Genomic DNA, 56,988 nt, shown 5'->3' on the forward strand with positions numbered 1-56,988 from the left:
AACAACCACATCACCAAGACCGCGCGCATCGGTGAGATCCGTGGCGACGGACTGATCTACACGGTGTGGGATTCGGGTCAGCCGATCGAGCCGGACCCCTACCTGAAGTCGTACCCGTGGGCCGAGGGCCTGAGCAACTGACACCGTCGACGACCCGTCCCGCGTCCTCCGGCGACGCGGGACGGGTCGCGCACGGTCCCTCCCGGCGAACGCGGCACTCGCCGACGACGAACGGATAGACACGTGGAAACCGTTATCGGACAGCTCTTCACCGGGCTCAGTCTCGGTTCGATCCTGCTTCTCGCAGCTCTCGGCCTGTCCCTGACCTTCGGTCAGATGGGCGTGATCAACATGGCCCACGGGTCGTTCATCATGGCCGGGTCCTACACCGCGTACACGGTGCAGGAATACCTGATCTCCAATGCCGGGGTGTCCCTGCTGGTCTCGCTCGTCATCGGATTCCTCGTCGGCGGCCTGATGGGCGTTCTCCTCGAGGTCACCCTGATCAAGCGCATGTACGACCGCCCCCTGGACACACTCCTGGTGACGTTCGGTGTCGGATTGATCCTCCAACAGCTCGCCCGCGACATATTCGGCGCGCCGGCGGTCGACGTCGTCGCACCGTCGTGGTTGTCCGGCGGCGTCGACATCCTCGGCGCGGTCGTCCCGAAGACGCGCCTGTTCATCATGCTGCTGGCCATCGTCGCGGTCACCGCGATCGCGGTGACCATGAAGTACACGCCGATGGGTCGTCGCATCCGCGCCGTCGTCCAGCACCGGGATCTCGCCGAGACGAGCGGGATCTCCAGCCGCCGAACCGACATCACGACGTTCTTCATCGGTTCGGGACTCGCCGGCATCGCCGGGGTGGCACTGACGTTGATCGGCTCCACCAGCTCGAACACCGGGATGACCTATCTGATCGACGCATTCCTGGTCGTCGTCATCGGCGGACTGGGCCAGATCAAGGGCGCGGTCATCGCGGCCATCGCGCTCGGCGTCCTGAACTCGTTCATCGAATACAACACGACGGCGTCGGTGGCCAAGGTCGCCGTGTTCGTCATCATCGTGATCTTCCTGCAGATCCGGCCGCAGGGACTGTTCACGGTCCAGTCGAGGAGTCTTGTGTGAAGGACTATTTCAGCAGTTCCTGGAAGGTCTGGGCGGGCTTCGGCGTCGCCGCCATCCTGTTGTTCGGGGTCGCGCCCGCCGTCCTCTCGGACTTCCGTCTCAACCTGCTCGGCAAGTTCCTCTGCTTCGGCATCGTCGCGGTGGGCATCGGCCTGGCCTGGGGTCGTGGTGGCATGCTCACCCTCGGCCAGGGTGTGTACTTCGGGCTGGGTGCGTACATCATGGCCATGCACCTCAAGATCTCCGACGCGGAACTGCGCGGCGACGACGTGCCCGACTTCATGCAGATCGCCGGGATCAGCGAACTGCCCGGGTACTGGAAGCCCTTCGCCTCACCGGTGGTGACGATCCTGGGCATCCTGCTGGTACCGACGTTGCTGGCGATCCTGCTGGGACTCGGCGTGTTCAAACGGCGTGTCAAGGGCGCCTACTTCGCGATCCTGTCGCAGGCGTTGGCCGCGGCCTTCGCGATCCTGCTCATCGGTCAGCAGACCACTGGTGGCAGCAACGGCCTCAACCGTTTTCGCAGCTTCTTCGGGCTCGCCCTGAACGACCCGGTGAACCGGCAGCTGCTGTTCTTCATCACCGCGGCCATCCTGCTCGCCGTCGTGGCGATCACCCGTCAGCTGATGTACAGCCGGTACGGCGAACTCCTGGTCGCCGTCCGCGACCAGGAGGAGCGGGTCCGGTTCCTCGGCTATGACCCGGCCAACACCAAGGTCGTCGCCTACGCGATCGCGGCGCTGTTCGCGAGCATCGCGGGCGCCATGTTCGTTCCCATCGTCGGCATCATCTCGCCCGCCGACGTCGGGATCGTGCCATCCATCGCCTTCCTCATCGGCGTCGCCATCGGCGGGCGCACAACGCTTCTCGGCCCGGTCCTCGGCGCCATCGCGGTGGCCTGGGCGCAGACCAGTCTGTCGGAGAGCTTCCCGTCGGGCTGGACATACGCGCAGGGAATCCTGTTCATCGTGGTCGTCGGGTTCTTCCCGGCCGGGCTGGCCGGCCTGGGGGCACTGGTCAAGTGGCGCCGGAAGAGAGCTCCGGATTCTTCCCCGACCGGCGACATCGACGAACACACCAGCAGCAAGGTAGGAGCGTCGTCATGACCGAAGCAGAATCGACGGTCGTCGGGCACCCGCCGGTCGCCGGCGGCAACGCCGGGATGGACAGCGACTACCTCCAGGTGCGCGGTCTCAGCGTGGAGTTCGACGGTTTCAAGGCCGTCTCCGACGTGGATCTCACGCTGCTGCAGGGTGATCTGCGGTTCCTGATCGGCCCGAACGGTGCTGGCAAGACCACCATCATCGACGCCATCACCGGTCTGGTGAAGTCGACGGGCTCGATCCAGAAGTCCGGTGTCGAACTGGTCGGCAAGAAGGTGCACCAGATCGCGCGGCTCGGGGTGGGCCGGACCTTCCAGACCGCGAGCGTCTTCGAGGAACTGAGTGTGCTGCAGAACCTCGACATCGCCGCGGGCGCCGGGCGTTCGGTGTGGACGATGCTGCGGCGTCGACCGACGCAGATCCCCGACTCGATCGCCGAGGCGCTCGAAACCATCGGCCTGCAGGACCTGGCCGACACACCCGCGGGCGTACTGGCCCATGGTCAGAAGCAATGGCTCGAGATCGGGATGCTGCTGGTGCAGAACGCCTCGGTGCTGCTGCTGGACGAGCCGGTCGCCGGGATGAGCCACGAAGAGCGTGAGGAGACCGGGAACCTGTTGCGCCGCATCGGCGGTGAGCGCACCGTCGTGGTCGTCGAGCACGACATGGACTTCATGAGGTCCTTCGCGACATCGGTCACCGTGCTCGCGCGGGGTCGGGTGCTCGCCGAGGGCACGGTCGCCGAGGTCCAGGCGAACCCGAAGGTCCAGGAGGTGTACCTCGGGACCGCGGCCGGCGGTGAAGAACTCGAGGAGATCGCCGCCGAGGTCGACTCCGACACGACTGCGACTTCGGCGAGCGCGGCTGCAACGCAACCGATCACGGAGAAGGGCTGAACCATGCTGAAGATCTCCGGAGTCCATGCGGGCTACGGTCGGACCGAGGTGATCCACGGGGTCGACATCGAGGTACCGACCGACGGCGTCGTCGCGGTGATGGGACACAACGGGGCCGGGAAGACGACCCTGCTCCGCGCGGCCGTCGGGTTGGTGAAGACCACCAAGGGCACCATCACGTTCGACGGCGTCGACATCACCCGGGCGCGTCCGAGCGTACGGGTCGGGCACGGCATCGCCTATGTGCCCCAGGGGCAGCAGAGTTTCGGCCATCTCACCACCGCCGAGAACCTGCAGGTGGTGGCCGACGGCCGCAAACGCGGCAAGGAGCTGGTCGCCGAGATGCTGGACATGTTCCCGGCACTCAAGGAATTGCTGGGACGACGCGCCGGCCTGTTGTCCGGCGGCCAGCGTCAGCAGCTGGCGATCGCGCGCGCGCTCATCACCGAGCCGCGGATGCTCATCCTCGACGAGCCGACCGAGGGCATCCAGCCGTCGGTCGTCGCCGAGATCGAGCAGACCATCACCACGCTCACCCAGCGCGGTGGGCTGGGCGTGCTCCTCGTCGAACAGCACATCGGGTTCGCCCTCGAGGCGGCGCAGCGGTACTACGTGCTGGAGAGCGGCCGCGTGACGTCGTCGGGTGAGGGCGGCACGACCGCCGAAAGTGCGGTGCGCGAGGCGATGACGATCTAGCACGACGCGCGGGTCACCTCAGCCGGGCGCTTGCCGGCTGAGGTGCTCCCACTCGTGATAGCCCCGGTCACGTGCGCGGTCCATCTCGAGCACATAGTCGAACGACTGGCTGCCGACGATCAGGCGCCGAGGCGGGTCGGGGAGCGCCACGAGTTCCAGGATGACCGGCGCGGCCGTGGCCGGTGGCGGTCCGGCGTCGTCACCCCACGACGATTCCATCTCGGCTCGCAGATCCCGATACTCCGGCATCGGTTCGGTGCTCGTCGTACCGGCAGTGAACAACCCGGTGTCGTAACCGCCCATCTGCAGGATGGTGACCTTGACGCCGAATTGCTCGGCCTCCATCGCCAGCGCCTCACTGACCGAGTCGAGCGCGGCCTTGCCCGCTCCGTAGAAACCGACGGTGGCCATTCCTCCGCCGCTGCCCATCGACGTCACCTGCAGCAGGCGACCGCCGCCGCCGGCGCGCAGGTGGGGCAGGACGGCTTGCGCGACCCAGACGGCACCGAAGAAATTCAGGTCGAGGTGCGCCCTGATCTGGGCCTCGGTGGCCTCCTCGACCATTCCGTAGAGCATTCCGCCGGCGTTGTTGACGACGATGTCCGGTCGGCCGAACGCGGTGACCGCTGCATCGACGCCGTCGAACACGGCCTGCCGGTCCGTGACGTCGAGCGACAGGGGATGGAGTTGATCGGGATGTCGCGTGGCCAGCAACGCCAGCGGTTCGATGTTGCGGGCGACGGCCACGACCTCGTCGCCGGCGGCAAGTGCCGCTTCGGTGAACGCGCGTCCGAGTCCGCGGGATGCGCCGGTGATGAACCAGACCCGTGAGGTGATCATCGAATTTCCTCCTAAGTAAACGGAACGGTCCGTCTCAGAAGGACTATGGCCAAGTCCGCCCCGCTTGTCAAACGCAACGTCTCGTTTCGTGAACTAGGCTCGACCCATGACGACAGCTGCAGGTCCCGATCACTCACGCCGCAGAGAGCGGTCTCGCCAGGCGATCCTCGAAGCGACCCGAGCCCTGATCGTGGAGCAGTCGTACGACAAGGTCACGGTGGAGGCGATCGCGGCCCGGGCCGGTGTCGGCAAACAGACGATCTATCGACGGTGGCCGTCGAAGAGCGCGGTCGTCTTCGCAGCGGTGCTCGCGCTGAGCGAGGGGGCCGACGGGCAGTCGGTCGAGTTGCCGGACACCGGGGATCTCGAGACGGACCTGAAACAGGTCATGCGGGAGACGGTGGCAGAGTTCGCCGATCCGTCCTTCGATCGCCTGATCCGCGCGGTGAACACGGAGATCGCGAATGACGCCGACCTCGCGGCGGAGTACCGGGAGAAGCTGTCGCGACCGTTGGACGACGCCAAGAAGGCTCGGCTTCGCATGGCCGAGCGGGCGGGCCAACTGCCCCCCGACACGGACCTCGACCTGTTTCTGGGGATGCTCTACGCCCCGTTGTTCCAGCGGTGGTTGCACCGCAGCGGCCCGCTGACCGAGACCTACGCCGACGCACTCGTCGAGGCGACGCTCCGGGCGTTCGGGGGGAGGTGACGGTCGGCCCGGTCCGCGCCGGCGTCAGTCCAGCCGGACCCCGATCTCGGGGGTGAGTTCGTGCGGCGCGTGGAGGGGGAGATCGTCGCCGCTCCAGAATCGCCCGGGGTCGAACCAGTTGGAGTCCTTGGACGCGTCGAGGATGCCCATCTCCCGATAGGTGATGGCCACCACCTCGGCGCAGTAGGCGGCTTCGAGTCCGACGCCCTCGGTGTTCTGATTTTTCCGCTGCTGCCGTTCGTCGCGTCGTTGACGGACCTTGCGGTCGAGGTAGGGGATGCCCCGGACGAGGTCGGTCGAGTTGGGCACCCGGCCGCGAAACCACCGGCCGGCCAGGCGCGCGGTGGTCGGGAACGGCGTCCCGTCGAGTTCGGCGATCACCTTGAGGAGAGCGTTCTCCTGATCAGCGGTCACGTCCGGGGTGAGCTGACGGAACCAGCACGCCTGCTTGTAGCGGATCATCCACTGCTCGACGGCTTCTCGCGCGTCGTGTAGCTGCACGCCGCGATGATTCGATCCGGTCCACACGTCGGTCAGCCGATCGCCGAGCTCTGCGTGCCACAGCAGCGGTGGCAGATCGTCGATGCAGACCGCCATCGCGACATGGTTCACGGGCGCGTTGGTCAAGGTGCGGATGGCCCGGTCCGGTCCGGAATGGCCGCGGAAGAGCCAGATGTCGCCGGTGCGGGTGGCGTCGAGTGCGTCGGTCAACGAGATGCCGGCGTCGGCGCGGTCTCGGCCGAGGAGAATTCTGCTGGTGGGCACGAGAGCAGGCTAATGCGTCCGGAGCACGCACGACGCCCGCGCGACCTATCCTGCCCGCATGAGGAACCTGTGGAAATGGCTGGGATTGGCGGGCGCGGTCGGGGTGGCCACCGGCGGGGTGATGGTCGCGCGTGACCAGCGGCAGCGGAAGTCCTATTCGGCCGACGATGTCCGGGCACGCCTGCACCAGCGGCTCGACGAGACGGAGAATGCGGGTGGCGATACCGCTGATTCCTGAGGGCCGAAGTGGCGGTGAGGATCGGAGTGGCGGAGCCACTGATTCCTGAGGACACTGGACAGCGTTGACCGGCGGCTCGTCAGGGTGGCCGGAGGAAGGAACATCATGACCGACAACAGCGGCTCCGGCGGACCGTTCAATTTCGGCCCCGAGGACTTCGACCGATTTGCGCGCGAAGCCGGTGACGGACTGCGCGACGTGTTCGGCAAGCTCTTCGAGGGTCAGGCCGGACCGGCAGCCTTCTCGATGTTCTTCGACGAGGCCGCCCGCGGCCGCACTCGCACCAAGCCCCGTGAGGAGACCACCGGTGAGGCCGGCTCGGGTGTCTGGGCGGTGTTCGTCGTCGACGACGACGGCGGTGCCCGCGTCGAGCAGGTCTACGCGACCGAACTCGAGGCCCTGCGCGCCAACAAGACCAACACCGATCCACGACGCAACGTGCGGTTCCTGCCGTACGGCATCGCGGTGAGTGCGTTGGACACGACGATCGGGGACAGCGGCGACGACGCCGCGCCCACGCCGTAGACAGCGGCAGACGCAACAAGGACGGCGAGTCCTGAAAAGGACCCGCCGGCCTCGTCGTGTCAATGACTGCACGGCCTGACGGCACGTGCTGCGCCGGTGCCTGCGTCAGAGGTTGGCGCCGCACACCGGCCAGGCGCCGGGGCCCTGGGTGGCGAGCACGTTCTCCGCGACGCGGATCTGCTCCTCGCGCGAGGCGTCGGCCGGGTTACCGGTTCCGCCGTTGGCCTGCCAGGTGCTCATCGAGAACTGGAGGCCACCGTAGTAGCCGTTGCCGGTGTTGATGGCCCAGTTGCCGCCGCTCTCGCATTGAGCGACCGCGTCCCAGTTGCCGCCTGCTGCGTGCGCGGTGGACGCCAGCATCCCGAAGGGGGCGGCAGTCAGTGCGCCGACGATGGCGGCGCGGGCGACGAGCTTGGTCATGTGGGTCTTGGTCATTCGCATGGTCTTCGTTCCTCCTCACCACCCCGGGGTTGGCAGGGCGGTTGATCTCGGACCGTGGGCGACCATACGGGTTGGGTAACGGCTTGGTCACGTCGAGTCCGTGACCTGGGCGATTCGGATAACGCCGAGATAACGCTGTTAGCTTTACGGCGAATTCGCAGCGCATACCGCAATTCGGCGGGAGCTCGCCGTCGCCGATGTTCGGCCGCGTTCGATGACGAAGGTCACAGCGTGAATGTGGGGCTCGTCACGTCGGCGCCCGGGCGTCGAGCGGGGGTCAGCGCGGAACGACAGCGATACGACCACCGCGGGACGGGGCATACGCCACCCCGCGCGAGAACCAGCGTTCGGACCTGGCGCTGGTCAGCATCAGTTCGAAGTCCGCCAGCAGTGTCCGCAGGGTCACGTCCATCTCCATGGTCGCGAATGCCGCCCCGATGCACCGCCGCGTGCCGCCGCCGAACGGCAGCCATGCCGCCGGAGGCTTGGTGCCCAGGAAACGGGTCGGGTCGAAGACCTCGGGCCGGGCGAATTCGCTGCTGTCGTCGTGGAGGAGTGCGATCGAGACGAGGACGTTGTATCCCTTCGGGATCCGCCACTTGCCGAGGTCGAGATGCTCGGCGACGACATGCCGGCCGGCGAAGTCGATGACGGGTCGGCTGCGCTGGACCTCCAGGATGGTGGCGTGGCGGTAGTCGGAGCCACCGGCGTCCACCTCGGCCACCAGTTCGCGCACCACCTCGGGGTGCCGGCGCAGCCGCTCGAGCGCCCACGCAAGGGTCGTCGCCGTGGTCTCGTGTCCGGCGGCGAGCATCGTGGCCAGTTCCTCGGCGATCTCGTCGTCGGTCATCGGACTGCCGTCGTCGTAGGTGCTGCGCAGCATGATCGCAAGGATGTCGGTGCGCTCATCCAGGCGAGAATCGTTGCGCGCCTTCGTGATCAGCCCGCCGACGTAATCTCGGTATTCGGCGTTGCGTCGCGCGTACCGGTGATTGGGGTCGATCGGCCGGAAAAGGCGTGGGAGTGGGGGTACCGTCGCGGCGCGCGAACCGACGGTCACCATCGGTGGGATCATGTCGCGGAGTCGGTCCAGCTCGCTGCCCTCGGCGCCGAAAACCGCGCGGAGGATGACGTTCAGGGTGATGCGCATCATCGGTTCGATGGAGGCGAACTCGACCCCGGTGGGCCAGGACGCTGATTCGGCGCGAACCTCGTCGACCACCATCTGTTCGTACGACCGAATCGGCTTGCCGTGCAACGGCGGGGTGAGCAGTTTGCGCCGGGCGCGGTGTCGGGCGCCCTCCAGCGCGAACATCGATCCGGTGCCGAGTATGCGGCCGAGGTTGGGCTGGACGTTCTCGACCTGGTCGCCGGCGGTGAACAGCTCGCGCGCCATCGCGGCATCGGAGATGACGACGGAAGGGCCGAAGACGGGCAGGTTCACGGTGAAGGCCGAGCCGTGCCGGTCGTGGAGATATCGAAAGAAGTGTCGCCGCGACACGACCGCGCCGAGCCCCTGGATGGTGGACGGGATCGACGTGGTGGGCGGCAGAACCGCCTCACCGCTCAGGGTCGGGGTGTTCACCAGTGGGGTCCTCTCGCCGTAGCGGGTGGTACGTCTACGTACCACCCGACGGTACGCTCACGTACCGGGCGAGACAAGGGCCTATGCTCGAAGGCGTGACTGAATCGGGCCCGCTCGCTTCGCTCCCGGCGCCTGCGACATCGGGCCCGCTCGCTTCGCTCCCGGCGCCCTGGTTGACCTCGTCGGCGGGCGCATCGAGCCGGGACCGGCTGCTCGCGGCGATGCTCGAGTGCATCGTCGAGGCGGGTTACCGCGACACCACGGTCGCCGACATCGTGCGGGTCGCGCGGACCTCGAGGCGGTCGTTCTACCAAGAGTTCGCCGACAAGCAGTCATGCTTTTTTGCGCTGCTGACGGTGACCAACGAGTTCATGATCGCCGAGATCGCGCGGCGCGTGGATGCGGAAGCCTCCATCGAAGAGCAAGTGCGACAAGCGGTGTCGTCATATGTTGCAGCGAGTGAGCGGTATCCGGGTCTCACGCTGAGCTGGATCCGCGAGTTGCCCGCGCTCGGCAGCGCCGCCCAGGCGGTCAAGGACGAGGCCCTGGAAGCGTGGATCGAACTCTTCGTCGGCCTCACCTCGACCCCGACGATGGCCGCGGCGGGGGTGGTGCCGATGGACCGTCAGCGCGCGATCTTCCTGTGGGGTGGCTTCCGGGAGCTGACCGCCGGTGCCGTCGAGTCCGGCGCCCCGCTCGCATCGATCATCGAGCCGGCGACCGCGGCGTCCCTCGCGCTGGTGTTGCCGCGGCCGGTGTGAGGCAGACCGGGCTCAGTGCCACGAACCGCGCTGGTACTGCGGCGGATACGGCGCCTCGCGCTTGTCGATGCCCAGCTCGTGTGCGGCGCGCAGCGGCCACGACGGCTCCCGCAGCGCGACGCGTCCGAAGAAGACGGCGGTGATGTCGTCGTCGCCGGCGACCTTCTCGGCCTGATCGGGTTCGGTGATGAGGCCGACGGCGGCGGTGGGCACACCCGACTGGCGGTGGATCGACCGGGCGAGGTCGACCTGGTAGCCGGGTCCGACGGGGATGTCGGCGAGGACGTTGCCACCCGAGGAGACGTCCACGAGGTCGACGCCGCGGCCGGCGAGGAGGGCGGCGAGACGGGCGGAGTCGTCCACATCCCACCCGCCCTCGGTCCATTCGGTGCCGGACACCCGGATGAACAGCGGCTTCGACGACGGCCACACCGCGCGGACCGCGTCCACGACCTCGAGGGTCAGCCTCGTACGTCCCTCGAAGTCGCCACCGTAGGCGTCGGTGCGCCGGTTCGAGAACGGGGAGAGGAACTGATGCAGCAGGTAGCCGTGCGCCGCGTGGATCTCGACGACGTCGAACCCGGCGTCGTCGGCGCGACGGGCGGCCTGTGCGAACGCGTCCACGACCTCGGCGATCTGCTCGGTCGTCATGGCGGTGGGGGCGGGCAGTCCCTCGAAGGCGACGTCGGACGGGCCGAATGTCGTCCAGCCGCCGTCGTCGAGCGGAATGGCGCCGGAGCGGTCGTCGAACGGTGCGTAGGTGGAGGCCTTGCGGCCGGCGTGGGCGAGCTGGGTGCCGATGAACGAGCCCTGCGAGTGGACGAAGTCGACGATGCGTCCCCAGGCCGCGGCCTGGTCGTCGTTCCACAGACCGGCGTCGTGTGCGCTGATCCGGCCTTCGGGCACCACGGCCGCCGCCTCGGTGAGGATCAGTCCGAAGCCGCCGGCAGCTCGGGAACCGAGATGCGTCAGGTGCCAGTCGGTGGGCACCCCGTCGCCGGCGAAGCAGCTGTACTGGCACATCGGGGCGAGCCAGATCCGGTTGGGGATCGCGACATCGCGGAGGGTGATCGGTTCGAAGAGCGCGGTACTGGTCACGACGAGACACAACGATCGATCCGACGTCGTATTCCCGCGGCACTGCATAGTGTCGGGGCATGACCGAACAAATCCTGCACGAGGCGGTGTCGACGGAGATCGCCGAACCACTCGGGGTGATCACGCTGGGGGACGCGCGGCGTCGTAACCCGTTGTCCACGAGCACGATGCGCGCCATCACCGTCGCGCTTCGGGACTTCGACGACGATCCGCGCGTGCGGGTCATCGTGATCCGGGCGCTCGGACCCGCGTTCTCCGCCGGGCACGACCTCGGTGAACTCGTCGACCGGACCCTCGACGACGAGCGGGCCGTCTTCGCGACGTGCACGGAACTGATGCGGACGGTCCACGAGGTGCGCCAGCCCGTCATCGCCGAAGTCGCCGGCATGGCGTTCGCGGCGGGGTGCCAATTGGTCGCGACATGTGATCTGGCGGTGGCGGGTCGCAGCGCGCGGTTCAGCACGCCGGGCGTCCGCATCGGGTTGTTCTGCTCGACTCCGATGGTCGCGCTGTCCCGCGCGATCGGACGCAAGCGCGCCATGCACATGCTGCTCACCGGCGAACCCATCGACGCCGGGACCGCCGCGGACTGGGGGCTGCTCAGCGGTGTCGTCGACGACGACGAGCTCGCGAACTCGGTGCGGGAACTGGCTCTGCACATCGCCGGGTCGAGCGCGCGGACCGTCTCGATCGGCAAGCAGGCGTTCTACCGGCAGGTCGAGCTCGACGAGTCGGCGGCGTATGACGAGATGGGTGAGACGATGGCGACCAATGCGATGACCTGCGATGCGCAGGAGGGCATGTCGGCATTCCTGCAGAAGCGGAAGCCGGTCTGGACCGACAGCTGAGTCAGGCCCGAACGCCGAATCGCCACCTCCGGAACCGGGAGGTGGCGATTCGACGATGCGGTCAGGCGTCGATCTGCGCGGTGGCGGTCGCGAAACGGGCGAGATGGGCGTCCGCGGTGCCGAATTCGTACTCGATGGCGGTGAGACGCTTGAAGTAGTGGCCGATGGCCAGCTCCTCGGTCATCCCCATCCCGCCGTGCAACTGCACCGCGTTCTGGCCGATGAACCGGGCGGCGCGACTGACGGTGGCCTTGGCAGCCGAGACCGCCGCCGCCCGTTCCGCCGGGGAGCCCTCGAGGGACAGGATCGCGAAATACTGTGCGGCGACCGACTGTTCGAGCTCGAGATGCATGTCGACCATGCGGTGCTGCAGCACCTGGAAGCTGCCGATCGGAACCCCGAACTGCTCGCGCTGCTTGGAGTACTCGACGGTGTCGGTGAACACCTTGCGCATCAGGCCGACCGCCTCGGAGACGACCGCGGCGGTCGCGGTGTCCCACGCCTTCTCGAGGATCTCGATGGCGTTTTCGTCGGCGATGAGCGCGTCGCCGGGCAGGCGCACGTCGGTGAAAGTGATGTCGGCGGCCTGGCGGTCGTCGATGGTGCGCAGCTTGTGCAGCTCGAGCCCCGTCGGCCCGCCGTCGGCGAGATCGATCAGGAACAGGGAGACGCCGGCGGGATCGTGGGGTTCGCCTGCGGTGCGGGCGCTGACGATCAGGTAGTCGGCGAGCGGCGCCGTGGTGACGACGGCTTTGGTGCCGTTGAGCACCCACTCGTCGCCGTCCCGGTCGGCGGAGGTCTCGATGCGGGAGAGGACCCCGCCCGAGCCGTCCTCGAGCGCGGCGAGTGCGCTGAGCGCCTCGCCCTCGGCGATGCGACCGGCGGCCTCGAGGGCGACCGGGTTGCCGGTCGCGTGCAGCAGGCCCGCACCGAGCACGACCGTGTCGACGAACGGCTCGACCACGAGGGCGTGCCCGAGTGCTTCGGTGACGACCATCAGCTCTTCGGGGCCGCCGCCGAATCCGCCGATGTCCTCCGGCAGACAGGCGCCGACGACCCCGAGGTCCTCGACGAAGGCCTTCCAGATCTTCGGCTGCCAGCCCTCGCCGACCTTCGCGGCGTCGCGGCTGACCTGCAGGTCGTACCGCGCGTCGAGGAACTTGTCGAGACCGTCGGACAGCAGTTGCTGTTCGGGTGTGAGTGTGAAGTCCATTGGTTATCTCCTGTGACCCGTCAGAGACCCAGAGCCGCTTTGGCGAGGATGTTTCGTTGAATTTCGTTGCTGCCGGCGTAGATCGAGCCCGCGCGGTCGTTGAAGTAGTGCAGCGGCGCGACGGCCTGCCACGGTTCGCCGCTGACGTAGCCGTCGGTGGGCGGGGTGTACTGGAAGATGGGTCCGCCCGGCTTGGTGGCGTGCGGCTGGAAGACGCGTCCGTGCGGGCCCGCGGCCTCCAGGCTGAGGGTCGTGATCTCCTGGCTCAGTTCGGTACCGAGGATCTTCAGCATCGACGCGATGGAACCGGGGTCCTTGCCCGAACTCATCGCGGCGAGCGCGCGGTACTCGAGGACCTCGAGGATCTTCGCGCGCACCTGCAGGTCGGTGAGCTTGGCCGCGAAGGCCGGATCCTCCGACAGCGGGCCGCCGTTCGGCGCCGTCACCGACGCCGCGTCCCGGCCGAGCTGCTCGGCCATGACCTGCAGCGCCGGGGCGGCCGCGCCGCCGCCACGCTCGAAGACGAGCAGGTACTTCGCGACGGTCCACCCGTCGTCGATCTTGCCGAGGACGTTCTTCTTGGGCACGCGCACGCCGTCGAAGAAGACCTGCGCCTGCACCTGCTCGCCGGACGCGAACACGAGGTTCTGCACCTCGATGCCCGGCGAGTTCATGTCGATGAGCACGAACGTGATGCCCTGCTGCTTGCGTTCCTGGCGCGAGGTCCGCACGAGGCAGAAGATCCAGTTCGCCTCGGAGGCGTGGGTGGTCCAGATCTTGGAACCGGTGACGACGAGGTCGTCGCCGTCGTCGACCGCGGCCATCGACAGCGACGCGAGGTCGGAGCCGGACTCCGGCTCGGAGTAGCCCTGGCAGAAGAAGACGCTGCCGTCGAGGATGCCCGGCAGGAAGAAGTTCTTCTGCTCGTCGGTGCCGAACGCCATGATCGCGTGCGACACCATGCGGATGCCCATCGGCGACAGCGACGGCGCGCCGGCGAGGATCGACTCACGGCTGAAGATGTAGTGCTGGGATTGCGACCAGTCGCATCCGCCGTACTGCACCGGCCACGCGGGAGCGGCCCAGCCACGCTCGTGCAGGATCGCCTGCCACTCCATCGAGGCCTCGTGGTCGGAGTAGACGCTGGTGCGCAGCGTGCCCGCCGCGCGTAGGTCGGGGGTCAGTTTCTCGTCGAGGAACGCGCGGACCTCGTCGCGAAACGCAGCGTCGTCCGGAGACCAGTTCATGTCCATGAGCGGTGCGCAACCTATCTGTAAACGGTTGTGGTCAGATTGGGGTCGAAAGGGAATCTACCCAATGATCGGCGCGGTGCGTAGCCCGCCTCACGTTTCCGGTTCCAGTGTGACGCCCGGGGCCGATCCGGGTGGCGGATCCTCACCCTTCGTGCCCGTGGTCTTCGCGGGTTCTCTCGTGTCGTCGTCGGATGTCCCCGCCTCGGTCGGGTCCGGGCTCTTCGGCTGCCCGCCCGACGACAGCAGCACGTCTGCCCAGCGGGTGGCGGGGTCGATGTCGATGAGCAAGGCCTTGGCGAGCAGGGTCAGCGGCACCGCGAGGATCGCGCCCAGCGGCCCGATCGCCCAGGCCCAGAAGAGCAGGGACAGGAAGGTCAGGGTGGTCGACAATCCGACCGCGTCGCCGACGAATTTCGGTTGGATGACCGACTGGATGATGACGTTGATCGCGCTGTAGACGACGATGACGACGATCATCTTCGTGGGCCCCCCGACGAGCAGTCCGAGCAGCGCGGGTGGGACCAGACCGATGATGAAGCCGACGTTCGGGATGTAGTTGGTGATGAACGACAGCAGGCCCCAGAGGATGGGGAGCGGGATGGACAGCAACGCGAGGGCCACGCTGTCGAGCACGGCGACGATCAGGCCGAAGACCGTCGACACCCACAGATAGCTGCGCGTCCCCTGCGAGAACGAACGGAAGGCCGATGCGATGTCGGGGCGCATCCGGTCCAGGATGTTCATCCGGTCGTCGAAGCCGACCGAGTCCGCGGCCATGAACAGTAGCAGGGCGAGGACGAGCACGAGCGCCGAGGCCACGCTGAACGTGCTGCTCAGCACGTCGGTCACGGCACCTACGACCTTGCTGGTGTCGACATGGGAGATCATGTCCTGCACCTTGTCGTGGCTGACGCCGTGGCTGGTGAGGAAGTTCTGGAAGCCGGTGACGAGGTCGTCGAACTTGTCGTCGTACTGCGGCAGGATCGATGCCAGGCGCGCGACGGAGAACACCAGCGCCGCGAACAGCCCGATGAGGATTCCGTAGACGAGGAGCACCGTCGTCACGAAGGCGGCCCACCGCGGGAAGCCCTTCTTGCGCAACCAGTTCGGGACCGGCTGGACGGCGACGGTGAGCATCAGCGCGAGAAAGACCGGACCGACCAGCGACGCCACCGATTTGATGCCGCCGATGGCGACGACGAGGCCGGCGATCGTGAGGAGCACGATGGTGCCCCGCGGCAGTGTCCAGTCGGGGGGATCGACCCGGTACGACGGTGGTGGGGGTGTGCGTTTGGAGGACTTGGTTCCGCGTGCCTCACTGCTACCGGACATGGTGTGCCGCCTTTCTGGACACGACTGTTACGTCGAAACAGCGGCCACCCACGCGCGGGAGCGCGCGGAGTGGCCGCCGTCAAGTGTTCAGCATCCGACGACCATCCGCGCGTTTTCCGTGCGCTTTCGTCTTCGATGAGTCTCTAGTGGCCTTTCCAGTTCGGCGTCCGCTTCATCACGAACGCCATGATCCCTTCGAGGGTGTCGCCGCTGATCACGAGCGAGTCGAGCACCGAGGTGCTGGCGTGGACGGCGTCGACCGTGTCGGTGATGGCGTCGGACTGTTCCATGGTGGCGATCGACGCCCGTACCGACGTCGGAGAGGCGGCCAGGATCTCCTCGGCCACGCCGCGTGCGGTCTCGAGAACCTTTCCGGCGGGGGCGATCCGGCTCACCAGTCCGGCGGCCGCGGCTTCGGCGGCCGAGATCCGACGCCCGGTCAGGATCATGTCGCGTGCGAGCGCGGGCGGGATCATCCGCGGCAGGCGGACCAGACCGCCCGCGGCGGCCGCCAAACCCACCTTCACCTCGGGCAGTCCGAACGATGCGTCCTCGTCGGCCACGACGATGTGACAGGCCATCGCGATCTCGCAGCCGCCGCCGAGCGCGAAGCCGTTGACCGCCGCGATCACCGGTTTGGGCAGGCTGCGCCGCGAGGTGAGTCCGGCGAACCCGTTCTTCGGCACCGACAGGGCGGCGGGCCCCGCGGTCGCCGCGAGATCGTTGCCCGCGGAGAAGGCCTTGTCGCCCTTGCCCGTCAAGATCGCCACCCACAGGTCGGGATCGGCGAAGTAGGCCTCGAAGATCGAGTCGAGTTCGGCGTTCGCGGCGGGGTTCAACGCGTTGCGCGCGTCGGGCCGGTTGATGGTCACCTCGAGCAGCCGACCGTCGCGACGGATCTCGACGTGCTCGTAGGAGTCGCGGAACGCCGGCGCGACGACCGGATGCCGGGAGTTCATGGCCGCGGAGGTCAGGGCCACCCGATTGCCTTTGTCGAAAGACCGCACGACGATCGGCGTGCCGACGGGGTCCTCGGCGGTGAGGAGGAGGTCGAAGAGTTCGTCGTCGTCGGAATCGAGATTGGCCACGAAGCGGGCGCCGAGTCCCTCCGGAACGGTCGGATCGACCAGCCGGCCGATCACCACACCGGTGCGGCGGCCGTTCTTCTGCGGGATGACCGTGTAGGTCTCGACGACCGCGGCGCCGTCGGCGTCGGCGATCGTGGGAACGGTCGGTACCGCGTCGAGCTCGGCCTGGACCTGACCGCTGGTGTCCGGACGCCACGGTGCCGGCGTCGTCGAATAGACACCCGCGGCATGCTTGCTCAGCACACCGCCGTTGGCGACGACGAGACCGTAGTCACCCGGCGATCGCCGGACGCGGGTGACGACTTCGGCGATCGCGTGGAGCGAGTAGTTGTTGCCCGGCCCGCCGAAGAACGGCAGGCCACCCGTCACGGTCAGCCCGCGCGGATCGTCGGGCGACATGCCGATCCCGTCGAGGACGTTGAACACCGCGATCGGGAAGCAGCTGTAGATGTCGACCACGGAGATGTCGTCGAGCCCGATCCCGGCGACCTGCAGCGCATGCCGCACCGCCGCGGGAGCCGCAGGAGCGGAGGACAATTCGGGGCGAGCCAGGACCGGGCGTTCCACCGTCGACGAATGACCGTGCAGGAAAACCCATTTCGCGGGGTCGATGCCGGCGGCCTGCGCGGCCCGCACCGACATCACGACCACGGCTGCGGCCTGGTTGACCTGATCGCGCGCCACGATGTACCGGGTGAACGGATCGGACACGATCCGGTTCTCGGGGGTGACGGTGATGAGTTCGTCGGCGGTGCGCGCCGTCGGGGCGGCCGAGTGCGGGTTGGCGGCGGCGACCTCGGTGAACGGCGCGAACAACTCACCCATCGTGGCGATGTAGGGGTCGCGGCCCAGGCCGGAGGCGTGGCGGCGGGCGTTCTCCAGCAGGGCGTACTGCGGCAACACCGACGCGAGGCCGTGCCGCATCTCGGCGACCGAGATGATGCCCTTGAGCCCGAAGCCGCGGTCGTCGAGCTGACCGCCGACCTCCTCGGCGAAGTTCGGGCGCTGATTCTCCGGCTGGGACATGAGGTGGCGGACCGTCGACATCACCTCGGCGCCGAACACCACGGCCCCCTCGGAGTCGCCGGCGGCGATTGCCGCCGCGAGTTCGGTGAGCATCGTCTGCGGGGTCTGGCCGCCGGTCACGGCCTGCACGGCGCGGCGTGGGTCCACCCCGATCCGGTTGCCGACCGCGCGCGGCATGTTGTCCGGTCGGCCCAGCGGTGACGACGACAACGGGCTCGAGATCTCGAACGAGCGGATCGCGGCGATCGTGTCGATCGACCCGGCGACGTCGCTTCCGGCGTCGGCGAATGCGGCGGTCACCGCCCGGGCGGCGAGGTCGGCCTCGCCGAGCGCCTCGTATCCGGGATCGGTCAGGCGTTCCGATGCCTGGCCCACGCCGACGACGACGGGGGTGGTCGGATCGATATCAACGAGCGTTGTTGGCATACCAAACATTGACACATGGCGTGACCGGGGTCTCATCGGAGGTGGCCGACGAGCGTCGGAGCGCCAGTGTGCGGTGCACGCGCCCGGAACGTCAGCGTTGCGGTCAGCGCGGTTGCAACCGTGGTCGGCCGGTGCGGAGCCGACCAGACTGTCGCCGACCAGTCTGCGATCGAAAGGACCCCCGATGACGTCCACTGTGCCGTCCACCGAGCAAATCAACCGGCCCACCACCGGAACGACGGACGAGCGTCTAGACGAGGTGTTCGCACCGATCTTCGCCCGGATCGCCGAAGGCGCCGTGCAGCGCGAGGACGACCGCAGGCTCGCACACGACGAGGTCTCCTGGCTGCGGGAGGCGAAGTTCGGCGCGCTGCGCGTGCCGGTGGAACTCGGCGGATACGGTGCGTCGATCCGGCAGTTGTTCCGGCTGCTCATCGATCTGGCTGCCGCGGAGTCCAATCTGCCGCAGGCCCTGCGCGTGCACTGGTCGTTCGTCGAGGACCAGTTGTCCGCACTCCCGGATGAGGCCGCGCAGCAGTGGTTGCGCAAGGTCGGTGAGGGGACGCTGGTCGGCAACGCAATCACCGAGCCCGGCGTCGGTGCCATCGACCGCTATCAGACGCGCCTCACCCCCGACCCGGCGAGCGCGGACGGCAACGGGTTCCGGCTCGACGGCACCAAGTACTACAGCACCGGCAGCCTCTACTCCGATCACATCCTCGTCGCCGCAGACCAGGACGGGGAGCGCGTCTCGGTGCTCGTCGACGCCGACGCCGACGGTGTCACCCAGCACGACGACTGGGATGGCTTCGGCCAGCGCCTGACCGCGAGTGGCACCACCGAGTTCGCTGGTGTCGAGGTGCCGGCCGAGCGGGTGCTCGGCCCGGGTTACGGCGGGGAGGGGCGCACCTACGCGACGTCGTACCTGCAACTCGTGCAGCTCTCGGTGCTCGCGGGCATCGCGGCACGCGCCACCGACGACGTCGTGGAGTGGGTGCGTAATCGCACGCGCACCTTCACGCACTCGACCGCCGACCTGCCGCGTCATGATCCGTTGGTGCAGCAGGTGATCGGCCGGTTGTCGGCGGCGGCTTACACCGCGCGCACGCTGGTCCTCGACATCGCCGACGAGCTCGACGAGCTCGCCCTCGCCGGCTGGGAGGACGCCGCGCTCCTCGACCGCGTCGAATTCGATGTCGCCCGTGCCCAGGCCGCCGTCATCCCCGCCGTGCTCGACGCGACCACGCAGCTCTTCGAGGTCGGCGGCGCGTCGATCACCTCCGAGCGTCTGCGCCTGGATCGCCACTGGCGCAACGCGCGGGTGATCTCGGTGCACAACCCGCTGATCTTCAAGCTGCAGGCGGTCGGCGACCACGTGCTCAACGGCGCCGACCTGCCGTACGCCTGGAGCGCCGGGCAGAAGTAGCACGCCGTGCCGCTACGCTGGCGGCCATGCACCGGATGGCCGCGGCGGACGCGGTGTCGTACTGGATGTCGCAGCGCATCCCGAACGACGAGTTCCTGGTGTATTGCTGTGCCGCGCCGCGCAGTTCGATCGAGGACTGCGCGGCGCGACTCCGGCTGCGGGCGGCGCATGTCGACGATCTGTGCCTCCGGATACGAGATGTCCCGGGCACGGCCGACCGCCCGTACTGGGAATCCGTCCGGCCCGCCGACGACCAGGTCCGCGTGGCCCCGTCGAGCCGCACGTGGTCGTCGTGTCTGACGGAGATCGCCGGGCTCATCGCCCAACCGCTCGATCCCACGCGGGATGCGTGGCGGGCGCACCTCTTCGGTCCGGTCGTCGACGTCCCGGCGGCGACGGGTCCGGTTGTCGTCGTCGTGCTCCAGGTCTGTCACGCCCTGGGTGACGGACGTCGGATGTCGCGGATCGCGCGCGACTGGTTCACGGCTCCTGCGCCTCCACGACGACCGGTGTCCGAGGTGCGTTCACCCTTCCGCGAGTTGATGGTCGACGCCGGTACGGTGCTCGGCGGAGTGCTTCGATTTCCCGGCGAGTTCGTCACGACAGCGTGGCGTGGGGTTCGCGCGGCGCGTCTCGCCTCGGCATCCGTGCCGGGAACGGCGGGATATGCGCCGACTCGGTTGAACGTCCCTCCCGGACCGCGGCGCATCCTGCGTGTGTTGGTCGTCGCGCGTGATCAACTCAGCGGACCCGGAGTACCGGTCACGGTCGCCGTACTCACCGCGATCTCGGTGGCGCTCCCGGAGTATCTGGGTGACCGGGATCGGCGATACGGCGCGGAGCTGACGGTCGGGCGTGGCGGAGAAGGTCGAGCGCGCAACCATTTCCGCAACGCGGGGATCGATCTGCACGTCGACGTCGACGATCTGGTCGAGCGCGCACGACTCATCGACGCCGAGATCGCCGCCGCACGCGCGGCCGAGGCCGACCCGCTGCGGGCCGCGCAGCGTCGGGCGTCGGAGTCGACACCGGCGATCCTGACCCGATGGGGGAACCGATCGTTCGATCTCGACCACCCGCCGGCGACGGTCACCGGCGTCACGGTGGTCTCGTCGGTGAACCGCGGGGCCGCCGATTTCGACCTCGGCGGCGGTGAGATCCTTTTCACCACAGGATTTCCCGCGCTGTCGCCGGCTCAGGGACTGACTCACGGCGTACACGGAATCGGCGACCGGATCGCGATCTCGGTGACCACGAGCCCGGATGTCATGAACGATGTGGATCGGTACGTGGAACTGCTCGCGCGAGCGCTGGGTGTCTGAGTGCACGCCGCGGCGGCCCCTCCGCTCGGCACCGAAAGAACCCCAGACCCAGTTGCGGAGAGCGCGTCACGCCCCTGCTCCCTGAGGAGCGTCCGGAGCTTGCGGAGGGCGCGTCACCCCCTGCTCCCTGAGGAGCGTCCGGAGCTTGCGGAGGGCGCGTCACGAAGGGTCTTCGCAACCCGACTCACCAAGACCCTTCGTGACGCTCGCAAGCTCGCTCCTCAGCCTGGATCCGTGGACGGGTGCGGGGTGTCGATAACGTGAGAATGCCCTCTGAGCTGGAATGATTGGTGGTGTTGAGACACAAAACATTCCAGCTCAGAAGGCACTTTCAGTGAAAGTATCGCACACGTTCTCCGCCACGTCCGCCATGTTCGACGACGACAACCTGGTGTCGCACGCCGGACTGGAAGCGGTCATGTGAATCGCCCCGGGTTTGCTGGAGGCTCGGTTAGTTGGTTCCAGCGGATGCCGGGACCGGGTTCTCACGGTAGCTGGTGACCGTGTGGGTCGACCAGTAGGCGTCCTCGTACTCGACGGGTGGGACGTGGCCGATCTCGCCGTGCAAACGGCGGTGATTGAACCAATCGATGTACTCGGCGACGGCGATCTCGACCTCGCCGACACCACCCCAGCCACCTCGAGGACGCATCACTGGGTTGCGGATGCATTCGGCCTTGGACAACGAGTTGAACGCCTCGGCCATCGCATTGTCATACGAATCACCCTTAGAGCCAACAGAAGTCACCGCATCGGCTTCGGCGAGGCGTTCGGTGTAGCGGATGGCTCGATACTGGGCGCCGCGGTAGGAGTGGTGAATCAGCCCGGCCACGTCCTGGCCGGCACGCGAGCGCGCCCACAACCCCATATCCAGGGCGTCGAGCGCGAGGTCGGTGCGCATGGTGGTCGAGACCTGCCAGCCCACGACCATCCTGGAGAACACATCGAGGATGAACGCGGCATACACCCACCCCGAGTGGGTGCGGATATAGGTCAGGTCGGCCACCCACAGCGCGTTGGGCGCCGCCGCGGTGAACTGCCGTTGCACACGATCTGCCGGTCGTGGAGTTTCGGCCCCCTCGCTGTGCGTGGTCTTGCGTGTCTTCAACCTCGTTATCCCCTGCAGCCCACCAGCTTTCATCAACCGTTCGACAGTGCACCGGGCCACGCGGACACCCTTCCTGCCTAGTTCGGCATGGACTTTGCGGGCACCGTAGACGCCGAGATTATCGGCATGCACAGTGCGGATCTCGCCGAGGACCTCGCGGTCACGGACCACCCGTGGCGCCTCGACTCGTCGAGAACTCAGATGGGCTCGCACCGTGGACGGAGCGATCTGGGCGGACGTATCGCGCAATGCCGCACAGATCGGATCGACTCCGTGTTCGCCGCGGAAAGTGGCGACGAACTCCACGATCAGCGCTGCGGGCGGTCGATCTCCGCCGCGAAGAATGCCGAGGCCTGCTTCAAGATGGTGTTCGTCCGCCGTAGCTCACGGTTCTCCCGTTCCAGCTGTGCGATCCGCTCGGCCTCGCTGGTCGTGGTACCCGGTCGGACGCCGCCATCGATCTCGGCCTGCTTGACCCAGGTCCGCAGCGCCTCCGGGTGCACACCGAGTTGATCGCCGATCCGTTTGAGCGCTCCCGGCCGCGTGACCGGGTCCTTGCGGGCCTCCACCGCCATCCGCGTCGCCCGCTCCTTCAGCTCAACGCTGTACTTCCGTGGTGCTGCCATGCTCTCCATCCTTCACAGATTCGAGAGCCTCCGACAAACCCGGGGCGGTTCAGCCGGCGCCGGTGTGAATTTCTCGTCATCTCATGGCCTCAGCCTAATCCAGGCTCAGTGTGAGACAGGCTTGTTCCGGTTCGCCGTGCCCCCGCTTAGGGTTGCTCAGCCTGCAACCGCGTCTTGTCATCTGGAGCGGTGCCACGACGGGAACTTCGACCCATGCGCGGGCCCGAAAGGCGCGCTTACTGTGTTACTGGCCTGTAGGCGCAGCGAAGAACGAGGCATGGATGTCGGATGAAGTAAGTCAGTCCAGCACCGGCGAATACTCATGGTGGACGAAGTTGCGCCATGGCCTGCCGCGTAGCACCGTGATCTTCTTCGCGTTGGCGTACCTGATCAGCTGGTCGATCTGGTTACCGATGCTCTTCGCGCCTGACAGCCTGCAGTGGCTGCACTACGTGGGAAGTCTCGGCCCACTGATCGCGGCGGTCGTACTCCGGTGGCGCGACGGGGGACGCGCGAGTGTCATCGCATTGTGCTCTCAAATGTTCCGCTGGCGAGTCCCTTTTGTGTGGATAGTGTTCGCAGTCGCATTCCCGCTGGCGCTGTTCGGTCTCGGCGCCGTGGTTTCGACTTTGGCAGGCTCGCCCGTCGACTGGTCAGAGTTCCTGGGGTCGAAGGAGTTTGCTCACGTGGGTTGGCTGCTCGTCCCGATTGAGATCGTGTTCTTCGGATTCGGCGAGGAGACAGGCTGGCGCGGATACGCCATCCCCAGCATGCAGGATGCCGGCTGGACAGCGTACGGAGCCACGACCATCTTCGCCGTGGGATGGGCTGGCTGGCATCTGCCACTGTTCCTCTATCCCTACGGATTACAGACTCTGGGACTCCTGATGATTCCTGGTTGGATTCTGAGTCTATTGTTCGGCGCCTACCTCACGACGTTTCTGTTCAACAGCGCACGCTCGAGCATTCTGGTCATCGCGATCTTTCACGGCATGGTCGATATCGTGTCCATATCCCGGGCGGCCACCGACATCACTCTCCTAATCGTCAACGCCGGACTCATCGCAACCGCCGTCGGCGTCACCATCGTCTCCGCTCCGGAGCTCCGGGGACTGTCGCTGATTCGGTGTAAGTGGTTGTGATCGCCCCCGGCGTGGGGCAGGAGGAATCACGACGATGACCGACACAATCGGAGGCGTGGATGCCCCGGTGGCAGGGCCGGTTCAGACCGGTCAGGAACACGATGTCACCACTGCGGATGCGGTGCGTGAGCTCTCGAAGGCCGAGCAGGCTTTGGTGAGCGATCTGGTACGTAGCTCACGCGCTCAGGGAGTGGCGCTGACCGGTCCTGGCGGGCTGCTCAAAGCCTTGACCAAGAGCGTCCTCGAAGCCGCGCTCGATGAGGAGATGACCGAACATCTTGGCTACGACAAACATGACGTGGCCGGCCGCAACACCGGCAATTCGCGTAACGGCACGCGCGCGTAACGGCACGCGCGCGAAACGGGTGCTGACTGATGCGTGCGGGCAGGTGTCGATCGAGGTCTCCCGCGACCGCAACGGCACCTTCGACCCGGTGATTGTCGGTAAGAGCAAGCGTCGCGTCACCGATGTGGATCGGGTGGTGCTGTCGCTGTATGCCAAAGGCCTCACGACCGGTGAGATCTCGGCGCATTTCGCCGATGTCTACGGTGGGTCGGTGTCGAAAGACACCGTCTCGCGCATCACTGATCGGGTCATCGAGGAGATGGTGGGTTGGTGGGCGCGCCCGCTGGAGAAGGTGTACGCGGCGGTGTTCGTCGACGCGATCATGGTCAAGATCCGTGACGGGCAGGTGCGTAACCGGCCGATCTATGCTGCGATCGGTGTTGATCTCGACGGGCACACAGACATCCTCGGCATGTGGGCCGGTGACGGGGGCGGCGAGTCGGCCAGGTTCTGGTTGGCGGTGCTCACCGACCTCGAGAATCGGGGTGTCCGCGACATCTTCTTCGTTGTCTGTGACGGGTTGAAAGGGTTGCTCGACAGTGTATCTGCCGCATTCCCGTTGGCCACGGTACAGACGTGCATCATCCATCTGATCCGGAACACCTTCAAGTACGCCTCCCGCAAGTACTGGGATCAGATCAGCGCCGATCTCACACCGATCTACACCGCGCCGACCGCCGCTGAGGCCCGGCTGCGGTGGGAGGAATTCGCTGAAAAGTGGGGGACGCCATACCCGGCGATCGTGGCACTGTGGGAAAACGCGTGGGAGGAGTTCATCCCATTCCTTGACTACGACGTCGAGAATCGGCGAGTGTTGTGCTCCACCAACGCGATCGAAAGTCTCAACGCCCGCTACCGGCGTGCGGTGCGCGCTCGCGGGCACTTCCCGAACGAGCAGTCCGCACTTAAAACGCTGTACCTGGTGACCCGGTCACTGGACCCAAAGGGTACCGGTCAGACGAAGTGGGCCGTACGCTGGAAGCCAGCGCTCAACGCCCTGGCCATCACGTTCGCCGATGGTATGCCCGCAGCCGAAGAACGCTGACCCACCGAGCAATCGGAAAACCGCCGCTTACACCGAATATCGGACAGACCCGAAGGGCTCGCACTGCGCACAACGGTTCTTTCGTGATCCACGACGGCGGCCGGGCCGCGTCACGAAGGGTTGGCGACGAAATGTCCCCGGTCTCATCGAATTCGACTTGATCTGCGCCGCCGACCATAGCCAGATGTCGAGGACTGCGCGTCGGGCGCGATTTCTTGTCGGTGGTCGGGTCTACCTTGGACGTATCAATTGATCCGGTCAACCAGGCCGGGTGGCAACGACTTCGGGGGGAGTCACTGTGGGGGCATGGACCGATCTGCCGGGCGAGTTCCTCGCCGGGGTCGATCCTGCTTGTCCGGCCGATGCCGACACCGCCACCCATATGCAGCGTCTGGGGTCGATCCGCGCGGGCGAGTCGTATCTGGCGTGGTGCCGCTACCAGACGATCCTGGTGTTGTGCGATCGGCTGCTGACCACGGTCGGCAACAGTTACGTCTCGGACGGTTTCGGTGACATCGTCGCCCGGGTCTCGCGCGAGGCCGGGATCACCCGCTACCGGGCGGGGATGCTGGTCGACGAGGCGCTGTGTCTGCGTGACCGACTGCCGCGGGTGTTGGAGACGTTGCGCGACGGCATCATCGGGCCGCACCAGATCCGCGAGATCATCGGACGCACCCACTTGGTGTCCGATGATCACCTTCTCGACCCCGACGACCCCGACAGCCGCCGGATCATCGAGGTGCTCGACGAATCGATCGCCGACCTGCTGCGCTCCCGGTCCGGGTCGTGGTCGACGTCAGGTTTGCGCGACATGATCGACCGCCTGGTCTTCGGCCACGACGCCGACGCCGTCCGCGAACGGCGCCGCGAAGCGCTCGACAAACGCGGGGTGTGGACCGAGCACCACGGTGACGGCACCGGTGAGATCACCGCGGTCATGGCCGCCGAGAACATCCGGGCTTCCAACGCCTCGGTACGGGAGTTGGCCGCATCAGTGTGCGACCGCGATGGCCGCACCCTCGGGGAACGCAAGTCCGACGCCATGTGCGCGTTGCTCACCCGAACAGCGTTCACCTGCGCGTGCGGTCAGTCCGACTGCACCGCAACATTGCCCAATCCTGCCGGCGCCACCGCGGGTACCGAGATCGTGATCCATGTCGTCACCGACGCCGACACCCTGGCCGGCGGGTCCGGACCCGGCTGGGTCGACGGGCACGGAGTGATCTCCGATGACCATGTGCGCGACCTCGCCGCCCGGCCCGACGCGACGATCAGGCCGGTCACCCCCATTCGCACACCACCCACGCAGGTCGTCGCCGGCGAGGGCGGATACGACGACGACACCAAGCGGACGGCGAACATCGCCGCGCCACAGCCGGATACGGCGGGCACCGACACCAACGCCGATGCCGGCGGCGCGGGTGACGCGTCGACACCCCCGACTTCGACCTCATCGTCGACGGAGCCGGTGTCGTCGGAGATGGTGGTGGTCTACCCGGCTGCCCTGCCTGGTGACCCGTACCGGCCGACGAGTGCGTGTGCGGAGTTCGTGCGGGTGCGCGACGGCTACTGCACCGAGCCGGGTTGCACGCGTTCGGCTTTCACTGCCGATGTCGATCACGTCGCCGAGTACGACCACGCCCGACCGGCACGCGGGGGTGCGACCTCGAGTGAGAACCTCAACGCCAAATGCCGTCCCGGTCATCTGCACAAGACCCACGGCGACTGGACCGATGTGCAGTACCGCGACGACGAGGGCCGCCTGGTCACCGAATACGTCACGCCCGAGGGGTTTGTCATCCCCGGCGAGGCCGAAACCCTCGAAGACCTCTTCCCGAACCTGCGTCGCATCCGGTTCGAACAAGCCGCGAAAGCACCACCCAGTCCGCGGACCATCGTGCCCGAACGGCAAGGCAGACAACAGCAAGGCCGACAACCGCGCACGATCACCGAACGCACCGCCGCCAAACACGCGAAGCGGCGAGAAGAACGTGCCCGCAACAACAAACAGCGCGAAGCTAACCGCCGCGCCCGGAACGAGGCAACCCACCATCAAGCGACAACCCACGACGACGAGCCCCCGCCATTCTGACCCGGCGCTCGGCGTGGCCTGTGGCGGCTAACTCCGCGGGTACCCGTTCGTGTCCGCCGGGGCGTCTCCGTGTCCGTTGCCACCCGACCCCTTCGGCGGACGGGTGAGGCGTTTGGGAAGTCGCTCGGCGAGACCGCCGAGCGGTGCGACCGTCTGGTTGAGCAGGTCGACGGTCTCGGCGAGCTCGTGGACCGTTTCCTGCATGGCGAGCAGGTTGGGCCCGAGCTGCCCGATGACCTCGGTGAGCTCGGAGATCCGGTCCAGCGGCCCGCCCGGTGCGATCGCGCGCTCGACCGCGCCGTTCTCGCCCAGGAGCTGATCGAGCAGGCCGTCGTCCTCGGCGAGCCGGTCCAGGATGCCTCCCGCGGCGGTCACCTTCTCCAGCACGCCGTCGGGCGCGGTCAACTTGTCGACGATGCCGCCCTCGGAGGTGAGGCGCTCGAGGATGCCCTCGTTCTCGGTGAACTGGTCGACCACGCCACCCGGCCGGGTCAGCCGGTCCAGCGGTCCACCCTTCGCGGTGAGGCGCACCAGGATGCCTCGTTCCTCGGCGACCTGGTCGAGGAGTCCGCCCTCGGCGGTGAGCTTGTCGAGCGGACCGTTCGGGGCGGTGAGCCGGTCGACGACACCCCCGGGATCGAGAAGTCGTTCCAGCGGACCGCCGTTGGCCAGGATCCTGCCGAACGGCCGCTCGGGGCCGAGTAGTTCGGACAGCTGGTTGAGGAGAGCGAGCGGCGTCCGGAGTGATCCGAGCTCGTCGGCGTCGACGCCCACTGCCAGTGCGATCTCGTTCTGCACGCTCCCGGCCGTGATGCGGGCGATGGCGACTGCGGACTCGGCTGCGCTGAGCACCACCCCGGTGACCGCGAAACCGAGTCGGAACGGCATCTCGACGAGCGCACGGCCTGCGTCCGCCGTGGCCACCGGTCTACGGTCGACGCGGCGACGGTCGGGTGGCGGCCGATCCGGAAGGGACTCCATGCTTTCCGACCCTAGGCCAACGGACCGGCGTTCGGGGCGAGGGTTCGGTGATTCCGAAGGGCGGTGTCGCTACCGCGCACCGGTCGCCGGCGCCTCTGCCGCCTTGGCGGCCTTCGCCGCCTTCTTGAAGTCGCGGACCTTCTGCAGCGACTCCGGGCCGGTCACGTCGGCCACCGACCGGAACCCCTTCTTGCTGTAGTCGCCGGCGACCTTGGTCCAGCCCGACGGCTTGACGTCGAGTTGCTTGGCGACGAGCGCGACGAAGATCTTGGCCTTCTGGTCGCCGAACCCGGGAAGGGCGCGCAACCGCTTCATCAAGTCCGCGCCGTCGGCGGCCTCGGTCCAGATGCGCGCGGCGTCGCCGCCGTACTCCTCGGCGACGACTTTCGCGAGCGCTTGGACCCGGCCGGCCATCGACCGTCCGTAACGGTGGATGGCCGGGGGAGTGGCACACAGGTCGGCGAACGCCTCGGGGTCGGCGTCGGCGATCTCGACCGGATCCATCGTGCCGAATCGGTCGCGGATCTTGGCCGGCCCGGCGAAGGCCCGTTCCATCGGGAACTGCTGGTCGAGGAGCATTCCCGTGAGGAGGGCGAACGAATCGGTCGAGAGGAGTTCGTCGGCCGCGGGTTCCTGCGCGATCTGGATCTTCGGCATGGGGTCGATTCTGGCAGACGGCACCCGCGTGCGGCTCTAGACTGCCCCCATGATGAGCGGGGAGAACACGGTCGGCTTCGAGAACGGCAGACGCCGGCGGGGGCGCGTCGGAGTGGGAACGGTCGCGACGGTGGCCGGCGTCGTGATGGCGCTGGCGGTATCGCTGTTCGGTGCCGGCGTCGCCGTGGCCGCGCCGGCAGACGACGGGGCGAACTACGTCACCACCCTGCGGTGCGACAGCGTCAACCCTTGGCCGGCAGGCACGGTCAAGGTCCGTGTGGACGTGTTCAACCAGATCCGGCACCCCGCGGACGGACTACCCGGACCCGTCATCGCGCTCATCGGCACCGACCGTGCCCGAGCCGTGGCCCTCGAATACACCTACGAGGTGTCGGTGTCGTGGCGGAACCTGCGGACCGGACGTACCGGCGTCACCACGGTTCCCGGCCGCGGGTACACGGTCAAATGGCAGGTCGACATCCATCCGGGCAGCGGTCCCGTCGCCTTCACGATCCGTCAGAAGATCGGTGCGCTTGCCTTCTTTCCGATGACCAATCCGAAGTACTCGACCTGCTCGGGCCGCGCGGTCGCCTGACTCACCGTTCGGCGAGTCCGCCGATCAGCAGGTACTGCGCGGTGAAATAGCTCGCGAGCACCCAGGCCTCGCCGGCCACCCGGAGTCGAGTGTCGGTGACCAGGTGTCGTCGATTGATGATCGCGAGGTCGGAGAGCAGGAAGAACCACCCGCCGGCCCGCAAGCGCGGCTGCGGCGCCGGCACGTCCGCCGCCAGCGCCGACATCGTCGCGAGCGTGTTGCCGTACGTCCCCAGAACCGGCAGCAGGGCAGGGCGGTGTCGGCTCAGCACCGTCGCCGACTCGGCGAGAACGCCCACCCGCGGCGTGACGGACCGAACCGACGGTCGTGCGCCGGCACGCCACATCGCGACCGCGTAGCTCAACTGTGCGCCCGCGAAAGACGTTGCACCCCTGCGGAGACAACGATCCTTCGCCGCCGGGTCGTCGTGTTCGAACTCCTCCTGCAACATGAACCGGTCGCCGAGCGCGGAGAACCCGACGACGGACGCCAGGGCGACGGTGTCGGCGACCGGGCGGCGTCGTGCTCCGGCGGCCACCCGCGCCGCGAGAAGCGCGATCGGCAGCGGTTTGGTGATCGCGGCGCTGCGTCGATCACCGACCGAACCGGCGATCGTAGCTGCCGCGGCAGTGGCCGCATAGGCGATCCGGAACGTTCGGTTCACCGCAGGACGCGGGCGACGAAGGCGCGGATGTCGGTGTCGGAGAACCGCTTCGACTGGGCGCCGTCAAGCGTCAGATAGGTACGCGCCGACACCTTGCTGTCGCCGACCCGGGCGTCGTTGAGGTACTTGAGGGTGAGCGGTACGACGACGGAGGTGTCCTGCAGGGTCTGCGTCATCAGGACCGGACGCTCGAAGCCGCGAGTGGGCAGCTCGGTCGCCTTGGTCAGCAGGGCGGTGAGTTCGGTGTTCCCCGACAGCGGTTTGGTGAACAGCGAACCGATGGCGAGACCGTCCACCTCACGCGCGAACTCGGTGACACACGACGCGGCGGCCTTGGTCAGCCATTTCTTGCCGGTGTCGGTGAGGTAGGCGTCGAGATCGAGGTCGGAGTGCGCGTTGCGGATGGCGCTCAGCGTGTACAGCGCGTCGGCGGCCAGCCCGGACGGCATCGCCGCGGACGACGGCCCGAGATTGGCCACGAGCGAACCGAACTGGGCGGGAATCGAACTCGCCGCGGCACCCTTGAAGTCGAGCTTGCCGCCCTGGATGGTCGGGGCCAGTCGGGCCAGCGTGATCGCGGCCGCGGCTCCCTGGCCCTCGCCGACCACTGCCCACGAGCGCGACAGGTTGTCGGCGATGTCCCGAGAGGCGCGCACCGCGTCGACGATGTTGCGGGCAGTGGCCTCGAGATCGTAGTACTGCGGCGTGCCGGGGGTCCCGACGCCCGCGTAATCGGTACTGACGACGGCATATCCACGACCGAGCCATCGCTTGAGCTCGTCGGTGTCCTCGGCGGTGGGCCGCGACGACGGTGCGCACCGGTCGGCGATGCCGCGCGAACCGTGGGCCCAGGCGACGATCGGCCAACCGCCGGCCGGCGCCCGCCCGCCCGGCACCATCAACACGCCCGAGGACAGATGGGCCTTGCCGTCGGCGCCGGTGCTCCAGTACGTGAAGTCGTTTCCGGACCCGGCGCCCGCTACCGTACGTGCCCGGGGGAGTTCGCGATTGGCGTAGACGGCGCCCGGCGTCTGTCCCGGACCTCGCGTGTCGACGGTGCCCGCATTGTCGTCGGCGGGCGCGCTGTTGTCCGTCGACGACGGTTCTGCCGACGGCTCGGCCACGCCTGGCGTCGATGTTCCCGGAGGTTCGGCCGCGGCCGTCGCCGTCATGCCGAAGGCGGCCGGGGCCACGACGATCGTGAGGGCGGCTGCGGCCGCGAGGGCGCGTGCGAGGTGGGCACTCCGTGGTTTCGAAGTGTTGCCGTGGGGGTTCATGTGTCGTCAGTTCGTTCTGTGAGGCGTGACAGGATGCGAAAGGCGTTGTGTGTCAGGCATTGACGATGCCGACGGCAGGTAGGAACCAGCAGTTCTGGGTACCGTTGCTGGCGTTGCCGAAGACTGCCGACAGGATGGTGCCGCTGCCGGTCTTCACCGGTGCCAGCCGGACCCCGGACAGCAGGGGCAGCGCCGTCAGCGCGGTGCGGTCGGTGATCGGGTCGAGATCGGCGAAGCCGCCCTGGAGCGTGCTGGTGTTGAACCACGCGACCTGCATCTTGCCGCCGCTACCGGCCGTCGGCGAGGCGGGCACGAAAGCGTATGCGGTCTCGCCCTTCTCGACGAGGTTGAGCTTCTCGGGCAGCTTCACGCCGGGGATCATGTCGAGCAGCGGCTTGAGCTGGGTCAGGGGGTCGGTCTTCATCGGCCACGGACCCGCCACGGCCCCTGCCCCGGCGGTGACGAGTCCGAGCGGGTTGTCGGCGGTGGGTGCGGTGCAGAACGGCGACACCGACGGGGTGAGCGTCTGGATGCCGAGCGTGCGCAGCAGGGCGATGGGGTCGGTCGGGGCCGCGACCGGAGTGGCGGCCGACGCGGGTGCGCCTTCGGCGGCCGCGGGGAGCGGGAGAGCTCCCGCACGCCCGGCGATGTCCTCGACCGAGAGTTGTCCGGCGCTCCCCATGATCGTCTGGGCGGCCTGCACGGCGATCTGGTCGACACCCGCGGCCTTGAGCAGACGTACCGCCCCGGCCAGCTCGGCGTCGAACGGGATCGACAGCGCGCCGAGCAGATTGGCGGGGATGAGGGGCTCGGCCGTCGCCGGCGCCGAGGTGGCGGTGAGGGTGGCCGCCGCGATCGCCACACCCATGAGACCGGCGCCGCAGCGCTGGATCGCGCGGCTGCGAGTGACGCGACGCGGAGCGTCGGAACGCGTGAACCGAGACGTGAGGGACATGGCTCTCCTTGGGGCAACCGGCTGTGACGGCCGAGCACCCGCCACGTGTGGCGGGTGTGACAGATGGGACTCGAGTTACAAGAGACCACGAAGACTCGGAACCCGGCAAGTCGCGAGTCCGACCTGTGACATGGGCGCGATCCGCGAGAGACCGAAACCGCGGCGAACTGCGGGTTCAGTGCCCGCGAGCACGGCCTCGGACCGCCGCACAGAGGCCGACCACCGTCGGCACGCTCAGCTCGCGCCGCCGATTCCCTTGCCGATCAACACGACTCCGATGACCAGGATCAGCACCGCCATCACCGTCGCGTTGTTCGCCTGCAGCCACGACTTGTGGCGGTCGAGTGGATCGCGCAGGCGGGCCGCGGCGAGCTGGTAGCCCACGACCGGGACCACGACCGAGGTCGAGGCCAGGAGTGCGAAGATCGCCACCGCGATCACGTCCTGCGGCATCGACAGCGCGCCCGAGGTGATCGAGACACCCGCCGCCCCGCAGAGAACGAGATTCTTCGGATTGATCGCCGCCAGCGCGAACGCGGTACCCATGGCGGTCACCGGACGCATCTCGTCGATGGCCGACATCCACTTCGGCGTCGCGGACTCCGCGTGCCGGGAACGCCACTGACGCAACCCGACGACGAGCAGGACGACACCGAGCGCGATCTTCACTTAACCGGGCGACACCGCGACACCCACCGCAAGGGGTAGTAACTCACCGAGCAGGGGTCCCATCGAGAATCCTCACGAAGTGGCCGCCGACCGTGTCGTCGTACGCCATGGTCGCATCCCGTGAGGAACTCTCGACCGGTAACGAACGAAGGCACCCCGCGATGAGTCGGGGTGCCTTCGTCTGTGAGAGGAGAAGAGATCAGATGATCGCGAGCCCGATCACCGGGACGATGGTGCAGGAGACGACCTTGCCCTTCGTCTTCGTGGTGACGTTGCCGTGGATCGCCGAGATGACGCGGCCCTTGCCGGTTCGCGAGATACCGGTAAAAGTGCCGGGGCCTTCCTTCACGTTGATCTTCGGGTTGCGCTTGAGCGTCGTGGTACCCGTGCGACCGGTGTCGACGTTGAACCAGCTGACCGTGAGCGGCGCGGCCTTGTTGTCGATCGCCGGACCCGTGCCGAGCGAGGTGTAGACGTAACCGCTCTCGCCGCGCTTGGGGCCGGGGGCGGGTGCCTCCTGCGGTCCGGCGGTGACCAGGGCGCGACCGAGCGAACCGCCGCCGGGGATGCAGCCGAGGCCGAAGGTCGGGTAGAGGAATTCCTGGATCTTCGGGGCGTTCGGGCCCTGCGGGATCTCGGGATCGCCGGGCTTGGGCTCGGCGGCGAGCTGACGCGCGGCCTGCTTGCGGCCGGGTTCGCCGAGGAAGTCGGCGATCGAGCGCCAGATCTTGCTGACCTCAGCCGGCATACCGGGGGTGTCGGCGAACGACTGGGCCTGGCGGAGCAGGTCGACCGAGACCTTGCCGTCGGGTCCGGGCGTCGCCACGGAGCCGATGATCGCGGGAGCGAACGCGCCGAGCGAGTCCAGCACGCGCTGGTCGACCTTCGGGGCCGGGGCGGCCTGCGCGGCCATCGGCATCGCGAGTGAGGTCGCCGCCGCGAGCGCCGACACGGCGACGAGGAGTCGACGGGTCCGGAGTCGACGCGGGGCATGGCCGGATCGCAACCTCAGTGGCCGGGAGAAACGCACTGGTGTGTCCTAACGGTCGTGGCGCCGACGATCAGTCGATCAGCGCCTCGCGGGTCGTGTCATCCGCCCGGGTGTCGGGTAGCGGACAGTCCATCCTCTCACCCGGGTCGTCGCGGGTCATTCTAAGCCCCCCGCGGGTTCCACTGTCCAGACCGCCGGTCTGTTACGGGTGGGGTTGTTGTGGTAATTGATGCAATTGTTATCGAAGTGACGTCGGGGCGGTTGAATCGTACGGACAGGCGGCAACCTGGTTGGATGAGGAGAATCGGGGATCGGGGACGGTCGAACAGGAGTCTGAAGTGACAGAGCTGCGCGCTGACGCGTCGGGTCGCCCACGCGGGAGGTCGCGACTGACGCGCCTGGTGGTCGGTGCCGTCGCCGTCATTCTCGCCGCGACGTCGGCGAGTGCGTGCGCCGACGACTCGTCGTCGGGCGCCGAGGTCACGCTGCTCACCCACGATTCCTTCGAACTGCCGGAGTCGGTGATCGACGGGTTCCGCCAGGAGACCGGACTGACCCTGAAGATCGTGAAGTCCGGGGACGCCGGGCAATTGGCGTCGACGGTGTCACTGACCCCGGGTGCGCCCAAGGGAGACGCGGTCTTCGGCATCGACAACACCTTCGCCTCGCGTCCGATCGACGCCGGCGCCCTGGAGTCCTATGAGTCACCCGCCGCGGCCGACGGTGCCGCCGATTTCGCGGTGCCCGGCGCGGAGGGGCAGCTCACGGCCGTCGACCGCGGGGATGTGTGCCTCAACATCGACGACGGTTGGTTCGAATCCAGGTCTCTGACCCCACCGGCGAGCCTCCGCGACCTGACCCGCCCGGAATTCGCCTCGCTCACCGCGGTGACCGACCCGGCGACCTCCTCGCCGGGCACGGCGTTCCTGCTCACCACCGTCGGTGCGCTCGGAAACGGCTGGCAGGACTACTGGAAGCAGGTCGTCGGCGGCGGCGCGACCATCGTCTCGGGCTGGGAGGTCGCCTACAACCAGCTCTTCACCGCCGGAGAGGGCCGTGGCGACAAACCCATCGTGCTGTCCTACGCCTCGTCGCCGGCGGCGACGCCCGGGACGAGCGCGCTGCTCGACAGCTGCTTCCCGCAGGTGGAGTACATCGGCATCCTGAAGGGCACCCGGAACTCGACCGGCGCCCGCAGGCTCGTCGATTTCATGCTGAGTCCCACTGTGCAGAAAGAACTCCCGAACTCGATGTATGTCTACCCGGTGCAGCGCGACACCCCGCTGCCCGCGGGATGGCCGGCGCGCGCGGAGGTGCCCGCCTGGATGTCGTCGTTGCCGCCCGCCACGATCGCGGAGAACCGCGAGATGTGGCTCGATCAGTGGCGTGCCGCGGTCGGCCGGTGACGACTCGGTGACCCCGGCCGGGACAGTGGTGACCCGGGTGGCCCGGGCCGCCGGACCGGTTGCGCTGTGGGTGGTCCCGGCGCTGTTCGTCGTGGTGCTGTTCGCCTGGCCGGTGATCGCGCTCGTCCGGCGCGCCGTCACGATCGCCCGTGACTCCGGGGTGGGCCTGATCGAACTGCTCGACCGCACCGACGCCCTGGGGCTTCTGGGCGTCACCCTGGGCCAGGCGGCCGCCTCGACGGTCCTGGCGCTCGTCGCCGCCGCACCCATCGCGTGGTTGTTCGCCCGGGTCCGCGGGACCACCGCGGTCGTGCTCGCCGTCGTGGTGACCGTGCCATTCGTGCTGCCGACGGTCGTCGTCGGTGTCGCCTTCCGTTCTCTGCTGTCCGGCCCATTGGCGTTCCTGCACATCGAATCCGGGCTGCCGGCCGTGCTCGCGGCACACATGTTCATCAACATCGCCGTCGTCGTCCGCGTCGTCGGGGCGGCCTGGCGCAACCTCGACCCGCGGCTGCTCGAGGCGGCACGGTCGCTCGGGGCGGGCCGGATTCGGGCGACCATGACCGTGGTCGTGCCGCGCCTGGTGCCCGCCACGGCGTCGGCGGCCGCGCTGATCTTCCTGTTCTGTTCCACCAGTTTCGGCGTCGTGATCATTCTCGGCGCCGGGGAGCTGCGGACCCTGGAGACCGAGATCTACACGCAGGCCATCGGATACTTCCGGATTCCCGAGGCGGTCGCGCTGTCGATGCTGCAGATCGTGGTGGTCATGGCGGCGCTGCTGCTGACGCGGGTGTTCGCCGATCCGGCGAGCCGCGGATCGGGTGGCGGCGCCCGGCGGGCCGAACGGAACCGCAGGGTCGCCGGCGGCCGCTGGACGCGGCCGGCGGTCTGGGTGGTGGGGGCGTGGACAGCTGTCCTCCTCGTCGGACCGGTCCTGGTGCTGATGGTGCGGTCGGTCCGACCGGTCGCCCACGGCGACTGGACCCTCGCCGGCTACCGCGCACTGGCCGAACCCGTCAACGGGGTGACGCCCCTGGAGAGCCTGCGCTATTCGCTGGTGACCGCCACCGCGGCGACCGCCATCGCCCTGGTGGTCGGTACGCTCGCCGCCGTCGCGCTGCATCGCGCGCACGGAGTCGTCGGGGCGATCGGCTCGGCCGTCTCGCTCATCCCGCTCGGGATCAGTGCTGTCACACTCGGATTCGGCTACCTCATCGTGCTGGCGTCGTTGCCGTACGAGATCGCCGCATCGCCCGCGGTCATCCCACTGGTCCAGGCCCTCATCGCGATTCCGGTGGTCATCCGCATCATGATGCCCGCACTCGAGTCGGTGCCGGTCCGGTTGCGGCATGCCGCGGCGATGTTGGGAGCCACGCCGTTTCGCGTGTTCGCGACCGTCGACCTGCCGATCGTCGGAAGGTCGATGGGGGCTGCCGGTGGGTTCGCCTTCGTCATGGCCCTGGGCGAGTTCGGCGCGACGAGCTTCCTTGCCCGCGCGGACACGACCACTCTTCCGGTACTCATCGGGTCCGCTCTGAACCGCCCGGGGGCCGAGAACCTGGCCACCGGCATGGCCGCCTCGGTGGTCCTCGTCATCGCGACGGTCGTCGCAGTCGTCGTGGTCGAGGCGTTCCGGCCCCGCTCGGAGGTGCCGCTGCTGTGACCCCTGCGAATTCATTGGAGGTCTCCGACCTCACGGTCGCGTACGGCGGCGAGACCGTCATCGACGGTCTGTCGTGGCGGCTCGGGGGAGAAGGGTCACTGGTGACCGCGATCCTGGGCCCGTCGGGGTGCGGCAAGTCGACCCTGATCCGGACGATCGCCGGACTCGAGTCGCCGGTCGGTGGAACGGTGCGGTTCGGCGGAGTCGACCTCGCCGGCGTCGAGGTCCATCGGCGGGACTTCGGGGTCGTCTTCCAGGACGGGCAACTGTTCGGCGGGCGCAGTGTCGCGTCGAACGTCGCGTACGGGCTGAAGGTGCGGCGCTGGTCGCGCCGCGCCATCGCCGATCGCGTCGCCGAGATGCTCGACGTCGTCGGACTCACCGGTTACGACAAGCGTCTCGTCGAGACCCTGTCGGGCGGCCAGGCCCAACGGGTCGCGCTCGCGCGTGCCATGGCCCCGCGTCCGCGTCTGCTGTTGCTCGACGAGCCGCTCGCCGCGCTCGACCGGCGGTTGAGAGACGAATTGGCCGTGGAGATCTCGGAGATCGTCCGAGCGGCCGGCGTGCCGACGATGGTGGTGACCCACGACCACGCCGAGGCGGCCACCATGGCCGACGAGATCGCGGTCATGCGGGACGGGGTGATGATCCAGACCGACGTTCCGGCGGCGCTGTGGCGACACCCGGTCGACGAGTGGACCGCGCGTTTCCTCGGCGCCACGACCGTCGTCGATGCCCAGGTCCGGTCGGGCGTCGCGCAGACCGTCCTCGGTGAGATGCCGCTGGATCGTCCCGACGGTCCGTGCCGGCTCGGCCTGCGGCCCGAGTCGGTGGCGATCGGACCTACGCCGTCCGATGCGCCGGAGAGGCCGGGAACGACGGCGACCGTCGTGCTCGTCGCCGAACTCCCGGCCGGCCCGCGCGTGCGCATCGACACCCCGGTCGGCGAGATCGATGCGGTCACCGATGCCTTCGTCGCGATCGGCGACCGGGTGCGGATGCGTCTGGTGCCGGAACGGGTCGCGGTGATCGGGTCGTGACGCCGCGTGGGCCGGCGAGGCGGTCGTCGTGCCGGTGACACGGCGAGACGTGCTGGTCCCGCCGGGACTGATGGTCGTCGGAGCGACATCGATGTATCTCGGCGCGGCCGTCGCCGTCGGCCTGTTCGACGTCATCTCCCCGGCCGCCGTCGCGTGGTTGCGGATCGCCGGGGCCGCGCTGGTGTTGCTCCTGTGGGTGCGTCCACCCCGCGGCGCCTGGCGCTGGGAGCGATTGCGCCTCGCCGGATGCTTCGGGCTGATCACCGCCGGGATGAACATCGCCTTCTACGAGGCGCTCGCGCACCTGCCCCTGGGCACGACCGTCGCCCTGGAGTTCCTGGGCCCGATCGTGGTGGCCGCGTTGGGTTCTGCGACGCGTCGCGACGTCGCCGCACTCGTCCTGGCGGCGGTCGGCGTGGTCCTGATCGCGGACGTCCGATGGTCGGGAACGGCGATCGGCGTCGTCCTGGCGCTGACCGCGGCCGCCTGCTGGGCGGGGTACATCGTCCTGGGCAAACGGGTCGCGGCGCGAGGCACGGGCGTCGAGGACCTGGCGACCGGTTTCGCGGTGGCCGCGTTGCTCACCGCGCCGCTCGCGTGGTGGGTGGCCGACGCGGTACGCGCGGGGGCCGCGTTGCCGGTGGTCCTGGCCCAGGGGTTGCTACTCGGCATCGCCTCGACCGCGGTGCCGTACGCACTCGACCAGATCGTGCTGCGGCGGGTCGGCCAGGCGAGGTTCGCGATCCTGCTCGCGCTGTTGCCGGTGACGGCGTCGGCGATCGGGTTGCTCGCGCTGGCGCAGGTGCCGCGGCCCCTGGAAGCGGTCGGGATCGCGCTCGTCGCGGTGGCCGTCGCCGTGCGATCGGTCGACGACGACAACCGGTCCGACGATCGTGCGGCGGAGATGCCGCCGGGGTGACCGGGAATCAGGCGGCGCGCGCCTTCTTCAGTGCTTTGTGCAGCTCTTTCTTCGACATGTCGGAGGTGTCGAGCTTGCGCATACGGTGGATGACCACCGGGCAGCGAACACAGCGCGTCGAACTCTTGCAACACTTCTTCTTGGGCTTCAGAGAGCCCACCTTGGTCGGGTCGACCTTGCCCATACGGCGAGGTTAGCAGACCCTAACTACGACTCTTGTGGGTGCTGTGATCGCGGTCTCACCGCCCGAGCCGATAGTCTGTGACGTTGAATCCCTAGGTGATCTGCTCCCCGCGCCGGTCAGAGCCGTTCGGCTGCGAACGTTCCAGACGTTCGGCAGTGACCCGGACGCCGGCCGCCGCTGCCGGTCCCCAACCACACGAAAGAGAGCCAGTGAGCGCTGTCCCCACCTTCCGCAACGTCGCGATCGTCGCGCACGTCGACCACGGAAAGACCACACTCGTCGACGCCATGCTGCGCCAGTCCGGCGTCTTCGGCGAGCGCGCCGAGGTCGTCGACCGGGTGATGGACTCCGGTGACCTCGAACGTGAAAAGGGCATCACCATCCTCGCCAAGAACACCGCGGTCCACCGGCGCCAGCCGGACGGCACCGAGGTCGTCATCAACGTCATCGACACCCCCGGCCACGCCGACTTCGGCGGTGAGGTCGAGCGCGGCCTGTCGATGGTCGACGGTGTGGTCCTGCTCGTCGACGCCTCCGAGGGCCCGCTGCCGCAGACGCGCTTCGTGCTCCGCAAGGCGCTGGCCGCCGAGCTGCCGGTGATCGTCGTCGTCAACAAGACCGACCGTCCCGACGCCCGCATCCAGGAGGTCGTCGACGAGACGCAGGATCTGCTCCTCGACCTCGCCTCCGACCTGGACGAGGAGGCCGCGAAGGCCGCCGAACTCGTCCTCGAGCTCCCCGTGCTCTACGCCTCGGGCCGCGCCGGTGTCTGCAGCACCGAGCAGCCGGCCGACGGCGAGATCCCGGCGGGGGAGAACCTCGACTCCTTCTTCGACGTCCTGCTCGAACACGTCCCGGCGCCCAAGGGCGACCCGGACGCCCCGCTGCAGGCACACGTCACCAACCTCGACGCCTCGGCCTTCCTCGGCCGTCTGGCGCTCGTCCGCATCCACAACGGGACCCTCCGCAAGGGCCAGCAGGTGTCCTGGTGCCGCGAGGTCGACGGTGAGGCCGTCGTCGAGCGCGCCAAGATCACCGAGCTCCTCGCCACCGTCGGCGTCGACCGGGCGCCCGCCGAGTCCGCATCGGCCGGTGACATCGTGGCCGTCGCCGGCATGCCGGAGATCATGATCGGCGACACCCTCGCCGACCTGGAGAACCCGCAGCCGCTGCCGCGCATCACCGTCGACGAGCCGGCGATCTCGGTCACCATCGGCACCAACTCGTCGCCGCTGGCGGGCCGGGTCTCGGGCCACAAACTGACCGCCCGCATGGTCAAGCAGCGTCTGGACACCGAGCTGATCGGCAACGTGTCGCTGCGCGTGCTCGACATCGGCCGGCCCGACGCCTGGGAGGTGCAGGGACGCGGCGAGCTCGCCCTGGCCATCCTCGTCGAGCAGATGCGTCGTGAGGGCTTCGAGCTGACCGTCGGCAAGCCGCAGGTCGTCACCCGCAAGGTGGACGGCAAGGTCCAGGAGCCGTTCGAGCATCTGACCGTCGACGTGCCCGAGGAGTACCTCGGCGCGGTCACCCAGTTGCTCGCCGCCCGCAAGGGCCGCATGGAGCAGATGAACAACCACGGCACCGGCTGGGTCCGGATGGAGTTCATCGTGCCCTCGCGCGGCCTCATCGGGTTCCGTACCGACTTCCTCACCGAGACCCGCGGCACCGGCATCGCCAACGCGGTGTTCCAGGGTTACGACGCCTGGGCGGGCGAGATCCGGGCCCGCCACACGGGTTCGCTCGTCAGCGACCGGTCGGGAACGGTCACCCCGTTCGCGATGATCCAGCTCGCCGACCGCGGCACCTTCTTCGTCAACCCGGGCGACGACTCATACGAGGGCCACGTCGTGGGGATCAACCCGCGCCAGGAGGATCTCGACATCAACGTCACCCGCGAGAAGAAGCTGACCAACATGCGTCAGTCCTCGGCCGACGTGATGGAGACCCTCGCCAAGCCGATGCAACTCGACCTCGAGGGCGCCATGGAATTCTGCGCCGCCGACGAGTGTGTCGAGGTCACCCCGGAGGTCGTGCGAGTGCGTAAGGTGCACCTCGACTCGACGACGCGCGCCCGTGAGCGCTCGCGGGCCAAGTCCCGGGATGCCGCCGTCAGCTGAGTGTCGATGGCGCTCCGGCGCCACACTACGGTGGCGGGTGCGTCCGACGGACCGAGAAGCTTCTTCGTCATGGGGGTATCCGAGGTGAATCGCGCGAGACCACGACCGGGCCGCGAGGCCGCGAACCGGGTCCGTGGGCGGTTGCTCGGCATCCTCTCGTGCAGCGTCGCCCTGCTCGTGGTGCTCACCGCCTGCATGTCGGATCCGCCGCCCCCGGTCCGCGACACCGGGCCACCGCCGACCCCGACCGAGTACCCGGTGGAGAAGACGATCTACATCGCCACCGACTCGGTCGGATCGGGCTTCAACCCGCACATCGCCGCCGACCAGAACCCGGTGACGACGGCGGTCGCGGCGATGACGCTGCCCAGCGCGTTCGCGCCGGTCCAGACCCCGGGCGGGACGGTGTGGGAACTGCAGCGCTCGTTCGTCACCTCCGCGGAGGTGACGTCGCGGGCGCCGTTCACCGTGACCTACCGCATCCACACCGACGCCCAGTGGTCCGACGGCCTGCCGGTGACGGGCGACGACTTCAACTTCCTGTGGCAACAGATGTCCCGGCAGCCCAACGTCGTGGCACCGGCCGGCTACCGGCTCATCGACTCGGTGCAGTCCCGGGAGGGCGGCAAGGTCGTCGAGGTGCGGTTCGAGTCGCCGTACCCCGCGTGGCGAGAGCTGTTCACCGGATTGCTGCCCAGTCACGTGCTCAAGGGTGCGCCGGCCGGCTTCCAAACCGGGATGGACACCGGCAAGCCGGTCTCGGCCGGGCCCTACGCGATCGTGGGGATCGACAAGACCCGCGACGAGGTCCGCCTCGCCCGCAACGACCGGTACTGGGTCACCCCGCCCCGGTTGGACCAGATCGTCCTCCGCCGCGCCGGCACGTCGGCCCAGATGCTCGACTCCGTACGATCCGGCGACTCGGCCATCGTGGCCCTCGGCGCCTCGCCGGCCACCGACGCGGAACTGACCGCGCTGCCCGGTCTCGAGACCGCCCGCAGCCTGACGTCGCGGTCACTCGGTGTCAGCGTGAACGCCCGCACCGACGCGATGAGCTCGGTGGAGGTCCGGCGCGCGATCCTCGGGTTGGTCGATCCGCGACTGACCACCTTCGCCGGTGCCGGCGACTGGGTCGTCGAACCGTTCGCGAACACCGTCTTCGCGCCGTCGGATCCGGGCTATTCACCGGTCGACCGCCCGCGCCTCGGACCGGCCGAGGTCGACGCCCTGCTCGGCGCCGCCGGTTACCGCCGCGCCGCGCCCGAGCCCGTCGGCTCGGCATCCCCGGTGCCGTCTGCGTCGTCGTCGGAGCCCTCCTCGGTGTCGCCATCGTCCCCGTCCGGGTCCACGCCCGCGTCCGAGGCGCCGTCCGCCGGCGGGTCGGCGACGCCCGGGATGAGCGAGACCCCGACCGAGGGTCTGGTCGAGGTACCGGAACTGCCCGAGGGAATCCTGCCGTTCCAGCGCGACGGGCAGGACCTCATCGTCCGTGTCGGTGCGGTCGCCGGCGATCCGCGGACCACGTCGGCCGCGTCGAGCATCGTCGACCAGCTCCGAGGTGCAGGGGTGCGCGCTCAGGTCGTGACGCTGCCCAACAGCGAGCTGTACGGGTCGGCGCTCACGAACAAACGCGTCGACCTGGTCGTCGGATGGTCCGGTCTCGGGGTGCCCCCGGCGGCCTCGCTCGCCTCGCAGGTCGACTGCAACCAGCCCAAACCCGGCACCGAACCGTCGCCCGCGACGCCCCCGACCCCCACCAGCATCGCGCCGAGCGGAGGCGATCCCGGGGACAGCTACGCCAGCAACATCTCCGGGCTGTGTGATCCGCGACTGATCGAGCTCGCCCGCACCGCGCTCTCCGAGGACGACCCGATCCCGACCCTGAACGAGGCCGAACCGCTCCTGGCCGCCCAGGCGATCTACCTGCCGCTGTACCAGGACTCGATGGTCGTGGGAACCACGCCGGCAGTGCGCGACGTCCCGCTCACCGGGCCCATCCAGGTCTCGATCTTCGGGACCGCGGTGAACTGGGAGCTGTCGTGACCGGTACCCCCGCCGGTCGTCGGTTGCTGCTCGTGCACGCGCATCCCGACGACGAGACGATCATGACCGGCGGCACCATCGCCCGGTATCTCGCGGAGGGCGTCGACGTGCGGGTGCTGACCTTCACGCTGGGCGAAGAGGGTGAGGTGATCGGGGACGAGTGGGCGCAGCTGGTCGCCGACGGCGGTGCCGATCAGTTGGGGGGCTTCCGGATTCTCGAGCTCTCGCGGGCACTGGCCGCGCTCAGCCCCGACGGCCGCGCGCCGCTGCGGCCGCGGTTCCTCGGCGGCGCCGGGCGCTGGCGGGACTCCGGCATGGCCGGCGCGCCGTCCGCGAACCACCCGCGCGCACTCGTGCGGGCACCGTTCGACGAGCCCGTGAGAGCGTTGGTCGACGTGCTCACCGACTTCGCACCCCAGGTGGTCGTCAGCTACGACGTCTCGGGTACGTACGGCCATCCCGACCACAAACTGGTGCACGAGGTCACAACGGCCGCGGTCGCCCGGGCCCGGGAAGTCGGGCCGGGCCCGACCAAGATCTACGAATCGGTGACCGAACGCACCGCACTGGACTCCGGGCTCGCCGGCGTGGCCGCGGTACCCGACGGCTGGCGGATGCCCCGCGACGGTGAGCTGCCGAGCTATCCCGACGTCGACATCACCACCGAGATCGACATCAGCGCGTACCTCCCCCAGAAGGTGGCCGCCCTGGCCGCCCACGCCACGCAGGTGACCGTTGCGGCGTCCGGGACCGAATACGCGCTGTCGAACAACATCCTGCAGCCGATCGCCCGCGCGGAGCATTTCATCCTCACCGAACCAGAGCGTCACGAGTCCCTCGGTGCCACGGACACGCGCGAGTCGGACCTGTTCGCCGGGATCGACTGACTCGATGGCCCGCTTTGTTCGGCCCGTATCGGGTTCCGTCGTCGACCGACTGCTCCTGGGGTTCCTCGTCGTCGACGGGTTCGCGATCGGGCTCCTGAGCGTCGCGTTCACCTATCAGCGCTTCGGCGGCGTCGCCCTGCCCGTCGCGGCACTTGCCGCCGGCGTGGTCAATGCGGTCCTGCTCTGGCTCGCGGCCGGCCTCACCGCGACCCCGTGGCGGTACGGGCCCCTCGCCGCATGGGGGCTCGTCGTCGTGATCGCCGGCGGGCTCCCCGGCCCGGGCGGGGACGTCGTGCTCTCGATCAGCAGTGGTTACCTCGTGCAGACCCTGCTGCTCGTCGTCCTCGGTGTCGGGCCGTGCGCCGCGCTGGGCTGGACGGGGCGGCTGCCCGAACCCGACTGACCACCGCTCCGCAGGGGCGCTCCGCGTTGTGTCGCGAGGGGCGGCGTTAGAGTGAAAGACATGCTTCTGCGCGCGTGGGCCGAAGACATCATGGCCCCGATCGAGCGCGTCACGGCCGCACTGAGCCGTGTCCGTGACGACCCGACTCTCGGGGCCGACGCCCTCGACGATGACGGCTGGGTCGCCCTCCTGGGTGCCTCGGGTGCGCAGCTCGACGAATTGTGCGAACTGGCCGACACCGTGCGTCGGCAGGTGACCGACGCGGAGGTGTTGACCTTCGTGGTCAACCGCAACTTCGACACCGGGGTCGTCAGCCGGCTCGGACCCGACGACCCGGGTCTCGACGAACTGGTCGCCGAGGCGGTCGCACTCGGCGCGACCGAGATCTGCATGCAGGGACCCCTGCCCGCCGAACTGCCGGCCGACGGATACGTCCGACTCGTGGAGGACATCACGGGTGCCGCCGACGGGCTCCACCTGCACGCCTATCGGGCCCCGGAGATCGTCGACGGCGCCGAGCGTGCCGGGATCACGATCGTCGAACACCTCGAGCGGCTGCGGACAGCGGGCCTGGGGTCGGTGCCGGGGACCGCCGCCCAGATCCTCGACGACACCGTCCGGGTGACGCTCTCACCCACCGGCACGGCGCCGCCGGTCGGCAGCTGGGTCGACGTCATCGAGACCGCCCACCGCGTGGGTCTCTTCTCCACCGCGACTATGCTCTACGGGCACGTCGAGACGCCCGCACACCAGATCGCCCATCTTCGACTGCTACTCGAGATCCAGCGTCGCACGGGCGGTTTCAGCGAACTCATCCTGATGCCACTGCTTCCCGAGAACGTGCCGCCCCACTTGGCGGACACCGCCTCGCGGACCGCGTCGGAGCGAGAGACCCGCGCGTTGCACGCCGTCGCCCGCCTCATGACCGCAGGCCTCCTCGATCATCTGCAGGTGGCGTGGACCAAACTGCCCGCGGCCACCGTCGATCTGGTGTTGCGCGGCGGGGCGGATGACCTGGGTGGGCTGTTGCTCGACGGCACCCTGATGCCGGGCGCGGGACCGGAGTCAGGTCGTGTCCTCGACGCCGCGGCTGTCGTCGACATCGCGGCGCGAGCCGGACGGAGGCCGCGTCAGCGCACCACCCGCTACGGGGTGCCGGAGCCCGACCGGCAACTCCCGCTGCCACAGGTGTCCGCGTGAGCCGGAGCATGTCTTCCGGGCGGGCGGCCGGAGCGCAGCAGCGCGCGCTGACGATGGACGACGTGGATGTCGCCATCATCGGCGCGGGCTTCGCCGGGCTCGGGATGGCGACGCAGCTCGCACGCCGCGGGCGGGAGTCCTTCGTCGTGCTCGAACGCGCCGACGGCGTGGGGGGCACGTGGCGCGACAACACCTATCCCGGCATCGCCTGCGACATCCCCGCCCATCTGTACTCGTTCTCGTTCCGGCCGCCGGCCGATTGGTCGGCGCGGTTCCCTCGTGGCGCCGAGATCCGCAGCTATCTCGAACAGATCGTCGTCGACGAACGACTCGCCGACCGCATCGAACTCAATCGCGAACTACGCGAAGCGGTCTGGGACGAGCAGGGGGCGCACTGGGTGATCACGGCGGCGGCGCCGGACGGCCGGGCCGTCACCTTCCGCGCTCGCTCGCTGGTGCTGGCGGTCGGACGGTTGTCGGAGGCGCGCATCCCCGACATCGACGGACTCGACACCTTCCCGGGACAGGTCGTCCACACGGCCGCCTGGCACGACGACGTCAACGTTACGGGTGCGCGGGTCGGGGTCGTCGGAACCGGTGCGTCGGCGGTGCAGCTCATCCCGCATCTCGCCGACGCCGCGGACGATCTCGTCGTGTTCTGCCGTACGCCACCGTATGTCGTGCCGCGCGCGGACCGTCTCTACACCGACGACGAACGCGCTGCCATGCTCGACCCCGTCGTCGCGGCGGAGGTGCGCGACCGACTGCTCACCGAAGCCGATGCGGCGTTCCGGCAGCGGCTCGGGTTGCATCCGGACATCGACGAGATCCGTTCCCGTGCACGGGATCACCTCCACGGGCAGGTGGCCGATGCCGACCTTCGTGAACAGCTGGCCCCCGACTACGAGATCGGTTGCAAGAGAATCCTGCTCAGCGACGACTTCTATCCGGCACTGCAGCGGCCCAATGTGGTGTTCGAGTCGAGTGCTCTGACGTCGGTCGCCGAGACCAAGGCCACCGCGCACAGTGGTCACACCTACGATCTCGACGTCCTGGTGATGGCAACCGGTTTCGAATCCGCACGCCCGCCCGCCGCATCGCGCATCACCGGTCGTGCCGGTCGGCGGCTGTCCGACCACTGGTCTGCAGGCATGACGTCCTATGCCTCGACCGTGGTCAGCGGTTTCCCGAACATGTTCGTCCTCGACGGGCCCAACGCGGCGCTCGGCCACAACTCGGCGATCTACATGATCGAGACGCAACTCGACTACGTCCTGGGCGCGCTGGAGTACATGGCCGGCAACGGGATCACGACGCTGGCGGTCTCGCCTGCCGCCGAAGACGAATACACGCGGGAGATCGACGCTCGCAGCGAGTCGACGGTGTGGCTGACCGGTTGTGAGAGTTGGTATGTCGACCCCGACAGCGGTCGCCTGACCCTGTTGTGGCCGGGCACCGCGGCGTCGTTTCGCGAACGCAACGGCACCTTCGACCCCGAACCGTACGAACCCCGTCCCGACGACGCCGGCACCGGAACACCTGAGGAGGGTGAGGAATGACCGAGCAGTTGACCGTCCGCGCGGCCCTGGACGCCGCGCGCGACCGGGCGCCGATCGGTCTCGACGAGGCCGTGACGCTCCTGTCCTGCGCCGGAGACGACCTGGTCGAACTGCAATCGATCGCCGGGGCGCTCCGAGACGAGGGGCTGGCCGCGGTCGGCCGGTCCCGGCAGATCACCTACTCCCGCAAGGTGTTCATCCCGCTGACGCGCCTGTGCCGCGACCGGTGCCACTACTGCACCTTCGTCACGGTCCCCGGAAAGCTCGCCCGCGCGGGGGAGGGGCTCTATCTGGAACTCGACGAGGTCGTCGACCTCGCGCGCCGCGGTGCCGAACTCGGCTGCAAGGAGGCGCTTTTCACGCTGGGTGACCGCCCCGAGGACAGGTGGCCGCAGGCCGGCGAATGGCTGGCCGAACGGGGTTACTCCTCGACGCTGGACTACGTTCGTGCCGCCGCGGTCGCCGTGTTGTCGGAGACAGGTCTGCTGCCGCACCTCAATCCCGGGGTGATGAGCCTCGAGGAACTGCTCCGTCTGCGCCCGGTCGCACCGTCGATGGGCATGATGCTGGAGACGACGTCGCGTCGCCTGTTCACCGAGAAAGGCCAGGCACACTACGGAAGTCCCGACAAGGACCCGCTGGTCCGCATGCAGGTGCTGCGCGATGCGGGCACCGCTCGTGTCCCGTTCACCACCGGGATTCTGGTCGGGATCGGCGAATCACTCACCGAGCGGGCCGAATCGCTGCTGGCTCTCGCGGATGTGCACGCCCGAGGCGGGCACATCCAGGAGGTGATCGTGCAGAACTTCCGGGCGAAGCCGGACACCGCGATGCGCTCCACCCCCGACGCGGAGATGACCGAGTTCCTCGCCGCCGTCGCGGTCGCCCGGGTCGTCCTCGGCCCACACATGCGGATCCAGGCGCCCCCGAACCTGGTGTCGCCCGCCGAATGTGCCGCGCTGATCGCCTCCGGCGTCGACGACTGGGGTGGGGTGTCGCCGCTGACTCCCGATCACGTCAACCCGGAACGCCCGTGGCCTCACCTCGACGCCCTGGCCGCCCGCACCGCGGAGTCCGATTTCGTTCTCACCGAACGCATCACCGCGCAGCCGCCGTATGTGCTGAACGGTGCCGACTGGATCGACCCGGCACTGACCCAGCACGTCGCCGCGCTCGCCGACCCGGTGACCGGCCTCGCCGTCGACACCCGCCCGGCTCCGCGTCCGTGGCCCGCCGTCGCTTGAGAATCACTCTGCGCCCTCGAGGTTGCGTGCGGAGTCCCGCCCCCGCTCCCTGAGGAGCGCCCGGAGCTTGCGGAGGGCGCGTCACGAAGGGTCTTCGCAACCCGACTCACCAGGACCCTTCGTGACGGCCTCCGCAAGCTCCGGCCTCCTCAGGGAGCAGTGATTGGGCTCGCGCCGAGCACGGCGAGTTCTTTCGTAGTCCACGACGGCCGCCAGGCCGCAGACACCGACGTGCGATCGAAGGGTCAGCCGAGAACGGGTGCGAGCGCTTCGTATCCGCCGACGACGTCGGTGGCGCGATGTAATCCGAGATCCTGCAGGGCCGCGGCGGCCAGGCTCGACGTATACCCCTGGGAGCACAGGACGATCCAGCGGACGTCATGGTCGACGGCCTGGTCGATGCGCGCGTCGCTCGCCGGGTCGCACCGCCATTCGAGGACATTCCGTTCGATGACGAGAGCACCCCGGGCCTCGCCCTCCTCCGCGCGCTGCGCCGCGGGACGGATATCAACGAGCACCGCCCCGTCGGCCAGCTCGGCGGGGACGTCCACGGCCTCGACCCGCGCGATCCGCGACCGTGCGTCGGCGAGCACGTCGTCGATGGTGCGGGGAGTGCTCATTCGGGCTGGTCGGTGAGAACGGTCCGGTCGCGGCGCAGGTGGCCGCCCTCGGAGATGTCGTAGTAGGACATCGCGGTCAGCGGCGGTGAGTAGGCGTGCACGCTGAGCGTCGGGGTCACCAGAGGGCTGGTCTCCGCACCGATCTCCGGTGCGGCGACGACCGGGTTCCGCACGACGTCGTGCACCCACCCGAGAGGGAAGGCGGCCTGGTCGCCGGCGTCGAGGATGCGCACCGCCAGATCGTCTCCCGTCCAGTGGTACTCGCGCAAGCTGCCCGACAACACCGTCAGGGCACCGAGCGAACCGGCGTGGTCGTGGAGTTCGGTGGCCTCGCCCGGGGTCCAGCTGATCAGCCACACGTCGACGTCGTCGTCGGCGTGCAGGCGCGTCGACCAGCGATGCCGTTCGTCCCAGACGTCCGGGAGCAGGTCGTCGTGGCGACCGTCGAGGACGTCTGCGACGCCCTGGTCGGTGATGCGGAGGAGGTCGGCGGGCCGGAGCCGCGTCGGCAGGTGGCTGATGGTGCGCGGGGCAGCGGAGGACCGAGACGCCCATTCGGTGCGGGCGAGGGTGGAGGTCATGGCGAATCCTTGCGAGGGTCGAAGAGGATGTGGTGAGGCCGATCGGTTCAGCAACAGCACATCGACATCGACCGCGCGGTGGGTCGGTGCGGCACCCGGGCACATGCGCCCCTGGGTCGGTGTCCGGTGAGGACGGATTCGTCGACGACGATCATGCGCCCGACTCTGCACGCGGATCGTCGCGGCGTCGAGGTTTGGCGGCACGCTGAACGAAACCCGGAGCGGCGTCTCGCGGTCGGCGATGTGATCCTCGTTACTCAAACCCGGATTCGGGCGCCTCTGGACGGGGGTCGATTTCGTCGCAGCGTCTCCCGGGGCGGATACTGTGGGGTGCGGTTCGACCAGCCCTCGGGCCGCACCGGCGCCGACGCCGGAGTGCCGTTCGACGCCGAACTGCGTTTCTCGTCGCGCCGACCCGGATCTTCCCTAGCGAAGGAGTGAGTGGTGACCTACATCATCGCGGAGCCTTGCGTCGACGTGTTGGACAAGGCTTGCGTGGAGGAGTGCCCCGTCGACTGCATCTACGAGGGTGGACGCATGCTCTACATCCAGCCGGATGAGTGCGTCGACTGTGGCGCGTGTGAGCCGGTGTGCCCGGTCGAGGCGATCTTCTACGAGGATGATGTTCCCGACGAATGGGAGCCCTACGTCAGCGCGAACGCCGACTTCTTCGACGACCTCGGCTCCCCGGGCGGCGCCAGCAAGGTCGGCAAGACCGAGGCCGATCCGGCGTTCATCAAGGGTCTCCCGCCGATGAACGAAGAGGACTGACCGCCTCCGCATGAGCAGTCCTGTCTCCCGTACGGCTGCGCCCCTGCGCGTCTCCTCGACCCGCGTCAGCGGGCGTCTGCCCGACTTCCCGTGGGACACGATCGCCGATGCGAAGGCGACGGCTCAGGCCCACGCCGATGGCATCGTCGACCTGTCGGTCGGGACGCCCGTCGACCCGGTGCCCGCACTCATCCGCGACGCACTCGCCGAGAACTCGGCGTTCCCGGGATACCCGACGACGATCGGGATCCGCGAGTTGCGGCAGGCGGCCGCGGAGTCGCTGATCCGACGCCACGGGGTCACATCGCTCGACGAGTCGGGAATCCTGCCGGTCATCGGTACCAAGGAGGCGATCGCGGGCCTGGCCTCGACCTTCGGGCTCGGACCCGGCGACGACGTGGTGATCCCCGAGGTCGCCTACCCGACCTATGAGGTGAGCGCCCTGCTCGCCGGTGCGCGGGCGGTGCGGGCCGATTCGACCGTCGCGCTGGGACCGATGAACCCGGCGCTGATGTTCATCAACTCGCCGTCGAATCCGACCGGCAAGGTCCTCGGCCTCGATCATCTCCGCAAAGTCGTGGGATGGGCGCGCGAGCGGGGGACCGTCGTCGTGTCCGACGAGTGTTATCTCGGTCTGAGTTGGGAGGGCGAGCCGCTGTCGATCCTCGACCCGAGGGTCTGCGACGGCGACCACACCGGACTGCTCGCGGTCCACTCACTGTCCAAGATCTCGAACCTGGCGTCGTATCGCGCCGGATTCTTCGCCGGCGACACCGAACTGATCGCCGAATTGCTCGCGGTCCGCAAGCACGCCGGACTCATCGTGCCGTTCCCCGTCCAGGGAGCGATGACCGCCGCACTGGCAGACGATGCACACGTCCATGAGCAGCGCGAGCGTTATGCCGAGCGTCGTCGGCTGCTCAAAGCAGCTGTGGAGGGTGCGGGATTCCGGGTCGACCATTCCGAGGCGGGCCTGTATCTCTGGGCCACCCGGGACGAACCGTGCCGGGAGACCGTCGCCTGGCTCGCCGACCGCGGAATCCTCTGTGCTCCAGGCGATTTCTACGGTCCGGCGGGTGAGCGCCACGTTCGGATGGCGCTCACCGCCACCGATGAGCGGATCGGTGCGGCCGTCGCTCGTCTGACGGCCTGACACCGGCCCTGCTCAGCCGCGACCGCTCTTCTGTTGCAGGCGGTCGATCTCCTCGGACGCCTCGGCTTTCGTGAGGTCGGCCGAGAGGGTCTCGCCGGCCTCCCGTGCGAGGGTGTCGAGATAGCTCCGCTGCGCGCCGGTCATCGGCTCGTCGCCGGTCACCCAGTCGTCCGGGTCCTTCTCGGTGGAGTTTCCGGCGCCCGCGCCGAGGACGTCGTCGATATCGTTCGTCGAACGATTGTTCGATGTGCTCATGGGCCCACCATACGTCGGGATCACGAATCCGGCCAGTGAGCCCCGGTGTCAGTCGTTCTTGTGCAGCGCCTCGTTGAGGGCGATGCCGTCGCCCTTCCACGGCACGACCTCGACCGCGCCGGTCAGGCTGTTGCGACGGAACAGCAGGTTGGACTGGCCGGACAGGTCGCGCGCCTTGATCTGCGTGCCGTCGGGTCCGGTGACCTTGGTGCCGGCGGTGACATAGAGGCCCGCCTCGATGACGCAGTCGTCACCCAGCGGGATGCCGCAGCCGGAGTTCGCGCCGAGGAGGCAGCGCTTGCCCAGCGCGATGATCTCCTTGCCGCCGCCCGACAGGGTGCCCATCGTCGAGGCGCCGCCGCCGATGTCGGAGCCGTCGCCGACGACGACGCCCGCGGAGATGCGACCCTCCACCATCGACGACCCGAGGGTGCCGGCGTTGAAGTTGACGAAGCCCTCGTGCATCACGGTGGTGCCGGCCGCGAGATGCGCGCCGAGGCGGATGCGGTCGGCGTCGCCGATCCGTACGCCACCGGGCACCACGTAGTCGACCATGCGCGGGAACTTGTCGATCGAGTAGACGGTGACCGGTCCGCGGGCGCGCAGCTTCGCCCGTACCGACTCGAAGTTGTCGACCGCACACGGGCCGTGATTGGTCCACACCACGTTGGTGAGCATCCCGAAGATGCCCTCGAGGTTGGCGCCGTGCGGGGTGATGAGGCGATGCGACAGCAGGTGGAGTCGGAGGTAGACGTCGTAGGCGTCGATGGGTGCGGCGGAGATGTCGGCGATGCCGGTGCGGACCGCGACGGTCTTGACCCCGCGGGCCTCGTCGACGCCCACCAGCTCACGGAGGTGGGCCGGTGTCGACTCGTCGTCGAGGATCACGGTCTCCGCGGTCTCGACCCCGTCGAGTTCGGGTTCGGGGAACCAGACGTCGAGGACGACGCCGGGAGTCGAACCCCCGTCGATCACGGTCGCGATGCCAGTTGCGTGTGCGCCAGTAGATGTCACGACAGGTGAGTCTAGGTGATCGACACCGGCGCCCCCGCCCCGCCACCGGTGCCCCGGCGTCATCCATTCGGCCCAAAGACCTGGTCACGCGCTGTGCGCCGCTCGTAGGGTCGCCAGCATGACCGGTCATCCCCAGCCATCTGTACCGCCCCGGCGCCGCCGACGCCGCTGGCCGTGGGTGTTGGGCGGGGTCGGCGTCGTGATCGTGGCGGCGCTGGCGGTCGGGGCCGTCGTCTTCCAGCCGTGGCTGATCTTCGTCGACACCGAGGTCGACGACGCGATCCCGGTCGCGGTCACCCCCACGACGTCGACGCCGGGGCAGCCGCCGCCCGCCGGGCCGGTGGTCGTCTCGCGCGGCAGCCTGATCAGCCATGAGCACTCGACATCCGGAACGGTCTCGATCATCGAACAGCCCGACGGCTCACGCGTGCTGGCGATCGAGGACCTGGACACGACCACCGGCCCTGATGTCCACGTGTGGCTGTCGCAAGGGGACGTGGTCGAGGGGTTCGCCGGGTGGCGAACGGCCGCGGACGTCCCGCACGTCGACCTCGGCATGATCAAGGGGAACAAGGGCAACCAGGTCTACGAGATCCCCGCCGACGTCGAGCTGGCCGACTATCCGTCGGTGTTCCTCTGGTGCGTGAAGTTCAGCGTCTCCTTCGGCGCCGCGGAGATGGGCTCACTACGGTGAGGGAGTGAGCACCGACCTCGACCTGACCGCCGACCCCGTCGAACTGACCGCCGCGCTCGTCGACATCGAGAGCGAGTCGCGCAACGAGTCGGCCATCGCCGACGCGGTCGAGGCCGCGCTGCGCGCGCAGACGAGCGGATTCGAGATCCTCCGCCATGGCAACCGGGTCCTCGCACGGACCGACCGGGGGCACGCCCAGCGGGTCATCCTCGCCGGGCACCTCGACACCGTGCCGGTCGCCGGCAACCTCCCGCACCGCCGCGAGATGGATTCGGAGGAGGGCGACGTCCTGCATGGATGCGGCACCGTCGACATGAAATCCGGTGACGCGGTGTTCCTCCACCTCGCGGCGACCCTGCCGGAACCCGCCTCGGATCTCACGCTGATCTTCTACGACTGCGAGGAGATCGCGGCAGAGTTCAACGGCCTCAACGACATCGAACGCGAACTCCCCGAGTGGCTCGCCGGTGACGTGGCGATCCTCGGCGAGCCGACCGCGGGGCTCATCGAAGCCGGATGCCAGGGGACGCTGCGGGTTCGGTTGTCGACGACGGGAACCCGAGCGCACTCGGCCCGATCCTGGATGGGCGACAACGCCATTCACAAGCTCGGCGGTGTCCTGACCACGCTGGCGGGGTACGAGGCCCGTCGGGTCGACATCGACGGCTGCGAGTACCGCGAGGGCCTGTCGGCGGTCGCGGTCGGCGGCGGGGTGGCCGGCAACGTGATCCCCGACGCCGCGCATGTCGACGTCAATTTCCGCTTCGCGCCGGACCGTTCGATCGACCAGGCGCTGGACCACGTCCGCGAGGTGTTCGCCGCCGACCTGGCCGACGGCAGGATCGGGCTGGAGGTCACCGATTCCGCGGCCGGCGCCCTGCCCGGGCTGGGGCACCCGGCGGCCGCGGCGCTCGTGGCGGCCGCGGGCGGACGGTTCCGCGCGAAGTACGGCTGGACCGACGTGTCGCGGTTCTCGGCGCTGGGCATCCCCGCAGTGAACCTGGGCCCCGGCGATCCCAATCTCGCGCATCGCGTCGACGAACGGGTGCCGGTGGAGCAGATCCGCGCGGTGACCGACCTACTGCGCACCTACCTGTCCTGACCTCGCGAGACCGGCGGAGCCGGACGGCGCTGCTAGCGTGACCGCCATGTCGACCACGCCCGAGCCGGAACCCGTCGAAGACGGAACGAACCCCGACACCTGCTACGTCGGCCCGATCCGGATTCGGCGGGACCAGCGCGGCAAGACCACGGACCGCCGCCTGCTGGAATGGGTCGACCCGCGCGACGCCACGCGTCGTTCCGAACGAACCATGCGCGACTCCTGGCGGGTCCTGCGCATCCAGTCCGAATTCGTCGCCGGGTTCGATGCGATGAGCGAGGTCGCCGAGGCCGTGACCGTCTTCGGCTCGGCGCGACTGCATCCGGAGTCGCCGGAATACGCGCTCGGTGTCCGCGTGGGCCGAGCGCTGGGCGAGGCCGGGTACGCGGTCATCACCGGTGGCGGACCCGGTGCGATGGAAGCCGCCAACCAGGGCGCACATCAGGCCGGGGCGCAGTCCATCGGACTCAACATCGAGCTGCCCTTCGAACAGGGCCTCAACCCGTGGGTCGATCTCGGCATGAACTTCCGCTACTTCTTCGTGCGCAAGACGATGTTCGTGAAGTACGCGCAGGCGTTCGTCTGTCTCCCCGGCGGGATGGGCACCCTCGACGAACTCTTCGAGGCGCTGACCCTCGTGCAGACCAAGAAGGTGGTCCGGTTCCCGATCGTGCTGGTGGGCAGCGACTTCTGGGGCGGCCTCCTGGACTGGATGCGCGACGTCCTCGCCGCGCGTGGGATGATCTCGCCCGAGGATCTGGACCTGCTCACCGTCGTCGACGACCCCGACGACGTGGTCGCCGCGATCGAGGCCGCGACACCCTGAGGGTCGATATGACCTTCCCGGCCGACGATGGCACGATTGCCCGGTGAGTGCTGTCTGCGTCTATTGCGCCTCCGGTCCCGTCGACCAGCCCTACCTCGATCTCGCCGCCGAAGTGGGTCGGACGCTCGCCGAGCAGGGGCATGTGGTCGTCTCCGGTGGCGGGAACATCTCCATGATGGGAGCGCTGGTCAACGCCGCTCGCGAGGCCGGTGGCCACACGGTCGGCATCATCCCGCGCGCACTGATGAAGCACGAGGTCGCCGACCTCGGGTCGGGCGAACTCGTGGTCACCGAGACCATGCGCGAACGCAAACGCCTCATGGACGAGCGCGCCGACGGGTTCATCACCCTCCCCGGCGGGATCGGGACGCTCGAGGAGCTCTTCGAGACCTGGACCGGGGGCTACCTCGGGATGCACGACAAACCGGTCGTCCTGCTCGATCCTGTCGATTTCTACGCGCCGTTGCTCGACTGGCTGCGAGAGTTGTCGACAACCGGGTTCGTCGCCCGACGATCGCTCGACCGGCTGCTCATCACGCGGTCGGTCGCCGACGCGGTGGAGTTGGCGACGGCACGGAAAGGTCTTGCTACCGGCCGGTAAGGTAGCGCGTGAGTGCGCGGGGCACTCGAAACGCCAGCGGGAGAGCGGAGGGCAGATGTCCCAAGGGGTCGAGCAGCAGGACGGTCGGCAGCAGAGTGTGAAGAAGACCGTCGGTATCCCCGACATCCTTCGCGGCGTGGTGAAGATGGCGCCACATGCGACCGGGATGATCAAGCACGCGCCGGGACTCATTCGACGCCCACCGGAGGCCAAACGGACCATCGGTTCGGTCTTCCAGAAGCACGCGGCCGAGCACCCCGACCGGCCGTTCGTCCGGTTCGAGGGCCGCACGACCACCTACGGCGAGGCCAACCGCCGCGTGAATCGTTACGCCGCAGCACTTTCCGCCGACGGCGTCGGCAAGGGCGACGTGGTGGCGCTGCTCTCCAAGAACTGCACGACCGACCTGCTGCTGATGCTCGCCACCGTCAAACTCGGCGCGATCGCCGGGATGCTGAACTACAACCAGCGCGGCGAGGTGCTCGAGCACAGCGTCGGCCTCCTCGAGGCCAAGGTCCTCATCCACGATCCCGAGTGCGCGGAGGCCTTCGAGTCGATCCCGGAATCGGTTCTGCCCGAACACGTCTACGATTTCGCCGCGTTCGACGCCGCGGCCGAGGGACTCTCGGAAGCCGATCCCGAGGTCACCGAGCAGCTGCCCGCGTCGACCAAGGCGTTCTACATCTTCACCTCCGGCACCACGGGGATGCCGAAGGCCAGCGTGATGAGCCACAACCGGTGGCTGGCGAGCCTGTCCGGCATCGGCGGTCTCGCCGTTCGGTTACGCCACAGCGACACCATGTACGTGCCGCTGCCGCTCTACCACAACA

At 68.5% G+C, this 56,988-nt stretch carries 54 protein-coding genes, 2 pseudogenes and 1 other annotated feature (2 of these 57 cut by a window edge); of the genes and pseudogenes, 34 read left to right on the forward strand and 22 right to left on the reverse strand.

Features of this window, described 5'->3' with window-relative positions; translation table 11 throughout:
• From urtA to urtE, 5 genes are all read left to right on the forward strand, one after another.
• Positions 1 to 141, forward strand: partial view of an urea ABC transporter substrate-binding protein gene (urtA, locus tag AS181_RS15695; protein WP_091344393.1) — the final stretch only. Its footprint begins 1,173 nt before the window's first position; only the last 141 of its 1,314 coding nucleotides appear in the window; its start codon lies off the left edge, out of view; its stop codon occupies positions 139 to 141.
• A gap of 102 nt (positions 142 to 243) precedes the next feature.
• On the forward strand, positions 244 to 1,131 hold the full coding sequence (urtB, locus tag AS181_RS15700; protein ID WP_058252491.1) for an urea ABC transporter permease subunit UrtB: 888 nt from the start codon (positions 244 to 246) through the stop codon (positions 1,129 to 1,131).
• Positions 1,128 to 2,240 (forward strand): urea ABC transporter permease subunit UrtC, encoded by a 1,113-nt coding sequence (urtC, locus tag AS181_RS15705; RefSeq protein WP_058252492.1) that lies wholly within the window; start codon positions 1,128 to 1,130, stop codon positions 2,238 to 2,240. Before urtB ends, urtC begins: the two co-directional genes overlap by 4 nt.
• On the forward strand, positions 2,237 to 3,133 hold the full coding sequence (gene urtD / locus AS181_RS15710; RefSeq protein WP_058252493.1) for an urea ABC transporter ATP-binding protein UrtD: 897 nt from the start codon (positions 2,237 to 2,239) through the stop codon (positions 3,131 to 3,133). Before urtC ends, urtD begins: the two co-directional genes overlap by 4 nt.
• 3 nt (positions 3,134 to 3,136) lie before the next feature.
• A complete protein-coding gene (urtE, locus tag AS181_RS15715) occupies positions 3,137 to 3,829 on the forward strand; it encodes an urea ABC transporter ATP-binding subunit UrtE (RefSeq protein WP_058252494.1) in 693 nt (230 codons plus the stop codon).
• 18 nt (positions 3,830 to 3,847) lie between these two features.
• Here the strand turns inward: urtE and AS181_RS15720 are convergent, their stop codons facing one another.
• A complete protein-coding gene (locus AS181_RS15720; RefSeq protein WP_058252495.1) occupies positions 3,848 to 4,669 on the reverse strand; it encodes an SDR family NAD(P)-dependent oxidoreductase in 822 nt (273 codons plus the stop codon).
• A 106-nt stretch (positions 4,670 to 4,775) separates the two neighbouring features.
• Between AS181_RS15720 and AS181_RS15725 the strand changes: the two genes are divergently transcribed.
• Positions 4,776 to 5,378: a TetR/AcrR family transcriptional regulator gene (locus tag AS181_RS15725; RefSeq protein WP_058252496.1), complete on the forward strand. Its 603-nt coding sequence runs from the start codon at positions 4,776 to 4,778 to the stop codon at positions 5,376 to 5,378.
• Between the two features lie 24 nt (positions 5,379 to 5,402).
• Here AS181_RS15725 and AS181_RS15730 read toward each other — a convergent pair whose 3' ends face one another.
• On the reverse strand, positions 5,403 to 6,143 hold the full coding sequence (locus AS181_RS15730; RefSeq protein WP_058252497.1) for a hypothetical protein: 741 nt from the start codon (positions 6,141 to 6,143) through the stop codon (positions 5,403 to 5,405).
• A gap of 58 nt (positions 6,144 to 6,201) precedes the next feature.
• On the opposite strand from AS181_RS15730, the gene AS181_RS15735 reads away from it, so the two are divergent.
• On the forward strand, positions 6,202 to 6,381 hold the full coding sequence (locus AS181_RS15735; protein ID WP_058252498.1) for a hypothetical protein: 180 nt from the start codon (positions 6,202 to 6,204) through the stop codon (positions 6,379 to 6,381).
• Between the two features lie 105 nt (positions 6,382 to 6,486).
• A complete protein-coding gene (locus AS181_RS15740; protein WP_058252499.1) occupies positions 6,487 to 6,906 on the forward strand; it encodes a hypothetical protein in 420 nt (139 codons plus the stop codon).
• Positions 6,907 to 7,011: 105 nt separating this feature from the next.
• On the opposite strand, the gene AS181_RS15745 is transcribed toward AS181_RS15740, so the two are convergent.
• Positions 7,012 to 7,347, reverse strand: a complete 336-nt coding sequence (locus tag AS181_RS15745) for a transglycosylase family protein (protein WP_058252500.1) — start codon at positions 7,345 to 7,347, stop codon at positions 7,012 to 7,014.
• A gap of 277 nt (positions 7,348 to 7,624) precedes the next feature.
• Positions 7,625 to 8,932, reverse strand: a complete 1,308-nt coding sequence (locus AS181_RS15750) for a cytochrome P450 (RefSeq protein WP_058252501.1) — start codon at positions 8,930 to 8,932, stop codon at positions 7,625 to 7,627.
• A 95-nt stretch (positions 8,933 to 9,027) separates the two neighbouring features.
• Here AS181_RS15750 and AS181_RS15755 point away from each other — a divergent pair, with 95 nt between their 5' ends.
• Positions 9,028 to 9,693 carry a TetR/AcrR family transcriptional regulator gene (locus tag AS181_RS15755; protein WP_442902793.1) on the forward strand — a complete coding sequence of 222 codons (666 nt, stop codon included), beginning with the start codon at positions 9,028 to 9,030 and terminating at the stop codon, positions 9,691 to 9,693.
• Positions 9,694 to 9,705: 12 nt separating this feature from the next.
• On the opposite strand, the gene AS181_RS15760 is transcribed toward AS181_RS15755, so the two are convergent.
• The gene (locus AS181_RS15760; RefSeq protein ID WP_058252502.1) at positions 9,706 to 10,791 is read right to left on the reverse strand and encodes an NADH:flavin oxidoreductase/NADH oxidase; all 1,086 of its coding nucleotides are present in this window, start codon (positions 10,789 to 10,791) and stop codon (positions 9,706 to 9,708) included.
• Positions 10,792 to 10,850: 59 nt separating this feature from the next.
• Between AS181_RS15760 and AS181_RS15765 the strand changes: the two genes are divergently transcribed.
• Positions 10,851 to 11,639: an enoyl-CoA hydratase gene (locus tag AS181_RS15765; RefSeq protein WP_058252503.1), complete on the forward strand. Its 789-nt coding sequence runs from the start codon at positions 10,851 to 10,853 to the stop codon at positions 11,637 to 11,639.
• A gap of 61 nt (positions 11,640 to 11,700) precedes the next feature.
• On the opposite strand, the gene AS181_RS15770 is transcribed toward AS181_RS15765, so the two are convergent.
• The 4 genes from AS181_RS15770 to AS181_RS15785 form a co-directional block, all read right to left on the reverse strand.
• Positions 11,701 to 12,852 (reverse strand): acyl-CoA dehydrogenase family protein, encoded by a 1,152-nt coding sequence (locus AS181_RS15770; RefSeq protein ID WP_058252504.1) that lies wholly within the window; start codon positions 12,850 to 12,852, stop codon positions 11,701 to 11,703.
• A gap of 20 nt (positions 12,853 to 12,872) precedes the next feature.
• Positions 12,873 to 14,105 carry an acyl-CoA dehydrogenase family protein gene (locus tag AS181_RS15775; RefSeq protein ID WP_004022519.1) on the reverse strand — a complete coding sequence of 411 codons (1,233 nt, stop codon included), beginning with the start codon at positions 14,103 to 14,105 and terminating at the stop codon, positions 12,873 to 12,875.
• A gap of 90 nt (positions 14,106 to 14,195) precedes the next feature.
• On the reverse strand, positions 14,196 to 15,437 hold the full coding sequence (locus AS181_RS15780) for an AI-2E family transporter (RefSeq protein WP_058252505.1): 1,242 nt from the start codon (positions 15,435 to 15,437) through the stop codon (positions 14,196 to 14,198).
• Positions 15,438 to 15,580: 143 nt separating this feature from the next.
• Positions 15,581 to 17,986, reverse strand: a complete 2,406-nt coding sequence (locus AS181_RS15785; RefSeq protein ID WP_435084560.1) for an acetyl-CoA acetyltransferase — start codon at positions 17,984 to 17,986, stop codon at positions 15,581 to 15,583.
• 175 nt (positions 17,987 to 18,161) lie between these two features.
• Between AS181_RS15785 and AS181_RS15790 the strand changes: the two genes are divergently transcribed.
• Positions 18,162 to 19,403 (forward strand): acyl-CoA dehydrogenase family protein, encoded by a 1,242-nt coding sequence (locus tag AS181_RS15790; RefSeq protein WP_058252507.1) that lies wholly within the window; start codon positions 18,162 to 18,164, stop codon positions 19,401 to 19,403.
• A gap of 26 nt (positions 19,404 to 19,429) precedes the next feature.
• Positions 19,430 to 20,725, forward strand: coding sequence for a WS/DGAT domain-containing protein (locus AS181_RS15795; RefSeq protein WP_058252508.1), 1,296 nt, complete (start codon positions 19,430 to 19,432; stop codon positions 20,723 to 20,725).
• 451 nt (positions 20,726 to 21,176) lie between these two features.
• Here AS181_RS15795 and AS181_RS15800 read toward each other — a convergent pair.
• Positions 21,177 to 22,459: pseudogene (locus AS181_RS15800) on the reverse strand (IS3 family transposase).
• Positions 22,053 to 22,181 (reverse strand) — a sequence feature (AL1L pseudoknot). (Overlaps the previous pseudogene by 129 nt.)
• A gap of 281 nt (positions 22,460 to 22,740) precedes the next feature.
• Between AS181_RS15800 and AS181_RS15810 the strand changes: the two are divergent.
• The 3 genes and pseudogenes from AS181_RS15810 (at position 22,741) to AS181_RS15820 (ending at position 27,084) form a co-directional block, all read left to right on the forward strand.
• The gene (locus AS181_RS15810) at positions 22,741 to 23,601 is read left to right on the forward strand and encodes a CPBP family glutamic-type intramembrane protease (RefSeq protein WP_082652954.1); all 861 of its coding nucleotides are present in this window, start codon (positions 22,741 to 22,743) and stop codon (positions 23,599 to 23,601) included.
• Between the two features lie 34 nt (positions 23,602 to 23,635).
• Positions 23,636 to 24,992 (forward strand): annotated as a pseudogene (locus AS181_RS15815) (IS256 family transposase).
• 298 nt (positions 24,993 to 25,290) lie between these two features.
• Positions 25,291 to 27,084, forward strand: a complete 1,794-nt coding sequence (locus AS181_RS15820) for an HNH endonuclease signature motif containing protein (protein ID WP_058252511.1) — start codon at positions 25,291 to 25,293, stop codon at positions 27,082 to 27,084.
• A gap of 27 nt (positions 27,085 to 27,111) precedes the next feature.
• Here AS181_RS15820 and AS181_RS15825 read toward each other — a convergent pair whose 3' ends face one another.
• A complete protein-coding gene (locus tag AS181_RS15825) occupies positions 27,112 to 28,065 on the reverse strand; it encodes a hypothetical protein (RefSeq protein WP_058252512.1) in 954 nt (317 codons plus the stop codon).
• Positions 28,066 to 28,134: 69 nt separating this feature from the next.
• Positions 28,135 to 28,722, reverse strand: coding sequence for an HhH-GPD-type base excision DNA repair protein (locus AS181_RS15830; protein ID WP_058252513.1), 588 nt, complete (start codon positions 28,720 to 28,722; stop codon positions 28,135 to 28,137).
• Positions 28,723 to 28,771: 49 nt separating this feature from the next.
• On the opposite strand from AS181_RS15830, the gene AS181_RS15835 reads away from it, so the two are divergent.
• Positions 28,772 to 29,317: a hypothetical protein gene (locus AS181_RS15835; protein ID WP_058252514.1), complete on the forward strand. Its 546-nt coding sequence runs from the start codon at positions 28,772 to 28,774 to the stop codon at positions 29,315 to 29,317.
• Between the two features lies 1 nt (position 29,318).
• Here the strand turns inward: AS181_RS15835 and AS181_RS15840 are convergent, their stop codons facing one another.
• From AS181_RS15840 to AS181_RS15860, 5 genes are all read right to left on the reverse strand, one after another.
• Positions 29,319 to 29,981: a lysoplasmalogenase family protein gene (locus AS181_RS15840; RefSeq protein ID WP_058252515.1), complete on the reverse strand. Its 663-nt coding sequence runs from the start codon at positions 29,979 to 29,981 to the stop codon at positions 29,319 to 29,321.
• Positions 29,978 to 31,258, reverse strand: coding sequence for an alpha/beta hydrolase family protein (locus tag AS181_RS15845; protein ID WP_058252516.1), 1,281 nt, complete (start codon positions 31,256 to 31,258; stop codon positions 29,978 to 29,980). Before AS181_RS15845 ends, AS181_RS15840 begins: the two co-directional genes overlap by 4 nt.
• A gap of 52 nt (positions 31,259 to 31,310) precedes the next feature.
• Positions 31,311 to 32,213 (reverse strand): hypothetical protein, encoded by a 903-nt coding sequence (locus tag AS181_RS15850; RefSeq protein WP_058252517.1) that lies wholly within the window; start codon positions 32,211 to 32,213, stop codon positions 31,311 to 31,313.
• Between the two features lie 234 nt (positions 32,214 to 32,447).
• The gene (locus tag AS181_RS15855) at positions 32,448 to 32,882 is read right to left on the reverse strand and encodes a GAP family protein (protein WP_265965993.1); all 435 of its coding nucleotides are present in this window, start codon (positions 32,880 to 32,882) and stop codon (positions 32,448 to 32,450) included.
• Between the two features lie 199 nt (positions 32,883 to 33,081).
• On the reverse strand, positions 33,082 to 33,912 hold the full coding sequence (locus tag AS181_RS15860; protein WP_058252518.1) for an Rv1157c family protein: 831 nt from the start codon (positions 33,910 to 33,912) through the stop codon (positions 33,082 to 33,084).
• 299 nt (positions 33,913 to 34,211) lie between these two features.
• Here AS181_RS15860 and AS181_RS15865 point away from each other — a divergent pair, with 299 nt between their 5' ends.
• From AS181_RS15865 to AS181_RS15880, 4 genes are all read left to right on the forward strand, one after another.
• On the forward strand, positions 34,212 to 35,279 hold the full coding sequence (locus AS181_RS15865; protein ID WP_058252519.1) for a thiamine ABC transporter substrate-binding protein: 1,068 nt from the start codon (positions 34,212 to 34,214) through the stop codon (positions 35,277 to 35,279).
• Between the two features lie 7 nt (positions 35,280 to 35,286).
• Positions 35,287 to 36,942, forward strand: a complete 1,656-nt coding sequence (locus AS181_RS15870; protein ID WP_058252567.1) for an ABC transporter permease — start codon at positions 35,287 to 35,289, stop codon at positions 36,940 to 36,942.
• Complete coding sequence (locus tag AS181_RS15875; RefSeq protein ID WP_058252520.1) at positions 36,939 to 37,982, forward strand: ABC transporter ATP-binding protein; 1,044 nt, start codon at positions 36,939 to 36,941, stop codon at positions 37,980 to 37,982. Before AS181_RS15870 ends, AS181_RS15875 begins: the two co-directional genes overlap by 4 nt.
• A 70-nt stretch (positions 37,983 to 38,052) precedes the next feature.
• Entirely contained in the window at positions 38,053 to 38,901 is an 849-nt protein-coding gene (locus AS181_RS15880; protein WP_058252568.1) for an EamA family transporter, read from the forward strand.
• A gap of 7 nt (positions 38,902 to 38,908) precedes the next feature.
• Here the strand turns inward: AS181_RS15880 and AS181_RS25170 are convergent, their stop codons facing one another.
• The gene (locus tag AS181_RS25170) at positions 38,909 to 39,085 is read right to left on the reverse strand and encodes a hypothetical protein (RefSeq protein WP_091344396.1); all 177 of its coding nucleotides are present in this window, start codon (positions 39,083 to 39,085) and stop codon (positions 38,909 to 38,911) included.
• Between the two features lie 209 nt (positions 39,086 to 39,294).
• Here AS181_RS25170 and typA point away from each other — a divergent pair, with 209 nt between their 5' ends.
• From typA to cofG, 7 genes are all read left to right on the forward strand, one after another.
• Positions 39,295 to 41,205: a translational GTPase TypA gene (gene typA, locus AS181_RS15885; RefSeq protein WP_058252521.1), complete on the forward strand. Its 1,911-nt coding sequence runs from the start codon at positions 39,295 to 39,297 to the stop codon at positions 41,203 to 41,205.
• A 69-nt stretch (positions 41,206 to 41,274) separates the two neighbouring features.
• Complete coding sequence (locus AS181_RS15890; protein WP_058252569.1) at positions 41,275 to 43,248, forward strand: ABC transporter family substrate-binding protein; 1,974 nt, start codon at positions 41,275 to 41,277, stop codon at positions 43,246 to 43,248.
• Positions 43,245 to 44,135: an N-acetyl-1-D-myo-inositol-2-amino-2-deoxy-alpha-D-glucopyranoside deacetylase gene (gene mshB / locus AS181_RS15895; RefSeq protein WP_058252522.1), complete on the forward strand. Its 891-nt coding sequence runs from the start codon at positions 43,245 to 43,247 to the stop codon at positions 44,133 to 44,135. Before AS181_RS15890 ends, mshB begins: the two co-directional genes overlap by 4 nt.
• Positions 44,136 to 44,139: 4 nt before the next feature.
• Complete coding sequence (locus tag AS181_RS15900) at positions 44,140 to 44,538, forward strand: hypothetical protein (protein WP_058252523.1); 399 nt, start codon at positions 44,140 to 44,142, stop codon at positions 44,536 to 44,538.
• Positions 44,539 to 44,598: 60 nt separating this feature from the next.
• Positions 44,599 to 45,738, forward strand: a complete 1,140-nt coding sequence (locus AS181_RS15905) for a hypothetical protein (protein ID WP_058252524.1) — start codon at positions 44,599 to 44,601, stop codon at positions 45,736 to 45,738.
• Positions 45,739 to 45,791: 53 nt separating this feature from the next.
• Complete coding sequence (locus AS181_RS15910; protein ID WP_091344399.1) at positions 45,792 to 47,297, forward strand: flavin-containing monooxygenase; 1,506 nt, start codon at positions 45,792 to 45,794, stop codon at positions 47,295 to 47,297.
• Entirely contained in the window at positions 47,294 to 48,541 is a 1,248-nt protein-coding gene (gene cofG, locus AS181_RS15915; protein WP_058252525.1) for a 7,8-didemethyl-8-hydroxy-5-deazariboflavin synthase CofG, read from the forward strand. The genes AS181_RS15910 and cofG overlap by 4 nt, the downstream gene beginning before the upstream one ends.
• Before the next feature lie 245 nt (positions 48,542 to 48,786).
• On the opposite strand, the gene AS181_RS15920 is transcribed toward cofG, so the two are convergent.
• Both AS181_RS15920 and AS181_RS15925 read right to left on the reverse strand, forming a co-directional pair.
• Entirely contained in the window at positions 48,787 to 49,161 is a 375-nt protein-coding gene (locus AS181_RS15920; RefSeq protein ID WP_058252526.1) for a rhodanese-like domain-containing protein, read from the reverse strand.
• Positions 49,158 to 49,742, reverse strand: a complete 585-nt coding sequence (locus tag AS181_RS15925; protein ID WP_058252571.1) for a cysteine dioxygenase — start codon at positions 49,740 to 49,742, stop codon at positions 49,158 to 49,160. Before AS181_RS15925 ends, AS181_RS15920 begins: the two co-directional genes overlap by 4 nt.
• A 441-nt stretch (positions 49,743 to 50,183) precedes the next feature.
• Between AS181_RS15925 and fdxA the strand changes: the two genes are divergently transcribed.
• Together fdxA and dapC are read left to right on the forward strand one after the other, a co-directional pair.
• The gene (gene fdxA, locus AS181_RS15930; RefSeq protein WP_058252527.1) at positions 50,184 to 50,513 is read left to right on the forward strand and encodes a ferredoxin; all 330 of its coding nucleotides are present in this window, start codon (positions 50,184 to 50,186) and stop codon (positions 50,511 to 50,513) included.
• A gap of 10 nt (positions 50,514 to 50,523) precedes the next feature.
• Complete coding sequence (gene dapC, locus AS181_RS15935) at positions 50,524 to 51,666, forward strand: succinyldiaminopimelate transaminase (RefSeq protein ID WP_058252528.1); 1,143 nt, start codon at positions 50,524 to 50,526, stop codon at positions 51,664 to 51,666.
• A 12-nt stretch (positions 51,667 to 51,678) separates the two neighbouring features.
• On the opposite strand, the gene AS181_RS15940 is transcribed toward dapC, so the two are convergent.
• On the reverse strand, positions 51,679 to 51,921 hold the full coding sequence (locus AS181_RS15940) for a DUF3072 domain-containing protein (RefSeq protein ID WP_058252529.1): 243 nt from the start codon (positions 51,919 to 51,921) through the stop codon (positions 51,679 to 51,681).
• A 48-nt stretch (positions 51,922 to 51,969) separates the two neighbouring features.
• Complete coding sequence (gene dapD / locus AS181_RS15945) at positions 51,970 to 52,935, reverse strand: 2,3,4,5-tetrahydropyridine-2,6-dicarboxylate N-succinyltransferase (protein ID WP_078112956.1); 966 nt, start codon at positions 52,933 to 52,935, stop codon at positions 51,970 to 51,972.
• Positions 52,936 to 53,113: 178 nt separating this feature from the next.
• Between dapD and AS181_RS15950 the strand changes: the two genes are divergently transcribed.
• The 5 genes in view from AS181_RS15950 to AS181_RS15970 are tightly spaced (at most 55 nt apart) and all read left to right on the forward strand, a layout consistent with a single transcriptional unit that may run on beyond the window.
• Positions 53,114 to 53,629, forward strand: a complete 516-nt coding sequence (locus AS181_RS15950; RefSeq protein WP_058252531.1) for a DM13 domain-containing protein — start codon at positions 53,114 to 53,116, stop codon at positions 53,627 to 53,629.
• A 4-nt stretch (positions 53,630 to 53,633) separates the two neighbouring features.
• Complete coding sequence (gene dapE, locus AS181_RS15955; protein ID WP_058252532.1) at positions 53,634 to 54,731, forward strand: succinyl-diaminopimelate desuccinylase; 1,098 nt, start codon at positions 53,634 to 53,636, stop codon at positions 54,729 to 54,731.
• Positions 54,732 to 54,777: 46 nt separating this feature from the next.
• Positions 54,778 to 55,557 carry a TIGR00730 family Rossman fold protein gene (locus AS181_RS15960; protein WP_058252572.1) on the forward strand — a complete coding sequence of 260 codons (780 nt, stop codon included), beginning with the start codon at positions 54,778 to 54,780 and terminating at the stop codon, positions 55,555 to 55,557.
• A 43-nt stretch (positions 55,558 to 55,600) separates the two neighbouring features.
• On the forward strand, positions 55,601 to 56,158 hold the full coding sequence (locus AS181_RS15965; RefSeq protein WP_055475893.1) for a TIGR00730 family Rossman fold protein: 558 nt from the start codon (positions 55,601 to 55,603) through the stop codon (positions 56,156 to 56,158).
• Between the two features lie 55 nt (positions 56,159 to 56,213).
• Positions 56,214 to 56,988, forward strand: partial view of a long-chain-acyl-CoA synthetase gene (locus AS181_RS15970; protein ID WP_055475894.1) — the start only. It continues 1,031 nt past the right edge of the window; the window shows 775 of its 1,806 coding nt (coding positions 1-775); the start codon lies at positions 56,214 to 56,216; its stop codon lies beyond the right edge, outside the window.

It is taken from the genome of Gordonia sp. SGD-V-85, assembly GCF_001456905.1.
In the GTDB taxonomy this organism is placed as follows: domain Bacteria; phylum Actinomycetota; class Actinomycetes; order Mycobacteriales; family Mycobacteriaceae; genus Gordonia; species Gordonia hongkongensis.

Bases quoted from the DNA above. Each gene is read 5' to 3' on its own strand.
- AS181_RS15725 (WP_058252496.1), top strand. From the start codon at position 4,776: ATGACGACAGCTGCAGGTCCCGATCACTCACGCCGCAGAGAGCGGTCT.
- AS181_RS15905 (WP_058252524.1), top strand. From the start codon at position 44,599: ATGCTTCTGCGCGCGTGGGCCGAAGACATCATGGCCCCGATCGAGCGC.
- AS181_RS15835 (WP_058252514.1), top strand. From the start codon at position 28,772: ATGATGAGCGGGGAGAACACGGTCGGCTTCGAGAACGGCAGACGCCGG.
- AS181_RS15850 (WP_058252517.1), bottom strand. From the start codon at position 32,213: ATGTCCCTCACGTCTCGGTTCACGCGTTCCGACGCTCCGCGTCGCGTC.
- AS181_RS15910 (WP_091344399.1), top strand. From the start codon at position 45,792: ATGGACGACGTGGATGTCGCCATCATCGGCGCGGGCTTCGCCGGGCTC.
- AS181_RS25170 (WP_091344396.1), bottom strand. From the start codon at position 39,085: ATGGGCAAGGTCGACCCGACCAAGGTGGGCTCTCTGAAGCCCAAGAAG.
- AS181_RS15830 (WP_058252513.1), bottom strand. From the start codon at position 28,722: ATGCCGAAGATCCAGATCGCGCAGGAACCCGCGGCCGACGAACTCCTC.
- AS181_RS15770 (WP_058252504.1), bottom strand. From the start codon at position 12,852: ATGGACTTCACACTCACACCCGAACAGCAACTGCTGTCCGACGGTCTC.
- AS181_RS15845 (WP_058252516.1), bottom strand. From the start codon at position 31,258: ATGAACCCCCACGGCAACACTTCGAAACCACGGAGTGCCCACCTCGCA.
- AS181_RS15960 (WP_058252572.1), top strand. From the start codon at position 54,778: ATGTCGACCACGCCCGAGCCGGAACCCGTCGAAGACGGAACGAACCCC.
- AS181_RS15940 (WP_058252529.1), bottom strand. From the start codon at position 51,921: ATGAGCACATCGAACAATCGTTCGACGAACGATATCGACGACGTCCTC.
- AS181_RS15745 (WP_058252500.1), bottom strand. From the start codon at position 7,347: ATGCGAATGACCAAGACCCACATGACCAAGCTCGTCGCCCGCGCCGCC.
- AS181_RS15925 (WP_058252571.1), bottom strand. From the start codon at position 49,742: ATGACCTCCACCCTCGCCCGCACCGAATGGGCGTCTCGGTCCTCCGCT.
- AS181_RS15900 (WP_058252523.1), top strand. From the start codon at position 44,140: ATGGCCCGCTTTGTTCGGCCCGTATCGGGTTCCGTCGTCGACCGACTG.
- AS181_RS15795 (WP_058252508.1), top strand. From the start codon at position 19,430: ATGCACCGGATGGCCGCGGCGGACGCGGTGTCGTACTGGATGTCGCAG.
- AS181_RS15785 (WP_435084560.1), bottom strand. From the start codon at position 17,986: ATGTTTGGTATGCCAACAACGCTCGTTGATATCGATCCGACCACCCCC.
- AS181_RS15880 (WP_058252568.1), top strand. From the start codon at position 38,053: ATGGTCGTCGGAGCGACATCGATGTATCTCGGCGCGGCCGTCGCCGTC.
- dapC (WP_058252528.1), top strand. From the start codon at position 50,524: ATGAGCAGTCCTGTCTCCCGTACGGCTGCGCCCCTGCGCGTCTCCTCG.
- urtD (WP_058252493.1), top strand. From the start codon at position 2,237: ATGACCGAAGCAGAATCGACGGTCGTCGGGCACCCGCCGGTCGCCGGC.
- AS181_RS15825 (WP_058252512.1), bottom strand. From the start codon at position 28,065: ATGGAGTCCCTTCCGGATCGGCCGCCACCCGACCGTCGCCGCGTCGAC.
- AS181_RS15920 (WP_058252526.1), bottom strand. From the start codon at position 49,161: ATGAGCACTCCCCGCACCATCGACGACGTGCTCGCCGACGCACGGTCG.
- AS181_RS15740 (WP_058252499.1), top strand. From the start codon at position 6,487: ATGACCGACAACAGCGGCTCCGGCGGACCGTTCAATTTCGGCCCCGAG.
- AS181_RS15720 (WP_058252495.1), bottom strand. From the start codon at position 4,669: ATGATCACCTCACGGGTCTGGTTCATCACCGGCGCATCCCGCGGACTC.
- AS181_RS15735 (WP_058252498.1), top strand. From the start codon at position 6,202: ATGAGGAACCTGTGGAAATGGCTGGGATTGGCGGGCGCGGTCGGGGTG.
- AS181_RS15780 (WP_058252505.1), bottom strand. From the start codon at position 15,437: ATGTCCGGTAGCAGTGAGGCACGCGGAACCAAGTCCTCCAAACGCACA.
- AS181_RS15810 (WP_082652954.1), top strand. From the start codon at position 22,741: ATGTCGGATGAAGTAAGTCAGTCCAGCACCGGCGAATACTCATGGTGG.
- urtE (WP_058252494.1), top strand. From the start codon at position 3,137: ATGCTGAAGATCTCCGGAGTCCATGCGGGCTACGGTCGGACCGAGGTG.
- AS181_RS15775 (WP_004022519.1), bottom strand. From the start codon at position 14,105: ATGGACATGAACTGGTCTCCGGACGACGCTGCGTTTCGCGACGAGGTC.
- AS181_RS15790 (WP_058252507.1), top strand. From the start codon at position 18,162: ATGACGTCCACTGTGCCGTCCACCGAGCAAATCAACCGGCCCACCACC.
- AS181_RS15890 (WP_058252569.1), top strand. From the start codon at position 41,275: ATGGGGGTATCCGAGGTGAATCGCGCGAGACCACGACCGGGCCGCGAG.
- AS181_RS15765 (WP_058252503.1), top strand. From the start codon at position 10,851: ATGACCGAACAAATCCTGCACGAGGCGGTGTCGACGGAGATCGCCGAA.
- cofG (WP_058252525.1), top strand. From the start codon at position 47,294: ATGACCGAGCAGTTGACCGTCCGCGCGGCCCTGGACGCCGCGCGCGAC.